This window comes from Nitratireductor sp. B36 (assembly GCF_020833685.1).
In the GTDB taxonomy this organism is placed as follows: Bacteria; Pseudomonadota; Alphaproteobacteria; order Rhizobiales; family Rhizobiaceae; genus Nitratireductor.
The window spans coordinates 395682-452514 of the sequence record NZ_JACKZY010000004.1; the positions used below are offsets into that span (position 1 = coordinate 395682).

The 56833-nt window shown below is 58.7% G+C and carries 56 protein-coding genes, 1 tRNA gene and 1 pseudogene (2 of these 58 only partly in view); 31 read left to right on the forward strand and 27 right to left on the reverse strand.

The genetic code is table 11. The annotated features are described in order from the left end of the window. A protein-coding gene (locus H7H48_RS18170) for an ABC transporter ATP-binding protein (protein ID WP_229450490.1) crosses the window boundary here: on the forward strand, positions 1-281 show its 3' end. It extends 742 nt beyond the left edge of the window; the window shows 281 of its 1023 coding nt (coding positions 743-1023); the start codon falls outside the window, past its left edge; its stop codon occupies positions 279-281. 29 nt (positions 282-310) lie between these two features. Continuing rightward, on the forward strand, positions 311-1099 hold the full coding sequence (locus tag H7H48_RS18175; RefSeq protein ID WP_229450491.1) for an SDR family oxidoreductase: 789 nt from the start codon (positions 311-313) through the stop codon (positions 1097-1099). A gap of 69 nt (positions 1100-1168) precedes the next feature. Here H7H48_RS18175 and H7H48_RS18180 read toward each other — a convergent pair whose 3' ends face one another. The 3 genes from H7H48_RS18180 to H7H48_RS18190 form a co-directional block, all read right to left on the reverse strand. Next, positions 1169-3094 carry a TRAP transporter fused permease subunit gene (locus H7H48_RS18180; RefSeq protein ID WP_229450492.1) on the reverse strand — a complete coding sequence of 642 codons (1926 nt, stop codon included), beginning with the start codon at positions 3092-3094 and terminating at the stop codon, positions 1169-1171. A gap of 67 nt (positions 3095-3161) precedes the next feature. Continuing rightward, on the reverse strand, positions 3162-4112 hold the full coding sequence (locus tag H7H48_RS18185; protein ID WP_229450493.1) for a TAXI family TRAP transporter solute-binding subunit: 951 nt from the start codon (positions 4110-4112) through the stop codon (positions 3162-3164). Between the two features lie 61 nt (positions 4113-4173). Next, complete coding sequence (locus tag H7H48_RS18190) at positions 4174-5046, reverse strand: fumarylacetoacetate hydrolase family protein (protein ID WP_229450494.1); 873 nt, start codon at positions 5044-5046, stop codon at positions 4174-4176. A 129-nt stretch (positions 5047-5175) separates the two neighbouring features. Between H7H48_RS18190 and H7H48_RS18195 the strand changes: the two genes are divergently transcribed. Then, positions 5176-5850 carry a FadR/GntR family transcriptional regulator gene (locus tag H7H48_RS18195; RefSeq protein WP_229450495.1) on the forward strand — a complete coding sequence of 225 codons (675 nt, stop codon included), beginning with the start codon at positions 5176-5178 and terminating at the stop codon, positions 5848-5850. 379 nt (positions 5851-6229) lie between these two features. Here the strand turns inward: H7H48_RS18195 and H7H48_RS18200 are convergent, their stop codons facing one another. The 7 genes from H7H48_RS18200 to H7H48_RS18230 all read right to left on the reverse strand — a co-directional run bounded on the left by H7H48_RS18200 (position 6230) and on the right by H7H48_RS18230 (position 13231). Then, entirely contained in the window at positions 6230-7744 is a 1515-nt protein-coding gene (locus H7H48_RS18200) for a tripartite tricarboxylate transporter permease (RefSeq protein ID WP_370633419.1), read from the reverse strand. Continuing rightward, entirely contained in the window at positions 7741-8193 is a 453-nt protein-coding gene (locus H7H48_RS18205) for a tripartite tricarboxylate transporter TctB family protein (protein WP_229450497.1), read from the reverse strand. The genes H7H48_RS18200 and H7H48_RS18205 overlap by 4 nt, the downstream gene beginning before the upstream one ends. Before the next feature lie 25 nt (positions 8194-8218). Continuing rightward, positions 8219-9196 (reverse strand): hydroxyacid dehydrogenase, encoded by a 978-nt coding sequence (locus H7H48_RS18210; RefSeq protein WP_229450499.1) that lies wholly within the window; start codon positions 9194-9196, stop codon positions 8219-8221. Then, positions 9189-10490 carry a Zn-dependent hydrolase gene (locus tag H7H48_RS18215; RefSeq protein ID WP_229450501.1) on the reverse strand — a complete coding sequence of 434 codons (1302 nt, stop codon included), beginning with the start codon at positions 10488-10490 and terminating at the stop codon, positions 9189-9191. Before H7H48_RS18215 ends, H7H48_RS18210 begins: the two co-directional genes overlap by 8 nt. Next, entirely contained in the window at positions 10487-11284 is a 798-nt protein-coding gene (locus H7H48_RS18220) for an aspartate/glutamate racemase family protein (RefSeq protein WP_229450502.1), read from the reverse strand. Before H7H48_RS18220 ends, H7H48_RS18215 begins: the two co-directional genes overlap by 4 nt. A gap of 23 nt (positions 11285-11307) precedes the next feature. Next, positions 11308-12102, reverse strand: a complete 795-nt coding sequence (locus H7H48_RS18225; protein WP_229450504.1) for an aldolase/citrate lyase family protein — start codon at positions 12100-12102, stop codon at positions 11308-11310. Positions 12103-12274: 172 nt separating this feature from the next. Next, positions 12275-13231 carry a tripartite tricarboxylate transporter substrate binding protein gene (locus tag H7H48_RS18230; protein ID WP_229450506.1) on the reverse strand — a complete coding sequence of 319 codons (957 nt, stop codon included), beginning with the start codon at positions 13229-13231 and terminating at the stop codon, positions 12275-12277. A gap of 246 nt (positions 13232-13477) precedes the next feature. Between H7H48_RS18230 and H7H48_RS18235 the strand changes: the two genes are divergently transcribed. Further along, positions 13478-14137, forward strand: coding sequence for a GntR family transcriptional regulator (locus tag H7H48_RS18235; protein WP_229450507.1), 660 nt, complete (start codon positions 13478-13480; stop codon positions 14135-14137). 38 nt (positions 14138-14175) lie between these two features. Here the strand turns inward: H7H48_RS18235 and H7H48_RS18240 are convergent, their stop codons facing one another. Continuing rightward, positions 14176-15396 (reverse strand): pyridoxal phosphate-dependent aminotransferase, encoded by a 1221-nt coding sequence (locus H7H48_RS18240; protein WP_229450508.1) that lies wholly within the window; start codon positions 15394-15396, stop codon positions 14176-14178. Positions 15397-15501: 105 nt separating this feature from the next. On the opposite strand from H7H48_RS18240, the gene H7H48_RS18245 reads away from it, so the two are divergent. Next, on the forward strand, positions 15502-16416 hold the full coding sequence (locus H7H48_RS18245) for a LysR family transcriptional regulator (RefSeq protein ID WP_229450509.1): 915 nt from the start codon (positions 15502-15504) through the stop codon (positions 16414-16416). Here H7H48_RS18245 and H7H48_RS18250 read toward each other — a convergent pair. After that, complete coding sequence (locus H7H48_RS18250; protein ID WP_229450511.1) at positions 16372-17142, reverse strand: aspartate dehydrogenase domain-containing protein; 771 nt, start codon at positions 17140-17142, stop codon at positions 16372-16374. The two genes, H7H48_RS18245 and H7H48_RS18250, sit on opposite strands and share 45 nt — an antisense overlap. Before the next feature lie 733 nt (positions 17143-17875). On the opposite strand from H7H48_RS18250, the gene H7H48_RS18255 reads away from it, so the two are divergent. After that, the gene (locus H7H48_RS18255) at positions 17876-18127 is read left to right on the forward strand and encodes a hypothetical protein (protein WP_229450513.1); all 252 of its coding nucleotides are present in this window, start codon (positions 17876-17878) and stop codon (positions 18125-18127) included. A gap of 490 nt (positions 18128-18617) precedes the next feature. Then, positions 18618-18782 (forward strand): annotated as a pseudogene (locus H7H48_RS18260) (transposase); the annotation flags it as partial. 135 nt (positions 18783-18917) lie between these two features. Here the strand turns inward: H7H48_RS18260 and H7H48_RS18265 are convergent. Continuing rightward, positions 18918-19796 carry an NAD(P)-dependent oxidoreductase gene (locus H7H48_RS18265; protein WP_229450514.1) on the reverse strand — a complete coding sequence of 293 codons (879 nt, stop codon included), beginning with the start codon at positions 19794-19796 and terminating at the stop codon, positions 18918-18920. An 89-nt stretch (positions 19797-19885) separates the two neighbouring features. On the opposite strand from H7H48_RS18265, the gene H7H48_RS18270 reads away from it, so the two are divergent. The 6 genes from H7H48_RS18270 (at position 19886) to H7H48_RS18295 (ending at position 26041) form a co-directional block, all read left to right on the forward strand. Continuing rightward, positions 19886-20881: a PdxA family protein gene (locus H7H48_RS18270; protein ID WP_229450515.1), complete on the forward strand. Its 996-nt coding sequence runs from the start codon at positions 19886-19888 to the stop codon at positions 20879-20881. A 43-nt stretch (positions 20882-20924) separates the two neighbouring features. After that, positions 20925-22244 carry an ABC transporter substrate-binding protein gene (locus H7H48_RS18275; protein ID WP_229450516.1) on the forward strand — a complete coding sequence of 440 codons (1320 nt, stop codon included), beginning with the start codon at positions 20925-20927 and terminating at the stop codon, positions 22242-22244. Positions 22245-22302: 58 nt separating this feature from the next. Further along, on the forward strand, positions 22303-23238 hold the full coding sequence (locus tag H7H48_RS18280; RefSeq protein WP_229450518.1) for a carbohydrate ABC transporter permease: 936 nt from the start codon (positions 22303-22305) through the stop codon (positions 23236-23238). Further along, positions 23235-24068, forward strand: coding sequence for a carbohydrate ABC transporter permease (locus H7H48_RS18285; RefSeq protein ID WP_229450519.1), 834 nt, complete (start codon positions 23235-23237; stop codon positions 24066-24068). The genes H7H48_RS18280 and H7H48_RS18285 overlap by 4 nt, the downstream gene beginning before the upstream one ends. Before the next feature lie 19 nt (positions 24069-24087). Continuing rightward, entirely contained in the window at positions 24088-25263 is a 1176-nt protein-coding gene (locus H7H48_RS18290) for an ABC transporter ATP-binding protein (protein ID WP_229450521.1), read from the forward strand. A gap of 73 nt (positions 25264-25336) precedes the next feature. Next, entirely contained in the window at positions 25337-26041 is a 705-nt protein-coding gene (locus H7H48_RS18295) for a GntR family transcriptional regulator (RefSeq protein ID WP_229450522.1), read from the forward strand. On the opposite strand, the gene H7H48_RS18300 is transcribed toward H7H48_RS18295, so the two are convergent. Together H7H48_RS18300 and H7H48_RS18305 are read right to left on the reverse strand one after the other, a co-directional pair. Continuing rightward, positions 26027-26983 (reverse strand): amidohydrolase, encoded by a 957-nt coding sequence (locus H7H48_RS18300; RefSeq protein WP_229450524.1) that lies wholly within the window; start codon positions 26981-26983, stop codon positions 26027-26029. The two genes, H7H48_RS18295 and H7H48_RS18300, sit on opposite strands and share 15 nt — an antisense overlap. Next, on the reverse strand, positions 26980-28773 hold the full coding sequence (locus tag H7H48_RS18305; protein ID WP_229450525.1) for a DUF5060 domain-containing protein: 1794 nt from the start codon (positions 28771-28773) through the stop codon (positions 26980-26982). Before H7H48_RS18305 ends, H7H48_RS18300 begins: the two co-directional genes overlap by 4 nt. A gap of 159 nt (positions 28774-28932) precedes the next feature. Here H7H48_RS18305 and otnK point away from each other — a divergent pair, with 159 nt between their 5' ends. The 3 genes from otnK to H7H48_RS18320 are packed head-to-tail and all read left to right on the forward strand — an operon-like array spanning position 28933 to position 31618. After that, the gene (otnK, locus tag H7H48_RS18310) at positions 28933-30204 is read left to right on the forward strand and encodes a 3-oxo-tetronate kinase (protein ID WP_229450527.1); all 1272 of its coding nucleotides are present in this window, start codon (positions 28933-28935) and stop codon (positions 30202-30204) included. Then, on the forward strand, positions 30201-30851 hold the full coding sequence (locus tag H7H48_RS18315; RefSeq protein ID WP_229450528.1) for an aldolase: 651 nt from the start codon (positions 30201-30203) through the stop codon (positions 30849-30851). Before otnK ends, H7H48_RS18315 begins: the two co-directional genes overlap by 4 nt. After that, on the forward strand, positions 30848-31618 hold the full coding sequence (locus H7H48_RS18320) for a hydroxypyruvate isomerase family protein (RefSeq protein WP_229450530.1): 771 nt from the start codon (positions 30848-30850) through the stop codon (positions 31616-31618). The genes H7H48_RS18315 and H7H48_RS18320 overlap by 4 nt, the downstream gene beginning before the upstream one ends. Before the next feature lie 220 nt (positions 31619-31838). On the opposite strand, the gene H7H48_RS20120 is transcribed toward H7H48_RS18320, so the two are convergent. From H7H48_RS20120 to H7H48_RS18340, 4 genes are all read right to left on the reverse strand, one after another. After that, positions 31839-32600, reverse strand: a complete 762-nt coding sequence (locus H7H48_RS20120; protein ID WP_370633420.1) for an ABC transporter ATP-binding protein — start codon at positions 32598-32600, stop codon at positions 31839-31841. After that, complete coding sequence (locus tag H7H48_RS20185) at positions 32581-32958, reverse strand: ATP-binding cassette domain-containing protein (RefSeq protein ID WP_370633421.1); 378 nt, start codon at positions 32956-32958, stop codon at positions 32581-32583. Before H7H48_RS20185 ends, H7H48_RS20120 begins: the two co-directional genes overlap by 20 nt. Next, entirely contained in the window at positions 32952-33335 is a 384-nt protein-coding gene (locus H7H48_RS18335; RefSeq protein WP_229450531.1) for a hypothetical protein, read from the reverse strand. The genes H7H48_RS20185 and H7H48_RS18335 overlap by 7 nt, the downstream gene beginning before the upstream one ends. 290 nt (positions 33336-33625) lie before the next feature. Continuing rightward, on the reverse strand, positions 33626-34756 hold the full coding sequence (locus tag H7H48_RS18340; RefSeq protein ID WP_229450533.1) for a helix-turn-helix transcriptional regulator: 1131 nt from the start codon (positions 34754-34756) through the stop codon (positions 33626-33628). A 394-nt stretch (positions 34757-35150) separates the two neighbouring features. On the opposite strand from H7H48_RS18340, the gene H7H48_RS18345 reads away from it, so the two are divergent. Further along, positions 35151-37667: an autotransporter domain-containing protein gene (locus H7H48_RS18345; protein WP_229450534.1), complete on the forward strand. Its 2517-nt coding sequence runs from the start codon at positions 35151-35153 to the stop codon at positions 37665-37667. 349 nt (positions 37668-38016) lie between these two features. Here H7H48_RS18345 and H7H48_RS18350 read toward each other — a convergent pair whose 3' ends face one another. After that, positions 38017-39597: a PucR family transcriptional regulator gene (locus H7H48_RS18350; protein WP_229450535.1), complete on the reverse strand. Its 1581-nt coding sequence runs from the start codon at positions 39595-39597 to the stop codon at positions 38017-38019. 179 nt (positions 39598-39776) lie between these two features. Here H7H48_RS18350 and H7H48_RS18355 point away from each other — a divergent pair, with 179 nt between their 5' ends. The 8 genes from H7H48_RS18355 to H7H48_RS18390 are packed head-to-tail and all read left to right on the forward strand — an operon-like array spanning position 39777 to position 46951. After that, the gene (locus tag H7H48_RS18355; protein ID WP_229450537.1) at positions 39777-40967 is read left to right on the forward strand and encodes a M20 family metallopeptidase; all 1191 of its coding nucleotides are present in this window, start codon (positions 39777-39779) and stop codon (positions 40965-40967) included. 25 nt (positions 40968-40992) lie between these two features. Continuing rightward, positions 40993-41976, forward strand: coding sequence for a DctP family TRAP transporter solute-binding subunit (locus tag H7H48_RS18360; RefSeq protein WP_229450538.1), 984 nt, complete (start codon positions 40993-40995; stop codon positions 41974-41976). 55 nt (positions 41977-42031) lie between these two features. Next, on the forward strand, positions 42032-42532 hold the full coding sequence (locus tag H7H48_RS18365) for a TRAP transporter small permease (RefSeq protein ID WP_229450539.1): 501 nt from the start codon (positions 42032-42034) through the stop codon (positions 42530-42532). After that, positions 42529-43800, forward strand: coding sequence for a TRAP transporter large permease (locus H7H48_RS18370; protein WP_025031275.1), 1272 nt, complete (start codon positions 42529-42531; stop codon positions 43798-43800). The genes H7H48_RS18365 and H7H48_RS18370 overlap by 4 nt, the downstream gene beginning before the upstream one ends. A 34-nt stretch (positions 43801-43834) precedes the next feature. Beyond that, positions 43835-44149: a UxaA family hydrolase gene (locus H7H48_RS18375; RefSeq protein WP_229450541.1), complete on the forward strand. Its 315-nt coding sequence runs from the start codon at positions 43835-43837 to the stop codon at positions 44147-44149. Next, positions 44118-45359, forward strand: coding sequence for a UxaA family hydrolase (locus H7H48_RS18380; RefSeq protein ID WP_229450543.1), 1242 nt, complete (start codon positions 44118-44120; stop codon positions 45357-45359). Before H7H48_RS18375 ends, H7H48_RS18380 begins: the two co-directional genes overlap by 32 nt. After that, entirely contained in the window at positions 45356-46174 is an 819-nt protein-coding gene (locus H7H48_RS18385; RefSeq protein ID WP_229450544.1) for a sugar phosphate isomerase/epimerase, read from the forward strand. Before H7H48_RS18380 ends, H7H48_RS18385 begins: the two co-directional genes overlap by 4 nt. A 24-nt stretch (positions 46175-46198) precedes the next feature. Further along, positions 46199-46951 carry a fumarylacetoacetate hydrolase family protein gene (locus H7H48_RS18390; protein ID WP_229450545.1) on the forward strand — a complete coding sequence of 251 codons (753 nt, stop codon included), beginning with the start codon at positions 46199-46201 and terminating at the stop codon, positions 46949-46951. Between the two features lie 66 nt (positions 46952-47017). On the opposite strand, the gene H7H48_RS18395 is transcribed toward H7H48_RS18390, so the two are convergent. The 3 genes from H7H48_RS18395 to H7H48_RS18405 all read right to left on the reverse strand — a co-directional run bounded on the left by H7H48_RS18395 (position 47018) and on the right by H7H48_RS18405 (position 49883). Continuing rightward, on the reverse strand, positions 47018-48289 hold the full coding sequence (locus H7H48_RS18395; RefSeq protein ID WP_229450546.1) for a TRAP transporter large permease: 1272 nt from the start codon (positions 48287-48289) through the stop codon (positions 47018-47020). Next, the gene (locus tag H7H48_RS18400) at positions 48286-48810 is read right to left on the reverse strand and encodes a TRAP transporter small permease (protein WP_229450548.1); all 525 of its coding nucleotides are present in this window, start codon (positions 48808-48810) and stop codon (positions 48286-48288) included. Before H7H48_RS18400 ends, H7H48_RS18395 begins: the two co-directional genes overlap by 4 nt. A gap of 68 nt (positions 48811-48878) precedes the next feature. Then, positions 48879-49883 (reverse strand): TRAP transporter substrate-binding protein, encoded by a 1005-nt coding sequence (locus H7H48_RS18405; protein WP_229450550.1) that lies wholly within the window; start codon positions 49881-49883, stop codon positions 48879-48881. A gap of 340 nt (positions 49884-50223) precedes the next feature. On the opposite strand from H7H48_RS18405, the gene H7H48_RS18410 reads away from it, so the two are divergent. The 4 genes from H7H48_RS18410 to H7H48_RS18425 all read left to right on the forward strand — a co-directional run bounded on the left by H7H48_RS18410 (position 50224) and on the right by H7H48_RS18425 (position 53170). Beyond that, the gene (locus H7H48_RS18410; protein WP_229450552.1) at positions 50224-51150 is read left to right on the forward strand and encodes a hypothetical protein; all 927 of its coding nucleotides are present in this window, start codon (positions 50224-50226) and stop codon (positions 51148-51150) included. A 207-nt stretch (positions 51151-51357) separates the two neighbouring features. Next, a tRNA-Gly gene (locus H7H48_RS18415) sits at positions 51358-51431 on the forward strand. Positions 51432-51537: 106 nt separating this feature from the next. Beyond that, on the forward strand, positions 51538-51801 hold the full coding sequence (locus tag H7H48_RS18420) for a DUF6460 domain-containing protein (RefSeq protein ID WP_223019589.1): 264 nt from the start codon (positions 51538-51540) through the stop codon (positions 51799-51801). Between the two features lie 22 nt (positions 51802-51823). Continuing rightward, positions 51824-53170, forward strand: coding sequence for an MATE family efflux transporter (locus H7H48_RS18425; RefSeq protein WP_229450553.1), 1347 nt, complete (start codon positions 51824-51826; stop codon positions 53168-53170). Between the two features lie 3 nt (positions 53171-53173). On the opposite strand, the gene H7H48_RS18430 is transcribed toward H7H48_RS18425, so the two are convergent. Both H7H48_RS18430 and H7H48_RS18435 read right to left on the reverse strand, forming a co-directional pair. Continuing rightward, entirely contained in the window at positions 53174-54265 is a 1092-nt protein-coding gene (locus H7H48_RS18430; RefSeq protein WP_229450555.1) for a quinone-dependent dihydroorotate dehydrogenase, read from the reverse strand. Beyond that, the gene (locus H7H48_RS18435) at positions 54262-54609 is read right to left on the reverse strand and encodes a DUF952 domain-containing protein (protein ID WP_229450557.1); all 348 of its coding nucleotides are present in this window, start codon (positions 54607-54609) and stop codon (positions 54262-54264) included. The genes H7H48_RS18430 and H7H48_RS18435 overlap by 4 nt, the downstream gene beginning before the upstream one ends. Before the next feature lie 137 nt (positions 54610-54746). On the opposite strand from H7H48_RS18435, the gene H7H48_RS18440 reads away from it, so the two are divergent. Then, the gene (locus H7H48_RS18440) at positions 54747-55214 is read left to right on the forward strand and encodes a hypothetical protein (RefSeq protein ID WP_229450558.1); all 468 of its coding nucleotides are present in this window, start codon (positions 54747-54749) and stop codon (positions 55212-55214) included. Between the two features lie 44 nt (positions 55215-55258). Here H7H48_RS18440 and H7H48_RS18445 read toward each other — a convergent pair whose 3' ends face one another. Next, positions 55259-55585 (reverse strand): hypothetical protein, encoded by a 327-nt coding sequence (locus H7H48_RS18445; RefSeq protein WP_229450560.1) that lies wholly within the window; start codon positions 55583-55585, stop codon positions 55259-55261. Between the two features lie 226 nt (positions 55586-55811). On the opposite strand from H7H48_RS18445, the gene H7H48_RS18450 reads away from it, so the two are divergent. Beyond that, complete coding sequence (locus tag H7H48_RS18450; protein WP_229450562.1) at positions 55812-56489, forward strand: response regulator transcription factor; 678 nt, start codon at positions 55812-55814, stop codon at positions 56487-56489. An 8-nt stretch (positions 56490-56497) separates the two neighbouring features. Here H7H48_RS18450 and H7H48_RS18455 read toward each other — a convergent pair whose 3' ends face one another. After that, positions 56498-56833 carry the end of a PAS domain-containing hybrid sensor histidine kinase/response regulator gene (locus H7H48_RS18455; RefSeq protein ID WP_229450564.1) on the reverse strand. 3153 nt of this gene lie beyond the right edge of the window, so 336 of the gene's 3489 nt are visible here — the last part of the coding sequence; its start codon lies beyond the right edge, outside the window; its stop codon occupies positions 56498-56500.

The following is a 56833-nucleotide window of genomic DNA, read 5'->3' on the forward strand; positions in this document are numbered from 1 at the left end:
AGTGCAATTTGCTGAAGGACACAAACGGCAGAGAGTTCGGCATTCGTCCTGAGGATATCCGGCTCCGAGCGCAGGGCGAAAAGGCAGCGCATCTGGTCAACGCGAATGTGGAGACCGTTGTTTTCACGGGCGCTGCCAGCAAGATCATCGCGCGGGCCAACGACACGGTGATTTCCGCCAATGTCGCAAACTCAGCCGCAGTCGAAGGGCTGGAGCGCGGCGCGCCGGTGGAGTTTGCGTTCGACGAGGAGCGCGTCCTCCGTTTCGGCACCGCGACTTAGTTTCAACCGTCAGAAATAGGTTTGACAGAATGGATTTGAAGATCAAGGGCAGGAAGGCACTGGTTCTCGGTGCTTCCCGCGGGTTGGGGCTTGGCATTGCCAATGGGTTGGCAGCCGAAGGCGTGGACGTCATGCTGTGTGGGCGCAGCGCAGACCTCCTGCAAAGCAATGCTGCCGAGATAGAAGCCAACCACGGCGTCGCAGCGCATCACCTTTCTGCCGATCTGGCAGATGGCCAGTTTGCCAAGCGGGTGGCGGAGCACGCGGGTGCGCAGATGGGTCGCGTCGACATTCTGGTAAACAATACGGGCGGTCCGGCACCGGGCAAGGTGACGGACATGACCGTAGATGATCTTGCCCGACAGGCGCGGATGATGATCTTCGGCATTATCGAACTGACTAACCTGCTTCTTCCCTCGATGCGGGAGAATGGTTGGGGACGCATCCTCACCGTCGCTTCGTCTGGCGTCGTGCAGCCTATTCCTAATCTCGCCATGTCGAACACGCTTCGCTCGGCGCTCGTCGGCTGGAACAAATCCCTCTCAAACGAGATCGCGCCCGATGGCGTGACGTGCAATCTGATTGTGCCCGGCCGCATTCACACGTCGCGCGTCGACCAGCTCGATGAAGCCGCCGCCAAACGCACCGGAAAGGCACTGGATGAGGTGCGCGCGGGCTCAAGGGCAGCGATCCCTACTGGCCGCTATGGCCACGTCGAGGAATTCGCTGACATGGCCACCTTCCTTTGCAGCGACAGGGCGGGCTATACGACCGGCTCCATCGTCAGATGTGATGGTGGGGCAATCAAGGGCGTGTGAACGGAAGGGTCCGGGGATCGGCCTGAAGGACCAGCCGATCTCCGAAAGAGCATGTGGTGGGTAAGGCGGTCAGGTCGCTCTGCCTTGAGCCAGGCCCGTTTTTTTCCTCGAAGCGAAGAACCACGCGATTGCCAGTGCGGCGAGTGATCCGCCAGCAAGATCGACTGCGAGATTTGCCGGAAACATCAGAAGCAGGCCCGCTATCGCGAACACAATGCGCTGGCTTCCTGATAATGGCCCGCTGATGATCATCGCTCCCTGCAGCGATATTGCAAGCAGAACGGCGCCGATCGTGTAGAGGCCGACCGTGTAGATGATTTCGTACCATTCTCCCTGCAACAGAAGTTCGGGCACATAGGCAAAGCTGAAGGGCATGAGCACCAGCGTTGCCCCGAATTTGAGCGCTGCCATGCCGGTTTTCATGGGCGGCGCGCCGGCAATTGCGGCACCCGCAAAGGCGGCGACACAGACAGGCGGTGTGATGTTGGACAGGCACGCCGCATAAAAGACGGCCAGATGCGCAGCGATCATAGGCACACCCAGCTGGATCAGAGCCGGTGCGGCGACAACGGAAAGGATGATGTAGGACCCGGTGGTGGAAGAGCCCATTCCGATGATGATCGACACGAGGGTGACCAGGCACAGGGCCCAGAACAGGTGGCCTCCGGACAGTTCGATGAGGACCGCGGAAAATTTCAATCCGAGGCCCGCCAGCACGATGCCGCCAATGATGATGCCGAGCGTGCCGATGGCAGCGCCGGCGGCAGCGTTGCTTTGTGCGCCGCCAATCAGGCCCTTCAGCACGGCAGAGGGCCCCATGCGCGTGTCCCGGTGCCGCCAGGAAAGCACGGCTGCGCTGACCGTACCCCAGAAGGCGCAGAACTCCGGCGAATAGCCGTTGAACAACAGGCCAAGCACCACGCCAAGCGGCAGGAAGAAATGCCATCCCTTCTTGACCACATCACGAACGCGCGGTGTCTCGGATGCCGGGAGACCCTTGAGGCCCAGTCGCACGGCTTCCAGATCCACCATCATCAGAAGGAAGGTGAAGAACACGAGCGCTGGGATCACGTTCAACAGAGCAATGGTCAGATAGCTGGTTTCTGTCAGGGTGGCCAGAATGAAGACGCCCGCACCCATGACCGGCGGCATGAACTGGCCGCCTGTCGAGGCGATCGCCTCGATGGCGCCGGCATCATGCGGCCGGTAACCGGTCCGTTTCATCAACGGGATCGTGAACGAGCCGGTCGTCACCACATTGGCAACGGAGGAGCCGGAAATCGAACCGAAGAACGCGGATGTGATGACGGCGACTTTCGCCGGCCCGCCGCGCCACCGACCTGCGACAGCCGTGCCCAGGTCCATGAAGAATGCACCCGCGCCGGAGCGTTCCAGGAATGCGCCGAAAATCATGAAGGGAAAGACAAAGGTGGCGAAGGTCGCGGTCACAACGCCAAACAGCGCTTCCTGCGTGGAGAACGTGAATTCGATGATGCGTTCGACAGACATGCCGGGGTGGGCCATCTGGCCGGGGAGGTAACGACCCAGATAAAGCTGCAACAGAAAGGCGATGGCGATCAGCGAGATGACCGGCCCCAGGGCGCGGCGGCTCGTTTCCAGCATGACCGCAATGGCGATGCCGCCCATTACAAGGTCCATCTGGCTGGGATTGGATACGCGAAACATCGCATAGCTGACGTATTGGTCGATCCAGTAGCCCACCGAGACTACGGCAAGACCGATCAGAACCATGTCTAGCAAGCTCGGACGGGATGCGGGCGAGCGTTTGCTGGCCGGGTAGATCAGAAACACCAGCACCGATGTCAGCATGAGATACACGCCGCGATTGCTTTGGGTGGAGATGAGCCCAAAGCCGGATGTGTAGAGATAGAACAGCGAAAAACCGGCGGCGATGAGATTGAATGCCAGCGCAAATGGACCATTCAGGGTTCGTTTCGAACCTTCGACGCGGAAAAGCCAAGAGAAACCAGACATAGAATGCCGCCTCTAATAAAGATGGCCCCGACCTTTGTGCCGGGGCCCATGGAAGAATTCTGCAGGCTTATTCGGGCCACTGGCCCTGTTCGCGATAATAGGCCTCCGCGCCGGGGTGCATGGGAGCACCGAGCGACTGGAAGTTTTTCACGTCTGGTTTCATCTGCGCCCAGGCCTTGTGTCCCTGCGCGAGAACGTCCTGCTTCTCATAGGCTGCAGAAACCAGGCTCTTGACTACATCGCTTGGTACGCGTTCGTGTGCGACCCAGTAGACGGTGGTATAGGGCATCGCGGTTTCAGGAACACCGCGATAGGTGCCCTCCGGCATGGCGCCGCCATGGTAGAAGGGAAACTTCTCGGTGATGGTGGCCAGTTGCTCGTCGCTATAGGCGAGCACGGTCACGTCGCGTGTCTCGGCCAGTTCGGTCACCGCTGCCGCGGGCGAGGATGACTGGCAGAATGCGTCGATCTGGCCGTTTCCAAGTGCGCGGCCAGCATCGGCAAAGGTCATCATCTGCGGCTTGATGCTGTCAAGCATGCCAAGTGCTGTCAGAATGTTCGAGCAGTTGAAGACGGTGCCGGAGCCGGGCGGTCCGAGCGCCACTGTCTTGCCAGCAAGGTCCTCGAGTTTCTCGATGCCACTGTCTCCCAGGGTCACGAAATAGGTCGGCCCCTGATAGGCCATGGCAACACCGCGCAGCATGTCACCCTTGGCTGCATTGGCGAAGGGCCCTTGCTGATCCTGCGCCATGTAGACATGGCTGCCATAGACGATACCCATGTCCAGTTCGCCCTTGATCAAACGAAGAGCGTTTTCGGTCGAGCCGCCGGTGGTCACCTGCGTGATGTTGATGTCCGGCAATCCCTTGCCAAGCTCCGTTCCCGCAACGCCGACCATGTAATACATCACGCCGCCCGGGTTGGATCCTCCCCATGCTACTTCGGTCTTGTCCTGTGCGTGGGCACCAACGATGCTGGCGAGACCAGCGGCGATGATGCCTGTCAAAAGCCGTTTCATGTTTTCCTCCTCCATATTGTAAGCATGTCCGCTGCGAACTCGCAGGGCGTTGACCCAGAACCTAGGTGCTGGATAGGCGGCATTCGTTTTTCAACGTGCCGATTCCTTCGACAGTGACCTCAACAATGTCGCCGGCTTGCAGGTATTTGGGTGGCTTGAACCCGATACCCACGCCTGCTGGTGTGCCGGTGGCGATGATGTCGCCGGGCTTGAGGGTCACACCCGCCGAAATCGTCTCGATGATGGTCCCGATGTTGAAGATCAGAAGGCCGGTGTTGGAATCCTGGCGAAGCTCGCCATTGACGCTGCACTGGATCTTCGTGTTCGCGACATCCAGGTCCTGCTTTAAAACCGCCCAGGGCCCCATGGGCCCGAACGTGTCCTGAGACTTGCCAACCAGCCATTGGCTGTAGCGGGATTGAAGGTCGCGAGCGGTCACATCATTGATGATCGTGTAGCCCCAGACATGATCGAGCGCGTCCTCGGCGCGAATGCCCTTGCCACCCTTGCCGATGATCACCGCCAGTTCGGCCTCATAGTCCACGGCATCCGACACTTTCGGGTCGAGCACGATCTGTTCTCCATGGGCAATCACAGACTCCGGAACCTTGGAGAACACGATCGGGAACTCCGGGACCGCCCCTTTGGCTGCGCTGGAATCGAACCCGCTCGCGGAGAATTCATGAGCGTGTTCGAAGTAGTTCTTGCCGACACAGAATATGTTGCGCTCCGGACGCGGGATGGGTGCGCACAATTCAAGCTCGCTTAAGGGAACAGGTGTGCCCGCCTGGGGCAGAACGTCCCGGCCGATCAATGAAAGAACACCGCGGGATGCCTGGTCCTGATCCAGCTCAAAGGGTGTGACAGTTCCGGATTCCTCATCCACCTGACCCACCAGCCATTTTTGCCCCGTTCTGAATGTCCCGATCTTCACCACGCTTCCTTTCTGATGCTATATTGGAGATATGGTTTAATCCAAAAGAAGCCAATCATCAAGATCATTGCTTGAAATGTCTGAAAATGATGAATATTGGTATATTTTGGTTCATTTCCAGAGGTGAACATGGCACGTGGAAATTCGGACGACCTCGCGTCCCTGCTGCATTTGAGGATCAAGGAGGGAGAATGGGGGCCGGATGAGCGCATGCCCACCGAACGAAGTCTGGCCGATGAGCTCGGCGTTGCCCGCAACACGATCCGCAAGGCGCTGGATCAACTTGAAGAGGCAGGTGTCGTCGTCCGGCATGTGGGCCGGGGGACCTATGTCAAGACCGATCAATCGAGGACGGATCTTCATCGGATCGTCGAGAAGATGAAGCAATCGTCTCCGGCGGACATGATGGAACTGCGCATGCTGATCGAGCCGGAGGCAGCCAGCCTGGCGGCGATGAATGCCGGTGCAGGCGAACTTGCCAAAATCAGGAAGGTGCACGAACTCGCGATAGCCGCGGCCGACATGCCTTCCTTCGAGCATTGGGATGCGGAGTTGCACCGGTTGATATTTGAGTGCACGCGCAATGACCTGCTTTACCAGGTCCATGAAATTCTAGGTGTCCTGCGCCTGCAGCCACTGTGGTTCGAGATGAAGCAGAGATCATTTTCGGAAGCCCGGAAGGCGACCTATTGTGCCCAGCACGAAGAGCTGGTTGTCAGCATCGAAAAGAGGCTCGGTGAAGAAGCGCGAGAAGCTATGCGGGCACACCTCGTTTCCGTACGGAAAAACATGCTGGGCCGTTAAAGCCGGGACGTAGGGCAAGCCGAGGCCAGGTGGCTTTTAGCCGATCGTGCGCCTTTCGTTGACGGTCTGCTCGAAGATGCGCACCCAGCTGCGTGTCCCCCGACGGGGCCGCTCCATGTCATAATGCTCGTTCGGCGCGTGGATTGCGTCGCTGGGGAGAATGAATCCTATCACAACACAATCCAGTCCAAGCCCCTGGCTTGGCTGACCGGCGAGTAGAATGGCCCACCAACACCTTTCAGCACGGTCGGCACCGGTCACCCAGCCTCAAGGCCCGCGCGACAGCTTTCAGACATAGATTGGTCTGGGAAAGGCGCAGTGCGGTGGATGATGATGTTTCCGTCACGGACCGATCCCATCCAACCGCGATGTCATCACCCTAGTCCTGTGGAAGTTCTTTCGCCAGGCGCCTTCTCCAGCCTTTTGTTGCCAGGGGAAGAAGCAGAAGGATCAGCGCCAGTAGCATGATGGTCAGAGTGAGTGGCTGTTCCCAGAATATTGAGACATCGCCTCCAGAGATCAGAAGGCTGCGACGGAGATTGGCTTCCATCAAGGGTCCCAGAATGTATCCGAGGAGCAGCGGCGCGATTGGGAATTTGAGCAGCGAAAGCGCATAACCGAGCACGCCGAGCACACCCACCATGATCACGTCCACATGTGATGAGTTCACCGAGTAGATGCCAATCGCGATGAAGACAAGAATGCCGGGATAGAGAATGTGGTAGGGAATCTTCAGCATCGATACCCACAGCCCGACCAGCGGAAGGTTCAAGATCAACAGTATGAGATTGCCGATCCAGAAGCTGGCGAGCAGTCCCCAGAAAATTTCGGGGTGCTGCGGGATCAGTGTCGGTCCAGGCGCGATGCCGTGAATGAGCAGTGCGCCAAGCATCAAGGCTGACGTTGCGTCGCCGGGAACGCCGAGGGTGAGGGCAGGGATAAGCGCAGTCTGTGAAGCGGCATTGTTGGCGCTTTCGGGCGCAGCCACGCCCTCGACGATACCGCTGCCGAGCGCGTCCCGGTTTGGCCCGACCCGTTTTTCCACCGCGTAGGCCATGAAGGCGGCAATGGTGGAGCCGGCTCCTGGCAAGACACCGACTAGGGAACCCAGAATGGATCCTCGCCAGATCGGCGCATGCGAGCGGCGCATATCTTCCCGGGTGGGCATGAGAGATCGGAGCGTGATCTTCTGTTTGGCCAGCCACTCGGCCGAATCCGAACCGATCGAGGCGATCACCTCGCTGGCGCCGAACATGCCCATGGCGACGAGGACCAGCGGAAGGCCGTCGTAGAGGTAGGGCATGTCGAATGCAAAGCGGATCTGACCCGAAATCGTGTCGGTCCCCATCAGCCCCACCAGCAAGCCAAAAACCACCATGGCCAGCCCCTTGAGCGGTGCATCGCCAATGAGCGTGACAGCCGCGATCATGCCAAGAAGCATTAGCGCAAAGTAATCGGCAGAGGTCATCATCAGTGCGAACTTGCTGAGTGCCGGAGACAGCACGGCCATCACGACAATCGCAAAACAACCGCCAGCGAAGGAGGCGATGGTGGTAATGCAGAGCGCAACGCCAGCGCGGCCGGCCCGGGCCATGGGATAGCCGTCGAGACAGGTTACCGATGCTCCGGCCGTGCCGGGCAGATTGAGGAGGATCGAGGCGGTGGAGCCACCATATTGCGAACCGTAGTAGATCCCGGCCAGCATGATAATGGCAGTGGTCGGATCGAGATAGAAGGTCAATGGCAGCAGCATGGCGATCGTGGCCAGAGGACCGATACCCGGCAAGACGCCAATAAATGTGCCCGCGGTTACACCCAGGAAACAGAAAAGCAGCGTCTGTGGACTGAGCGCTGTCGCAAACCCCTGGCCGGCGTGTCCGATGAACTCCATCATAGCGGAAGCTCCAGCACCGCAATGGGCAGACCGAGCAGGGCGATGAAGATCACCCAACACAACAGCGCCAGTGAACATGCCAGAACGAAAACACGCCGGAAGTGAAAGCGGTTGTCCGCGAAGCGGGCGATAAAGGCAGACACAAGGATCGCCGGCACAAGGCCGAAAGAACCGATGAGCAAGGCGAAACAGGTAAGCGACAGCATGACAACGCCTGCCGCTCTCCAGTTGGGCTGCGGAATGCTGCCGGTCCTGCCAACCGAGCCGGCGATGATGCCGAGGCCGAGCAACACCATGATGATCCCTAGTGCCAGCGGAAAGGCGCCTGGGCCGATGTTGGAAATCCTGCCTATCGGGTATTGAGAGCTGATGCCGGCGGTCACCAGCCCGATCAACGTGACCAGCACACCGCCGATGGCGTCTGTTGGTTCCAAGCGTATTGATCTCATGGTGTTCCCCTCGCTTTGCGCGATTTTATGTTTTTCTGCGTTTTTCCCAGACAGCGGCGTCGACGAGGCTCTCCGGGCATTTGTCTGCCAGCGCATCGACAATGTGCTGCGCGCAGGCAAGAGCCGTGGCTTTCAACGCATCTTCGGTAGAGCCTGCGACATGCGGCGCGAGCACAATGTTTCGAAGCCCTGTAAGCGGCGAGCTTTCATCCAGTGGTTCCGGGTCGAAGACATCAAGGCCCGCTGCGCGGATCACCCCGCTCTCGAGCGCTTCAGCCAGAGCAGCTTCATCGATGAGCGCACCGCGCGCCGTGTTCACCAAAATGGCGTGAGGCCGCATTTTACGCAGGGTTCCAGCGTTGATCATGTGGTGCGTATCGGGGCGGGCTGGTCGGTGCAGCGAAATGACGTCGGAGCCTTCCAGCAGGGCATCCAGCGTTGCAACCGGCTCGAAGCCATTGTCGCGAATGGCATCATCGTCAACGGAAGGCGACCAGACACGGACCTTCATCGCGAAACCATTCTTCGCGATCTCGCCGAGCAACCGGCCGATGGTGCCGAAGCCCGCAATACCGAGTGTCTTGCCAGTCAACTCGCTCATGCCGCCTTCGAACTTGAAGCGGAAATTGCCGTTTCGCGCTGCATGATCGGCCTCGACCGTGCGCTTCGCGCAGGCGAGGATCAGCATCATCGCGTGTTCGGCGACGGAACGAGCATTCGCCGTTGGCGTGAAAGAGATCGGGATCCCGAGTTCCGCGGCGTGCGCGACGTCTATCTTGTTGGTGCCTATGCCGTGATTGGCTATGATTTTCAGGTTCTTCGCGCTGTTCATCGCTTCGGCGTTCAGCCCGGCATCGCGCGTGATCAGGGCATCGGCCGTTTCGATTTCGGCTGCGACCGTTTTCATGTCCTGTGCGCTTGCGCGCCGAACCCTTATTCCTGCGGCCTCAAGCGCTTCTTCGCCGGCGGGGTGGATCGGCTGGACAATCAGGCATTCAGGCATGTGAGGTGTTCTCCATCGGTTGGCAGTCCCTGAGCATTGGCGGTTCTGCATCCATTGCAGCTCCCAGAAGACGGGTGGCGACCGCGAAATCGGCCATCTCCATCGCTTCTTCAGGGTTGTGGCTACCGTTGTGATTCCGTACGAAAATCATCGCAGAGGGGATGCCTTGAAGAGCAAACGTCGCCGTATCATGCCCGGCGCCGGAAGGCATAACGCGCGCGTCAATTCCGAGCGCTTCAGCCTTGTCCATCATTTCGGAAATCAGTTCGGCATCCATGGGTGCTGGCGTGCTGGCGGTGCGCGGTCCCAGGTCGAAACGTGTGGATGTCTGCTGCTCGACATTTGCGACCTCGCGCAAAACGACGCTCTCAAATGCGTCAAGTGTCTGCGCACTGGCGGAACGCACATCGATGCTGAAATCGACGCGACCGGGAACCTTGCTGAAATCCGCCTGTTCGCCATCTGTCGAAAGCTGCCCGAATGTCAGCGCCAGATCAGCACCGTTCTCTTCAAACGCCGACCAGTGCGCATTCAAGCGTTCGATGAAGGCTGCGGCGGCCGCAACTGCGTCGTGGCGATGAGCCCGCGGCGTTGCGCCTGAATGGCTGTACACACCATTGATCCGGGCATGCCGGTAGCGGAAACTGCCGCGAATGCCATTGACAATACCGACTGGCTGATTGGATCCCACGAGCACCGGCCCCTGCTCGATATGCACCTCGATGAAACGGCTGACGGTTCGTGGATCAAGAAGACATGTACCCGATGCGAGTGCCCGAGGATCGCCCCCTGCCGCCTCGATTGCTTCGCCCAGTGTCACGTCCCGGTCGAAGCGCTTCAGCTCCAGCGCTTCGGCTGGAAGCTTTCCGAAAATGGCCTTGGAGCCCGGATAGGAAACCGGAAACCAGGCTGATTCCTCGGCGCGAATGGCGATGACGACGGTGTCGCGCAGGGGCTTTTTTCCTGCTTGAAGCCAAGCTGAGAGCACGCTTATCCCGGCAATGACCCCGGCTGCGCCGTCGAAATTGCCGCCACGGGGAACGCTGTCGAGATGCGAACCGGTCATCACGGCCGGCAGGGAACGATCCTCACCGGCAAGCGTGACATAAAGGTTCATGGCCGCGTCCGTGCGTGTTTCCAGCCCCAGGTCCCGGGCCGTCGACGCGATCAGATCATGCGCAAACGCCTCGCCCGCACCATAGCTGTCACGGGTAATGCCGACGCCGTCCGACGTGGCTTCGGCAAGTCTGTCGAACAGCTTCCGGGCAAGCGAAATGTCAGGCTCGACGGTCATTTCGAAGCCGCGGTGCCTGGCAGGTAGAAATCGGACTGGGTGATCGGGTCGAGACACTCGCGCAGCAGCCGACCGTGTCCTTCGATCCCGTCCGGCAGTCCCATCAGGCGCAAACTTGCCCAGAAGCAGGCCTGGTTGGAGGTGATCACGGGTTTGCCAAGATCCTGCTCGATCCGCTCGATGACATCGAGTGTGGCGAGGTTGGTGCAGGAGATGAAGATCGCCTCGGCATCGGGCCGGTCAATCATGCGGGCAAGACGATAGACCTGCTGCGGCGGAACCCGGCCGATGCCGCGCCGCTCTTCCTGTGTTTCGCCCAGCCGAAGGCCGTGCAGGCTGGTGCATTCGAAGCCGTAGTCTTCGAGAAACTGCTTTTCGCTCTCATTGACGAAATCCACATAGGGTGTTCCGACCGCGACCTTCTTGACACCGAGGGCATTGAGCGCGGCGATCACCGCGCCCGCCGTGGCGCAGGCCGGGGTGTTGGTTTGCGCCGACATGCTGTCGAGCAATTCCGGCATCGGGCACACGATCGATCCCGACGTGCAGCCATAGACGACGATGTCGACCTCGGCCGTGGCAAGGCGCTCGGCTGCTTGGGCCAGTGCATCGGCCATCTTGTCGTAGCTTTCCTGCGTGGCATTGCCAAGCAGCAAGACCCGGTCGGTGTGGATCGTCACCCCTTCCGGTGCCAGCCGCCAGAATTCCGGTTCGTTGACCGTGTTGGTGGACGGCAGGATGAGGCCAATTTTTCCGCGCCATCCATAGGCGCTGTACATGGAGACAGCTTTCATGCGTCTGGTTCCTTTGTCTGGCGTCAGCGTGAGGCCGCGGCCTTAAGCCCGGCGGCGAGCGGCGAAAACGTGTTGAAAATGGCGTTGGCATCGTTGGAGAGCGGCATCCACTGGATCCCGCGATCGATCCATTTCTTGCCGGCTTCGATGGATTGGCACGAAAAGCCCCAGGGGATGTTTTTCTGCGTACACACCTCGATCACGCGCTCGGTCGCTTCGTTCATCAACGGATGAGACACCTGGCCGGGAACGCCAAGATTCTGCGAGAGGTCGTCGGGACCGATCATGATGGCGTCGAGCCCATCGACGTCACAGATTTCTGGCAGTGCATCGAGGCTGTCGCGTGTCTCGACCATTGCCACCATCAGTGTCTCGGCGTTGATGTGCGCGATCTGCTTGTCGATGTCTTCGTAGCGCAGATAATCGGTGTGCGACCCGCGCAGGTTCAGGATGCGCTCGCCGCGCGGGTAGTATTTGGTCACTTTCATGATGGCCTCGAGCTGCTCGGGGCTGTCGATACAGGGCAGGAGCAGGCCTTGTGCGCCGGCATCCAGAAGCCGCGTCATGTCATGCGGCTTGTGGCCGTCGGGCCGAGCGATCGGCACGATGCCGGATGCCCGTGCAACCAGGGCCATCGCAGATACGTCCGAGATCGAAAAATCGCTGTGTTCCATCTCCAGGAGAACGAAGTCGAGGCCGGTCGCAGCCAGAAGCCTCATCATTTTTGGATTGCTGACCAGGGTGGCCCAGGTGCCAAAAACCGGTTTGCCGTCGCGCAGCAATTTCTTGACGGGGTTGGAGGCAATTTCTTCGATCACTGTGTTCTCTCCGGATAGGCATGGGAGCCGGGAGCCTGGCGCTCCGGGCTTTGTGAGGTTCGGCTGGTCTGGTGGTGAACGACCGGTATCCCGCTATCGCGATGCGCTTGGGGTGGTTCGACGCGACCGGGAGCCGGAAGCGAGACGCCGTATGGCGTCCCGCCTGATGCTTTTACTGGTTCCAGGGCGTGGTTTCCCAGAGTTCGTGGAAGCTTTTGTCCAGGCCCTCAAGGATCGAGACGTAGCGGTCTGATGGAATGAAGCGGGCCGGAAGATTGGCCTGTTTTGCGATCTTCAGATACTCCGGATCGTCGCTGACCTTCTTGAGTGCGTCTTCCAGCTTCTCTCTGACCTCATCGGGAAGGCCGGCCGGTGCGCCAATGCCGCGCAGCGAACCACCGATCACCGGATAGCCCGCGGAAGCGAAGGTCGGAACGTCCGAAGCCATCGGCGAAGCTTCGTCGGCCATCACGCCGAGGATGCGCCAATCCGTCCCTTCGGAGAATGTCAGAGCCTCACCAAGATTGGCCGTCGTTGCCATGATCTCGCCGGAAAGCAAAGCGTTGCGACCGGCCGAGGAGCCATCAAAGGGGATTGGCAGCAGGTCGATGCCGGCAGCCTGCTCCAGCAGCAGAGTGTTGATGTGGCCGGCCGAGCCCGCCCCCTGTGTTGCAACCGTGACGCGGCCGGGCTTCTCCTTCGCGGCCGCCACCAGGTCTTCGATTGACTTGATATCGCTGGATCCAAGGACGTTGATTGTGCCGGGGTCTTCGGCCATCGCAGCGAGGAAATCGAAACTGTCGAGCGAGAACTGAGCCTCACGCTCGATCGGTATCGTGATGATGCCAGGCGTGTTGATGATGCCAATCGTGTAGCCGTCGGGGTCGGAACTTGCGAGTTCGGAAAGTCCGATCTCACCGCCAGCACCGGGGCGGTTCACGACAACGACAGGTTCTCCCAGTTCCTTTTCCAGAAATTGAGCGACCGTGCGTGCATTGAGATCCGTCCCTCCTCCGGCGGAGAAGGGAACGATCAGCTTGATCTGCCGGTCCGGATACTCGGCAACGGCAGGCGTCGCGGCGATACCGATCGCCATGGCGGCGATCAGGGCGAGAGGTTTGAAGGTCATGTGGTTCCCCTGTGTGTTCGGTCTGTTGGCACTCGGCTTCTTCGGCAGATGTGCGGTTTGATTTTCGGGCGCGGCTCAGCCCGATGAAACAAGAATATATATTGCCGATACGCTGTCAATATATTAAGTGAATATTGGAGGATTGAGGATTGAGTGCAATTTGGAGGTTGTGCTCTTGCACTGCTGCACGAGCCGATAGATACCAGGGCAGGCGGGGCGGAGTGTTGTCAGCCGATGGGGGATGAGATGGCCAATCAGGCAGAAACGAGACTGGCCGAGGATGCCTATAACCGCATTCTCGCGCACATCATGTCCGGCAAGCTGGCAGCCGGCACTGTCATCCAGGAAAAGGTTCTGGTTGAGGAGCTCGGCCTTTCGCGCACGCCCATGCGGGACGCACTCTTGATCCTCGAAGGCGAGGGGCTTCTGGTACGCGAGAGCCGGCGTGTGGTGCGGGTCTTGTCGATGGATCTCTCGCACTATGTCGAGAATCTCGCGATCCGCCGCCTGCTTGAATGCGAGGCGGCGGCACTTGCGGTGGGCCGAATACCCGAAGACTCTCTCGACCGTATGAAAGCGGAGATCGAGACGCTTATGAGCAATCATGAAGCCCGCATGCCGGCTGGACGTGAGGCGGTGCGTCGGATCGACGAGGAGCTTCACCGGACCATCGCGGAAGCGGCGGGAAATCGGCAACTTGCCGAGATTGTTGCGGGGCTGCGGCGCAAGACACACATCTTCGATCTCAAGAACATGCCGGAGCGGTTTCTCGAGACTTGCCGGGAACATCTGGCGATCATTGAAGCGTTGCGCCCGGATTCCGAGCCTGACGCCGCGCGCCAGGCAATGTACCGCCACATCAACGCGATCCGTGAAAGCATTGTGCGCCGCCTGCTTCAGAATTGAACGATGCAAACGGTGCACAGCGATCTTCTCCGATGCCGTCAGGCGCGATAGCGCTGCACCAGTGTCGCCAGTCGCTCGATGGCTGCCACTGAAGCGGCATGATCCTGCGAAAAGTTCAGACGGATGCTGTCGGCACAATGGGGGCTGAACTCGGTGCCGGGGGTAACGATCACACCGGCCTGAAGGCGCAATGCCTTGATGAAATCGCCAGGCGCGACCGTCAGTTCGGGCAGGCGGGCAAACAGATAGCTGCCGGCCTGTGGCACGCGGAGCGTGCATCCGGGGATACCGCGAAAAAGCGCCACAAGATCATCGCGAATCGCCTGATGGCGGGCGATGCGCTCTTCCATCCATCCCTCGGGCTCGTTGAACCATGTCTTGAGCACCGCCTGCGAATAACCGGCCGCCCGGAGCGAAACGATGGCCTGCAGTTTCTCCATGCGGTTGATGATGGTTTTTGAGCCGAAAGCGACCCCCAGACGATAGCCGCTCAACGATTCTGTCTTCGAGGGCCCCATGATCGTGATGACATTTTCAGACGCCGTGCTCACAGCGCGCAAGTGCGTGTAGGTCACGCCCTCATATCTGAGACGGGAATAAAGCTGATCGACGATGACTGTGGCGCCGTATTGCTCCGCGAGAGCTGCAATCCGGGACACTTCCTCCGGCGAGTAGACGACACCTGCCGGGTTGTTAGGATTGGAAAACAGGAAGAGTTTCACGCCGGATTGGAACGCCGCTTCAAGCTCCTCCAGGTCGAGACCTGCCTCGTCGGGCCCAGCCTCGCCATAGCGAAGCTGGACCGGAACGATTTCACCGTCAAAGAAGGTGACAAGTTTCCTGTTCGCGAAATAATCCGGCTGGACGATCGCAACCTTGTCTCCCCGCGAGATGGTCGAGGCAATGGCCAGAAAAAGCGCCCCTTGCGTGCCTGGCGTTATGATCAATCCGTCGCGGGCATCCACGTCGGCGCCGGTAAAATCCGCAAGCCGGGGAGCCAGCTCGTCGCGGATATCGAGCGCCCCGCGATATTCCGTATAGGCCTGTGAGCCGCCGCGCATGACACCGGCGGAGAATTCATCGAACGCGCCCGGAGTTGGCTCATGGGCATCGACGTCCCCATGGGAGAAGTCGACGCGCTGTCCCTCAAGCATATCGCCCTTCAGGTAGCCCTCGTCGAGCTTCGCGGACTGCCGCGCCTCCTGACCCGGCGCATTGTCCGTTTCCAGCTTCCTGAACTTCTTCTCAATTTCCGACATGGGGGTTCCCTGCGATGAACTGGCGATATTCGGCAGGGAGTTTAAAGTGGCAAAACGATAGAAAAACCTATTTTTTCTTGCTTCAAAAGATGCAAAAAGCATCGAATGGATATTCGCTTTCTCGAAACCTTTCTGGCGATCGTGGACTGTGGCTCGATTGCCGAGACCGCCCGCAGAACAAACAAGACGCCGGCGGCGCTTTCCCAGCGCATTCAGGTTCTTGAGCAGGAGCTTGGCCACAAGCTGATAATCCGTTCGGGACGGACCGTGCAGCCGACGGCGGCGGGTCTTGCCGTGCTTGAAAGGGCGAGGGAGCTCGTGGAAAAGGCGCGTGACCTCAGCGCACTTGCTGCAAATGGAGCACCAGCCGGCCAATTGCGTATCGGTGCCACCTCAACCGCCCTGATCGGTCTCATGCCGGACATCATCACAATGCTGAGCGATCGGTACCCGGCCATCGATTATTTCGTTCAGCCTGGTTCATCGTCCGAACTCTACCATCGCGTGATTGCCGGGGAGCTTGATGCCGCTCTGATCGTCCGGCCTGACTTTGCACTGCCCAAGGCCATGGGCTGGAGCACGATCCGCGAAGAGCCGCTCGTGTTCATCGCCCCGCATTCCCTTCCCGAATTGCCCCCGCACGCCCTTATCGCCTCTCAGCGGTTCATTCTCTATGACCGCAACCAGTGGGGTGGGCAGATCGTGGCGCGGTATCTGGCCGAAAACGGGTTGGCGGTTCGTGAGTGGCTGGAGCTCGACGCGCTCGATGCAATTGCCGCGCTGGTCAGCCGCGGCCTGGGTGTCGCCATCGTTCCCGATTGGGCACCGCCTTGGCCAGAGGGTCTGACGCTGCGAAAGGTCGTTCTGCCTTCCGGAGGGGTCCGGAAAATAGGCATATTGTGGCGGCGGTCCGGCGCGCGCGCGGCTGCTGTTGATGCCTTTGTCTCTGCGTGCCGCGATGTCTCCCTGCGCCACTCAGACGGCAACGATCCCGCCGCCGCCGAGAATCCGGCGAACTGAGCCGATCGCTGAATGTGGCGTATAGGAGCCCGTCACGCCGCCGAGGGAACGGGAGGAGACACGAATGTCCCACGACAATCCCGGTCCACTTACCTCAATCTGATGTTCCATTGTGGGAAGGTCAGGAACAGCAACAATCCGGCTGACCGTCCGGTCAAATCCCAGACCCGCAAGGGCAATGGCCGCGTGAACATTCACGTTGCGGGGAAAGCGGGCGCAGGCCTCGCGTGTCGCGCCTTCAAACATCAATCCATCGGCCTTGGGGTCGATGCCAAGGCTCTTCCCGCTCTTCGTGGTTGTTACGGTCACTTGCTCGATGGCCGCCCGGCCATCGGCAATGCCATCCAGGGAAAGGATGGCGCCGTGCGGCACGTAAAACGTGCTGCCGTGCCGGGCCGTGATGGAGCGAACTTCCTCTTCGGTCTCGCGTCTGGCCATGGCCGTGTTGGAAAAGGCGCAGAAGTCGGCAGATCGAAGAAATCGCGGAGCAAGCTCCTGAACGACCGAAGGCATGGCCGCCTCGACAACGAGATCGACCGGCCGCGAAAGAGCTTCGCTCGCGTCATCGATGACGATACCGTCGGCCAGGTTGAAACCTGTCATCCGATGGACGTTGGAAACAAGAACGAAAGCGATTTCTGTGTCCGCGGAATTGTCGATCTCGCGGATGACAGCGCCCCCGATCGCGCCAGCGCCAATGATGCCAATTCGTTTCTTGTCACGCATATCTCAATTCCTTGGGGGCTGTCTTGCCGCGAATGAAGGGGCAACGCACCTCTGTGAGGCCCGCGCCGGAAGGCTGGATAGGCATTGGTAGGCGAGGCGGCCTTGAAAGCCAAGCTTGTGGCTTACTGGAATTTCAGCCCCGACAAGAACACGCATCTTCGGTTCGCAGCGCAGCCAAGGAGCGTATCGTGAAAGATGTCATCGTGAACGCCTCCGCGCGGGGTTGAAGGTTTATGACGCATTCGGGTTCAAAAATGCCAATCAATCAGTCCTTGCGATTGGCGTATGATTCCGGTTCAGACGTGTTCGAAGAATGTCCTACCATCCGCCAGGGAACCAGCGCGCACACGACCCACTCACAAACCCGCTTGACGCCGGGCTTAAGGTCGCGGATTAATGCGCGCTGCGCGGGTATGATGTAATGGTAGCCTGTCAGCTTCCCAACTGTCGCCGCGAATTATTATCCCATATTTATCAGTATGTTATAAATTCCTTCATGCCTTGGAATTCGCTTGGAACTCTGGCCAGCAGGGAAGGAAACTGCCCCAGTTTTCCTTTCGGAAAAATCCGGAAAAGCTTGTGGTCCCGGCGCGTTCATTGAGCCGGAGTTCTCTACCCGCCGGGCAAGCCTGCCGATAGTAATCGAACCACCTCGGAATCCTGCCAAGCCTTTTCCGTTGTCTGTTGTGATTAATCAGAAGGATGGTCGCTGCAGTCAAAAGGAGATTGTCAAATGGCAGCGAAGAAGCAGGAAGCAGAGAAGCAGTCGGTTGTTATCAGTGAAGACGATGCGAAGGCCATCGAGCAGGCAATCGCACAGGGTCAGGCATTGATTGCGCAGGGCAAGACCAAGGTCGATGCGTCGATGGCGATTTATCGCGCTCTGAACACTCAGCCGCAGGAAGCGGTTGTTTCAGCGATGATAGAGGGGGCGGGCCTGACACCCAAGAATATACGGCCTGTTACCCTTTTAAAAAATAAATAATAAAAATATAATATGAACAAATCTCCTTCACTGAGTGAAGGTATTCATAATTGAAAACTATTTTATTCTTATCGGGCGCTGCGAATTTAATCGCGTAATTTAATTGGTTTGTTTGCCTCTCCGTTGAGAAATCAATTTCATCTTCTCGTAGCTCCCGTCATCTATTCGATAGGCATAAACGGTTTTCCCATCCGCAGTCGTCTTTCTTGACCGCTGCTTCAAACCAATCTCTTTGAGGAAAAAACCAAGCTGACTGAATAGCTTCGACCGATAATCGCTGCGCAAATCATGTGCGAAATTGATCCTATAGCGATGCTTATTCTCGTCAAGGAACGCGACAAGCCCTCCATGTTGGATGAGCGCAGTTCTTTCGTGGTGTCAAATTCCCCCTCTCGGTATGGGCCGAACAATTCCATCACTTCTTGATTGGCCTGCTGCCGGTTTCGTGGACACCGAGATAACGTGTTTTTGACGAAGCCGGAGTTTGTGAATGCAGAGAAGGAAATTCAGCCGCGAGTTCAAGCTTGAGGCGGTGAGACTGGTCAAGGAACGAGGCGTGTCGGTCTCCCAGGCTGCCCGCAACCTTGATCTCCATGAGAATGTGCTGCGCAAATGGGTCAGGGAATTGGGCGCTGACCCGCGGCATGCGTTCCCACTCTTCAAGGGTCTGAAAAAGCTGGTTCGAGCTTTCTCCTGTGAGGCCCACCAATCACTCGCGGTCCATTCCAAGGACATGGTTTGCATTTGATCCCGGAGAGATGGTTTACACACTTTCCGGAGCGTATGAGATTTACTTGTAGAGTTTGCTGATCGAGGCAGTTTCATCGTCGCCGTGTCCGGCCTCCACATAATCTGCATATCGCTTCCTGGCGAGCTGGACGATTGGCAGCGCGAGGCCGAGACGTTTGATTTCCGCTTCCACATTCTTGAGGTCTTTGGCCATTTGCGAGGCTTTGCTCGCGACAGGCACAAAGTCCTGCGCGTCAATCTTCGGATAGGCATATTGCAGCAGAGCGCTGTCTGCATGTCCGCCTGCTAGGCACTGCGGAAGCCTTTCCGCGGCGAGTCCGCTCTGAGTGGCCAGTCTGTGCACTTCCGCCATGAGAACATATCCGACGCCACAGATCGCCTGATTGATAACCTTGGCGGTCTGGCCCGCGCCCACCGGTCCCATCAATGTGGTGCGACCTGCATAGGCATCCATGAAGGGCGCCGCGCGCGCCAGCGCGTCCGGGTCGCCCCCCGCCATGATGGTCAGCTTGCCTTCGCGGGCATAACCGGGTCCTCCGGACACCGGAGCGTCGACCCAATCTGCGCCACAGCTGCTTTTCAGTTTCTCGGCTCGCGCCTGTGTCGGCACAGGCAGACCGGTGGAATGATCCACGATGAGATGTGATGGGTTCGCCGCTTCGGCAATGCCACGCTGTCCAAAGACCACATCATCCACCGCACGGTCATCGAGCACGCACAGAAATATGATGCCGGCCTGTTCCGCAACGGCGCGAGGATTTTCGGCGATCAAGACATCGCTCAACTGATCATACGCTTCGGGTTCACGGTTCCACACCACCAGGCGATGTCCGGCCTGCTGGAGCTTGTGCACCATGGGCAGGCCCATCATCCCCAGACCCACAAATCCGATCAGCGCTTTTTCCTGCCGCCCAGCCATCTCGCATCCTCCCTCAGAATTTTCTGGATAATTTATAATTACAGATTATAGTGATCACATCAATCACCTCGAAGTGTAAGTTTTGCCCCATGAATCAATCCATTCGCCCCATGATTGTGACCCTCGGTGACCGATACGGCATCGGACCTGAGATCGTGGCACGTACATTTATAGACAAGGGCGCTCCGGTGGAGGGAGGAATTGTCATCCTGGGGGATTGGGACGTGTTTCGTGATGCCGCGGCCCGGTTTGGCGGAAGCCGCGAAATCCCGCGCATCTCTCGCTTGTCGGAGTTTTGCGCAGATGGCGTGCGGTTTCTGGATCTACCGTTCGATGCACCGGTCGGACCGTTGGGGAAAGTGTCACGGGAAGCCGGAGCGGAATCACTGGCTGTTCTGGACTGGCTGACCGAAGCTGCGCGCAAGCGAGAGATTGCTGGCGCGGTTTACGGCCCGCTGAACAAGCAGGCGATGCGCGATGCGGGCCATCCAAGTGGTGATGAGCTCGAATACATCATGAAGAACATGCCCCAATGCGCGGATGCCGGGGAGATCAACGCACTGGAAGGTATGTGGACGGCACGCGTGACCAGTCACATTCCGCTGCGCGACGTGGCCGACGCAATCTCAGCCGATGGTATCCGCCGTGCTGCGAAGTTACTGGCCAACACGATGAGCGCGGCTGGCATTCAGGCACCGAAAATCTGTGCCGCCGGACTCAATCCACATGCCGGGGAGCAGGGCGTGTTCGGACGCGAGGAGATTGACGTGATCGCACCAGCGATCGCTGCCATGCGGGAGGATGGCTTCGATATCATCGGGCCAATTCCGGCGGACACCGTATTCGCCCAGGCCAGGGCGCAGGGCGCCAATGGCATTTTGACCATGTATCACGACCAGGGGCAGATCGCCCTGAAATTGATTGGGCTTGGCCGATCCGTGACCCTCATAGGCGGGCTGACCGTACCGTTCGCCACACCGGGCCACGGAACGGCTTTCGATATTGTGGGACAGGGGGTGGCGCGGCTGGACGGCCTGCGCGAGGCGCTTGCCCTGTGTCGCAAGATCTCCCGCAATGTGACCTGATAGTCAGGCGCGTTCCGGGGAACACATAAGGGAGGAAGCAAGAATGAACGCAAAACTGAATGGTTTGAAGACGCTGACATCTGTTTTGGCTTTGAGCTTGACGGGAATGGTCGCCACGCCTGTGGCGACCGCCGAGGCACAGAGCGGCCTTTCCGGGGAAGCGCGGTACAGTTGGTGGGGCGGTCCGTCTCGAAATGAGAAAACCTACGATGTGATTGAGCTGTTCGAGAGCGAGAATCCGGGCGTCAGCATCGTGCGGGAGCCTTCGGACTGGAGCGGATATTGGCAGAAAGTGAATGTTCAGGCCGCAGGCAGCAACCTACCCTGTATCGTTCAGATGCAGAACCGCTGGCTCGCAAATTACGACGATCCCTCGATCCTGCTTCCGCTGGACGACCTCGTCGCTTCCGGCAACCTGGATCTCACCGGTATTCCCAAACCACTGATCGATTCCGGCCGTGGTGAGGACGGGAAGCTTTATATGGTGCCGACGGGCGTGTTCTTCTACGTGATGTTGATGAACCAATCTCTTGCAGAATCAACCGGCATTGCGCCCTTTGACCCTGACAGCGTGACGTGGGAGGAGTTCAAGACATGGCTCTTGGCGGTGAACGAGAAGCTGCCTGACGGGGTGGATGCTGCCGGTGGAATGCCCGTCTCGCCGGAAGCATTTATTGCCTATGTCCAGTCCCATGGGCAGAAGGTCTTTAGCGAGGGCGGTGTCGGATTTGACGAAGCCATCGTGACCGATTGGTTCAACTATTGGGAAGAACTGCGCAAGGCAGGCGCTGCTCAGGACGCGGATAGCCTTGTTGAAGAGCGCAGCGATCTGATCGAAGAGTCCGGCATCGCCAATGGCCGCCTCGTGGTGCAGCCGCGTCCGGCGAATCGCCTCGACGCACACCAGGCTGTGCTCGACACCGCCGCGCCTGGCAGCAATCTTGATATCGCCCTTTATCCTCTTGGCCCGGATGGCGCCGGCGAGGATGTCGGTATCAACGGCATCTCGATTGCGGCTGGCTGCGAAGCGGGCGCACGCGACATCGCGGTCGCCTATACGAACTTCTTCCTGCAGGACGAACGCGCCGCCAATATCTATTCTTCGGACAATGGCGTCGTGGCCGTCGATCGTTTCCAGGAAGCCCAATACAAGATGCCCGATGCGACCGATGGTCAGAAAGAGCAGATCGAGGCACTTCGTGTTGTGTCGAAGCGGGCCAAGGGTGTTTTCTACCCCACCGGCGCCTATCAGGCTTTGAAGGATTCTCTGCAGTCCGCCTATGAGCGTGTCGCTTTCGGGCGTTCGACCCCCGAGGAAGCAGCTGCGAACATGATCAACGAAATCAATCGCAACATGAAGTGAGACCGGTTCGGGCGCGCCACGGCGCGCCCGATACCCCTTCCCGACGCTCGAGGTAAGCATGAAGGATCAGCACGCCAGATCCCGGCGCAAGCGCCACAGGCTGACGCCACAACAAAGCGAAAGCCGCGCGGCTTACATGTTTCTGATGCCCTGGTTCATCGGTCTGGTCCTTATAACGATCGGACCGGTCATCGCATCGCTTTATCTGTCGTTTACCCGGTACAATCTGTTTTCGGCCCCGCAATGGGTGGGGTTTGAGAATTACATCGATCTCCTGTTCTGGGATCAGGTGTTCCACGATTCCGTGATCGCCACCGCGATATATGTTCTTTGCTCAGTGCCCCTGATCCTGATCGCGTCGCTCCTGGTGGCGGCCGTACTCAATCAGGGGTTGTCGGGCTTGGCGATCTATCGCTCGCTCTTCTACATCCCTTCCCTGATCGGCAGCAGCGTGGCCATTGGTTTTCTGTGGCTTCAGGTTTTCGGTGACGAAGGTATCTTCAACGATTTTTTGGGGTGGTTCGGCATTGCCGGCAAGAGTTGGGTCTCCGATCCATCCACGGCGCCAGCGACACTGGTTGCGCTGAATGTCTGGACCTTCGGAGCCTCGATGGTGATCTTCCTCGCGGGGCTGCGGCAAATTCCTGCATCTTACTACGAAGCAGCGAAGATGGACGGGGCCAGCAGCATCGCGATCTTCCGCCGCATCACCTTGCCCTTGTTATCGCCGATCATCTTTTTCAATCTGATCCTGCTCACCATCCAGTCCTTCCAGGGTTTCACGCAGGCATGGATCCTTTCGCGTGGCACAGGAGGCCCTGCGAACTCCCTGATGCTTTACACCGTCTACCTCTACAAGCAGGCGTTCGAACAGCTCAACATGGGTGCTGCAACCGCCATGGCCTGGTTGCTCTTGCTGGTCATCGCACTGATCACCGGGGTTTTGTTCTGGTCGGCCAGGTATTGGGTCTTCTATGGAGATGACAAACAATGAGCCAAGTCAGACGCCTTGCCATGCATATGGGCCTTGTCGTGGCTCTGTGCGCGATGCTTTACCCCGTGGCCTGGATGATTTCCTCCTCGTTCAAACCGGAGGCAATGATATTCTCCTCGCCGGGTTTGATCCCCGAAGTCGTCACCCTCGAGAACTACAGGAATGGCTGGTTCTCGCAGCGTGATGCGACCTTCGGTCTGTTTCTGGCAAACTCGTTCATCGTGTGCGGATTTGCCATCATCGGGAACCTGTTTGGCGCATCTTTGGCCGGCTATGCATTTGCCCGGCTGAAGTTTCCGCTGAAACGGCTCTGGTTCGCGATCATGCTCGGATCGATCATGCTGCCGATCCACGCGCAACTCGTGCCGCAATATCTGCTGTTTCTGAAACTGGGCTGGGTGAACACCTACCTGCCGCTGATCGTTCCCAAATTTTTGGCGACCGACGCGTTTTTCGTGTTCCTCATGGTGCAGTTCATGCGCACACTTCCGGCCGAACTGGAGCAGGCAGCAGAGATTGACGGGGCGACATTCTGGCAACGCTACTGGCGCATTGTTCTGCCCCTGTCGCTGCCCGCGCTCGTGACGACGGCCGTGTTCACGTTCATCTTCACCTACAACGATTTTCTCTCGCAGCTGATCTATCTGCAAGAGTTGAAGCACAAGACCGTGCCTCTTGGTCTCGCATTGTTTCTGGATGCGGGCGGCGGGTCGTCTTCATTCGGCGGGCTGATGTCGATGTCGGTGCTCTCGATAGGGCCGGTTCTGGGATTCTTCCTTGCATCACAACGGTTTCTCACGCGGGGCATCGCCACGCAGGGTTTGAAATAACATTCGGAAAGCAGGGCCAATGGGCGATCTGAAACTTGAAAGACTGGGTAAGGCCTACGGCACGTTTCATGCGGTGAAGGACCTGAGCATTGACGTAGCCGACGGTGAGTTTCTCGTACTTGTCGGACCTTCAGGCTGTGGCAAGTCAACAGCGCTACGCATGATCGCGGGGCTGGAAGACATCACCAGTGGCACGCTTCGCATCGGCGGTGAGGTGATGAACGAGGTGCGTTCGAAGGACCGCGACATAGCGATGGTATTCCAGAACTACGCGCTCTATCCCCATATGACCGTGTACGACAACATCGCATTTTCGTTGCAGATTCAGAAATACGACAAGGCCGAGACCGATCGGCGCGTGAAGGATGCCGCGCGCGTTCTGCAGCTGGAGGATCACCTGAAAAGGCGGCCCGGTCAGCTCTCGGGCGGCCAGCGCCAGCGCGTGGCGATGGGGCGGGCGATTGTACGCCGTCCCGCCGTCTTCCTCATGGATGAGCCGCTTTCCAATCTCGATGCTAAACTGCGGGTGCAGATGCGCGCCGAGATTGCCGCTCTCCAGGACCGGCTGGGCGTTACCACGATATATGTCACGCATGATCAGATCGAAGCCATGACCATGGGGGATCGAGTCGCGGTCATGAAGGATGGTGAGCTGCAGCAGATCGGATCACCGGATGAAATCTACAACCGTCCGGCCAACACTTTTGTCGCGACTTTCATGGGGTCGCCCGCGATGGCGCTGCTCTTCGCAGACTTTGCTCTGGAAGGTGCGGGCGCAATGCTCAGGATCGGCAATCAGGAGCTGCGCATCGATGGGCAGATGTTGGAAAAGCGTCCGGATCTGCAAGGTTATAACGGCCGTCGATTGATCATTGGCATTCGTCCCGAACACATGGGAGATCCGGCAATGTCGACTGTTGCGCAAACCATCGAGGGAGATGTGTTTTTGCGTGAATCCCTTGGGTCGGACATCATGGTGCATTTTCAGATCGATGGAGAGGCGGCTCCGGTCGTATCGCCCGATACTTTGGAATCGCTGCCTGATGACAATTCGCAAATGCGCGCCACCTGCATTGCACGCTTCGACCCGCGCAGTGATGTGACTGTACCCGGCAGACGGACGATTGCGGTGGACGTTTCCGCACTGCATTTCTTCGACGCGGCGACCGGCGAAGCAATCTGGGGCGATGCGTGATTTGCGGCGTAAAAGCTTGTAAATCAGTGCTACTCTGGATATCTGGGCCAAAATCAGCATCGGGGTTTCCAATTTGAAAGCGCGCAAAATCGTTCGCCGTTCCCTGCATGAAGAAATTCTCGAGCAGATACGAGAGATGATTGTCGAGGGGCGATGGAGGCCTCGCGAGATCCTGCCTGAGATGCAGCTGACCGAAGAGCTGGGTGTGTCCAGAACGCCGTTGCGTGAGGCGCTCAAGGTCTTGTCTGCCGAAGGTCTATTGGAGGTGCGGCCAAGGTCCGGGGCGCAAATCCGTGTGCTTTCGCCCGAGGAGACGCGCGCCCTGTTTGAGGCCGCTGGCATGATTGAATCCTCATCGGCCCGGCTCGCCGTCGATCGGGCCACTCAGGCGCAGATTGCCAGGATTGAGGAATTGCATCGAAAGATGCTCGTGGCGTACGAGAAAGGTAGGCGCGCTGATTACTTCGATCTCAACCAGCGCATTCATATGGCCATTGTCGGGGCCGCCGGAAACGACGTTCTGTCGGAGCTTCATGCGGGTCTGTTGATGCGCATGCGGCGAGTGCGATTTGCCTGTACGAATCGTGCAGAAGACTGGGACCTCGCCATCGAGGAGCATGCCGACATGCTGAAGGCGTTGAAGGAGAAAGACGCTGACCAGCTGGCGTCCCAGTTGGATCACCATATGGAAAAAGGCTGGCAGCGGGTTCGCGAGTTCGTCCAGGACGAATACGAGCAATCCCAGAATGCGGCGGTCGCATCGTCAGCGCTCGACTGAAATCTCGGCGATATCCAGACCATAGGTGGCTGCAGCGCAGCCAGAGAATAGGCTGACAATGTCCGGGCGCGGCAGGTCATGCACGGCGCGCTTGTAGGCCGAAAACATCGCCGCAAATGATATGCACAGCCGATCAACCGGGAAGTTGCTCGCAAACATGGCGCGACCGGGGCCGAAGATCGTGATCAGTTCGCGCAGGATGTGGATGTTCTGCTCTTCTGGCCAGATGCCGGGAGCCAGCCCTATGCCTGAGAGCTTCACGACCGTGTTCTCAAGGTCCGCAAAACGGACGATTGCCGCGCGCCAGGCCGCCAGATCTTCGTCGCTGCGCTGAGCGGGCAATCCGCAATGGTTCAGGATGATTCTGGTTTCAGGAAAGTCGCGCGCCAGATCGGCAGCGGCGTCGAGATGCCACCATGGGGTCTGCAACTCGAAATGCAGCGATGTGGCTGCCAGTCTGGCATACCCGTCGCGCCACTTCGGGTCGTCCATGGAGCCGGCCGCTCCTCGCCGAGCTTCTTCTCTTGGAAGGGCCATTGGCTTGTGGCGAACAGAGCGCACCAGGGCTCGCCGGGCGAGCGCTTCGAGTTGCCCGTCCAGATCGTCGCTATCCAGCCAGATTTGCGCTGCCGCTGCCCAGGGCGCTGCTTCCCCAAGAGAGGCAAGCCAGTCAATTTCCGCGCAGGCCATGCCATATTGTGGTTCGGCTTCCATGTGGACATCCGCCACAATGCGATGGGCGCCATGATCGTGCCGGTAATCCTCCGGCAGGTAGTTCTTTCGGATCGCACCATAATTGCCATACCGGAATGCCAGAAAGGGCGGCGTTTGCAGCCACGGATAGGCCACGGGGCCGCTCAGGTCCCAGTAATGGTGATGGGCATCGACAATCGCCAGATCACGCAGAAAGCGTTCCGTTTCGGGATCGATCGTCCGGGTCAAGACGGGATCAGTTCCAGCATCATGCCCCAGTCGAGCGCAGGATCGGGGCTTTCGGGCAGTCGGATGAGTGCGCTTTTCTCCACCATCAGCTCTACGGGATCGGGCAACCACGCGCCGGACCTCGGGTCAAACCACGTGGCACGGTAGCGGTCGAACTGTTTGGTCAGCCCGCGCATATAGGTCTCGGTTGCGCAGTTTGCTTCAAAATACAGAAGGAACCATGATCTATCTTTTGCCCCGGCGCAATAACTCCACCCCTCATAGCCCATGGGGTTGGCTGTCCTGTTGGGAATGATGTGTTCTGCCTCCGGCACGAGCTCGCGATAGGCCGTTCCCTTGACCATGGCGAAGGTCTTGAGGTGCTTGACCGTCTCGGCGGATGAGAATTTAAACCCTTCCCACATCATGACCTTGGTTCCCGGTTCGACGGAGGCCTGCCAGATCCCCTCGCACCCATAGAAATATCCGGCATAGCCACCCGATAGAAGGCTGCCATACATGCCCGAGCGGACATACATGTCGTCCTCGGGGGTGTTGCCCGGCTTGCCATAGGGATAGGGCAGGCTCAAACCCTCAAGGCCCGAATAATATGGCTCGCCGTTCAGGGCGGGAAGCGTGGGCTCGTGGTGAAAGATCTCGGTCAGATACCAATAGGTATAGTGCTCTCGCGAGTTTCCACTTTGATGCATGTCGATCCAGCGGCACTCGTCCGCTCCGCCAAAATTCACCAATGAGGACGGGCGCGAATTTGCTGAAAGGATCGTGCCGAAGGGAGGCTTGCCCCACCGGTCAATCACCAGATTGCAAGGCGCGTTGTATTCGCGGCTGGGAATGGTGTTCTCGTAGAGGTCATAGTGGATCGGGCTGAAGATCGCATTGTGCGCCTGATAGCGGCAGAACACATAGTGGATGAAGCGGGCATAGCTTTCTGGAAAGTCGTAATGCTTCTTCCACATCGGGCCCGTGTCGCGGCGCGCCACCTCGATAAAGGGCACGATGCCCATCTCGAACAGGATATCCATCTTCTTGTCGAGCGTCTTGAAATAGTCCGGGTTCACCCGATCATAGTCGGGCACCACATCCTCGAACCCAGGCACTTTGCCGGGAAACAGAAAGGGGCGCTCGCCATTGTCGTCGTGCATGGACTTGGCGAACCCTTCCGGGGTGGGCCAGGTGTGCCGCACGCAATCGCCATCCGCATCAAAGAGGTTGTGGGACTTTCCGTCCTCGTTCCAGCATGGCTGGGCGGCGATCAGTCCGACGGAGTTGAACCCCTGCTTCTTGCGAAAACGGATGTAATCCGCGATCGAAGCGTCGGGTCCGAGGTCTCGCTGCGTATCGTCCTTTGGCAGCGGGAAGCGAAAGCTTGGGACAGCCCACCAGGTGTCGGCGATCATGAAAAAGGGCGTGCCATCGGCATATTCCAGGCCCCTACTGTCTGCCGTCACCCGGATCATGCCACGCCGGTTCGGGTTTTCAGTCAGGGCCGCAGCGCTTTGGCCATTGGCGGTGAAAGTGCCCTTTAGCCCCTCGATAGCCCTGTCTCCGGTCGAGGAACCCGCTCGCCATGACCAGGTGCCTGGCCGCGGCGCGCACAGGCGCACGACGAATTCGGCGCCACCGTTCCAGAACCCATAGACCCTTCGCGAGAACCCCGGCCCCGACAGGTCAACCCATACCTCGGCATCGCAATAAGGATCAGCGGGTGGAGACGCCATGTGGAACACCAACTGATGAGGTTCCCAGACGGGGATTGTCGGGCTCGAAGAAAGGTCGATGGATGCAGTCACAAAAAGGCCTCCCGCAACATGATTTCTGTAATTACTAATTATACACTTGACCTCTGTCAACGCACGGGCTTTCTTGAAGCGATCAATGGCGGCTTGCTTGCGGGTGCATACTCTCGCTCCAGAGTGGCAGGCGCATGAAAGCGCGAGGGGGGGGTAGGTATGGCAGCCATTTTGGGATGCATTGCCGATGATTTTACCGGTGCAACAGACCTGGCGGGCTTGCTGGGCCGCAGCGGCATGCGTGTATCGCTCAGGATTGGCGTGCCTGCCGAACCGCCCTGCGATACGGCACCGTTTGAAGTGATTGCGCTGAAATCGCGAACCGCGCCGCGCGCGCAGGCCATCGCAGAGACGCGGGCAGCGTTCAGATGGTTGAAAGAGGCAGGTGCGCGACGCTTCTTCCTGAAATACTGCTCCACTTTCGACAGCACTGCTGAGGGCAATATCGGACCGACAGCAGAAGCATTGATGACGGATCTCGGCATCAGGCAGACGGTGTACTGCCCGGCCTTTCCGGAAAACGGGCGGACCGTTTTTATGGGAAACCTCTTCGTGGGTCAGCAGCCGTTGGCGGAGAGTCCCATGCGGGACCATCCCTTGACGCCGATGCGAGACAGCAATCTCATGCGTCTCCTGAATCCCCAGGTTCAGGGCTCGGTGGGACTTGTCGACCGCACTACGGTTGCCCAGGGGGAGCAAGCAATCCAAAAGGCGCTGGAAGCACTGGCGACACAAAACATCGCACATGCGGTGATCGATGCGGTCGACGACACGGATCTTGAACGGATTGCGAGCGCCTGCCGCACCATGCCGTTGCTGACTGGCGGATCGGCCCTGGCGATGTCCTTGCCCGCGCTTTATCGATCGGAGGGTCTGATCTCCGGGGATACCGCACTGCCCAGCGCGCCACGCCTGGCCCGCACGACAGTGGTGCTCTCGGGAAGCTGTTCGGCCATGTCGAATCGGCAGGTGGAGCATTATATCCGCCAGGGTGCGCCTTCCTTATGCATCGACCCTCTTGAAGTTGCGCAGAATGGGCAGGCAGCAGCGTTGGATTGGCTTGAAAAACAGGACCTGACCGAGGCACCCATCATCTACGCCACGGCCGAACCGGCCAAAGTCAAACATGCTCAATCAAAACTGGGCGCGGCCCGGGCGGGCGCGTTGATCGAGGAAACATTGGCGTTTTGCGCCGTTGCAGCGCGTGACGCCGGTGCAAGGCGCTTTATCGTCGCGGGCGGAGAAACATCGGGGGCTGTGACCCAGGCACTGGGCGTGTCGCAACTGGATGTCGGAGCGGAAATCGCACCGGGCGTCCCTTGGACCTATTGCCATTCGGCAGGCCATCCCATCGCAATGGCCCTGAAGTCGGGCAATTTCGGCGCCGAAGGTTTCTTTGACGATGCCCAATCAGTTTTGGAGAGAACATGAACACGGAAATCCAGCTGCGGGAACAGATCTGCTTGCTCGCAAAGTCGATGTTCGATCGCGGGCTGACCGGTGGCAGCACCGGCAACATCTCCGCCCGCACGGAGGACGGTGGTCTTTTGGTCAGCCCCACGGGCACCAGTTTCGGCCGACTGGACCCTGACACCCTCAGCCGATTTGACGCTGATGGCGTGCAGATTTCGGGCAAGGCGCCAACCAAGGAGATGCCCCTTCACGAGGCATTCTATCAAACACGCTCCACCGCGGGCGCCGTCGTGCATCTGCATTCGTGTCATTCCGTGGCGCTTTCAATGATGCCTGATATCGATGCGGACAATTTTCTCCCACCGCTGACACCCTACGGGATCATGAAGCTCGGCAAGGTGAAACTGCTACCCTTCTTCCTGCCCGGCGACCCGGCTATGGGTGAAGCAGTGCGTGGATTGGCGGGAAAGCGCTCGGCGGTGATGCTGGCCAATCATGGGCCGGTCGTGGCTGGCAAGGACGTGGAGGCAGCCTGCAACGCCATTGAAGAGCTTGAGGATACTGCCCGTCTCGCCATGGTGACACGCGGCCTGGGTCCCCGTTTCTTGACCGACGATCAGGTGAGCGCTCTGGTGACCAAATTCAACATCGAGTGGGATCAATGAAGTTTTCCGCAAACCTTGGCTTTCTCTGGACGGATCGATCTTTGCCATCCGCCATCCATGCGGCAAAGAAAGCTGGCTTCGATGCCGTGGAATGTCACTGGCCCTACGATGTACCTGCCGTTGAAGTGCAAGCTGCGCTTCAGGAAACCGGCCTTGCGATGCTCGGCCTCAACACTCGACGCGGGAACGTGAAAGACGGAGACAACGGTTTGGCCGCGCTCCCCGGGCGTTCCCCTGAGGCGCGCGCCGCCATCGATGAGGCAATCGCCTATGCCGTGGCCGTCAAGGCAGCCAGTGTGCATGTGATGGCGGGTTTCGCATCCGGCGCTGCGGCAGAAGAGGTGTTTGTTGAGACCCTGCGATATGCCTGCGCGAAGGCGCAGTCTCACGGGATCACCATCCTGATCGAGCCGCTCAACAGCTATGATGCGCCCGGATATTTTCTGAGCACGACCGATCAGGCACTGAGGATCATGGACGCGGTTGGCATCGCGAACCTGAAGCTGATGTTCGACTGTTATCACATCCAGTTGATGGAGGGGGATCTGTCCAACCGCATCAGGCACCTGCTCCCGCGCATCGGTCACATCCAGTTTGCCTCCGTTCCCGATCGCGGGCCACCGGATCACGGGGAGGTGAGTTATCCTCACATCTTCGATCTGATAGCTGATCTTGGCTATACGGCCCCTCTTGGCGCGGAATACAAGTCCGTCGGAGATACCCGAAGCTCGCTTGGATGGCTTTTTGATATGAAACGACGCGGATAGAGTTTTCCCTTCTAAGCTTTCACCCTTCCCGCGATCTGCCTGCCGATGAGCGCCACAGTGTTCCGATCGATACGAACAAGATCGGTCGATGAGTTTTGCTCAGCGGGGCTCTGGGATCCAGGAAGAGCAATGGAATTCATGGTTGGGCTGCGTGCAGCAGCACCTGACTGAACCGATGACTGTTCGCGGTGGCGTCTCTGGGTGATGGCGCAGGAGGTGATCAACCCATCCGCCTGCCTTCATGATCGAAAAGGCACAACCATTCGCTGGGGAAGGTAACACTCACGGGGTCGCCCGGCGCATGTTTCTTGCCTTCCCAGCTGAGCGTGTTCACGGTCAGCTTGCCGTTAGATCCCAGAGCGAGCGTCAATTGTGTCTCAGGGCCGCTCTGCTCGATGAACTTGACGCGGCCTTCCAATAGGTTCGGACTATTTCGTCTTTGCAGAACGCAGTCCTCCAGTCGAATGCCGAGAAAGGCTGCATTCGGTTTCGACCGCGCGTCTGCGGGCAGCTCGATTGCGAGTTTCGGCTCGGTATGCGGCATGAAGACCGGACCTTGCTGCAGCAAAGCGACTGAACCTTCGAGCAGGTTCATGGGTGGTGCGCCGATGAAACCGGCCACGAATGTGTTTTCCGGTTCTCGGTAGATCTCATCCGGTGCTCCGATCTGCTCGACGCGCCCGCCGCGCAAGACCACGATTTTGTCGGCCATGGTCATGGCGTCCACCCGATCATGGGTAACAAAGATCATCGTGGAACGGAGCCGCTGATGCAGAAGCTTTATCTCGCGGCGCATCTGAACGCGCAGCGCTGCGTTCAGATCGGAAAGCGGCTCGTCAAACAGGAATACCGAAGGCCGGCGTATGATGGCGCGGCCCATGGCGACACGCTGGCACTGCCTGCCCGAGAGCTGGCGCGGGAAGCGGTCCAGCAGGCCGTCAAGGCCGAGAAGTTTAGCCGCCTCACTTGCGCTTTTTTGCACGTTCGTTCTTCTGGACGCCGGTCATTTTGAGGGGAAAGGCGATATTGTCGGCCACGGTCATATGTGGATAGAGCGCATAGTTCTGAAACACCATGGCCACGTCCCTGTCCTTTGGCGCAAGCTCGGTGAACAGAGTCCGACCGATGCGGATCTCGCCACCGCTGACACTTTCCAGCCCCGCCAACATGCGCAACAGTGTCGAATTCCCGCAGCCTGAAGGCCCGACGAAGACCACGAACTCTCTGTCTTCTATGCGATGTCGGCGCCATGGATGACCTCGGTCTGCCCAAAGGATTTGACGATCTTCGAGAACGACACGGTAGCCATGGCTGTTCCAGCTCTTGTTTGCGATCAGCACACGCTGCCGGCGAGCGTGCCCAAGACGATACGCCGTTGCATGATGAGGAAGACGATGATGACGGGCAGCGCAAACACCAGGGCCGCAGCCATCTGCAGTTCAAGAAGGGTGAAATATTCACCGCGAAAGGATGAAATGCCGGTAGCCTCTGCCCAGAGCGATTGAGAGTTGATGAGTGTCTTGGCGAACAGGAAATCGTGCCAGTTGGTGACGAACCCGTAGATGAAAATCGCCGCAAGTCCCGGCAGCGCAAGGGGCAGGGCAACGCACCTCTGTGAGGCCCGCGCCGGAAGGCTGGATAGGTCGTGGTAGGCGAGGCGGTCTTGAAAGCCAAGCGTGAGGCATGTCGGAATTTCAGACCGGTCAAGAGTGCGCATCTTCGGTTTGCTGCGAAGCCGCGCAGTCGATCGTGGACGATATTGTGGTGAGCGCGGCCGCGCAGCGTTGAAAGGCATGACGACCGGAACCATCGGGTTCGCCAGTCATGCCCATTCGCCATTGGCGAGGTGGTTTGGAAAACGGCAACACGACGAACCCGCAGGATCTGACTATCTGACGGGCGGTGGGTCACCATTGTGCCGTTGGCGTCGAGCAGGTTGTTCAATGGGCCTCTACGTACGGCAGCAAGACAAACCGCTGAAGCTCATTCCAAACGCAGGCCGAAGCCTTAGTGCCTCATCGCTGTTACCATGCCCACAATATCGGACTGCCGGCGTGCCTCCATTTTTCCCATGGCAGCGTGAAGCTGGTTCCTCACCGTGCTTATGCTGGTGCCGCGCAGCTCTGCAATTTCCTTTGGGCTCAATCCTCCTGCCAGATGCACCACGACGCGTGCTTCATTGGGTGTCAGTCCGAATGTTTCACACAGCAGCACGGCGACGTCGGGGCTGTCGGAACGACCCGCGAGCGTGAAGAGGAAACAAGGCTCTTCATTGCCAAACAAAATGCCGGATGGTCGATATTCGAGCTCCTCCGTTGCAAGAGGAGCAATGCGACAGGTTAGGGAAGGTTTGCCGTCGGAATTCGAGATGCTGAAGGTTTGTGGTTGGCGAAAAGAGCCATCGCTCTTGGCAATGATTGCAGAGAAGTGACGCTGCCAAGTTTCGGAAGCAAAGGCAAAACGATGCCTCAGATCGCATCGGATCACATCGCCGGTTTCGAGCAATGTTTCGGCTTGCTGATTGGCGAAAACGATTCTGCGGCTGCGTGTCACGACAAGACAGCCGGCAGATGCCGGGTCGACCACATTGACGAGTGCCTTCTTCTCGATCTCGGCTCCAGCCACTGTTCGGGCGATCTCGAACGCCTGCTGCAGATGGGGCAACATATGCCTGACGATTTCCTGCCAAGGCGCTTCCAGCCGCTCGGTGTCTTTGGCGCGAATGCTTCCGCTAAATGCGAACAGGCGGCGCTCCTGTTTGAACAGCAATGCCGAACACCCACCAGTAATGTCTTCCTGCGGGCGCACCCAGTCGTCATAAAATTCCGTGCGGCGCAAGGCGGGATCCCTCCATACATCGCCATAGCTGACGAGCTGCCCGGCCCCTGCTGACAACATCCTCCCGGCCAGAAAATCCCGTTCGAAAAAATAGTCGGCATAGGTCTGTTCAAAGGCCGGATCATAGCCGAACTGCCGTGCCCCCAGATCGATATGGGCGTCCAGATCGTAGCCTGTCAGGCAAGTGCGCACACCGCCCCCCGCCAGATCCGAGCAGGCCTGCAGAAAGCTGCTCCATTTCCCAGCGTCAAGAGCAGCCGCGTAGGCCAGCTTGGTCAGCGTGTCCAGCTTGTGTTGCACGTCTTGTCCCCAGCGCAAATTAGCAGTTCAGAATAGGCAATTTGTATCATGAGCTCAGATTGCCCCTCCCGTAAACAGAGTTTCGGCAAAGTCGGGCAGGCTGTTGCCATCAGCAGGATTATGCCGACGCTCCGAGACGATTTCTACTGTGAGTTTCGGTCCGAGGATGGGGAAATACAGATTCATGATGAAGATTATCATGCCGAAGGTTGCTGTGCGCCACGCATCCGCGCATCGCTACTTTCACCGTGCTTGTAGCGCAGCCATGTTGTCGACAAGCGCATTCGTTGTGTGTGCGTCGCCGTTGGTGGCTACACATGTACATGCGCAAACGGTCTGGTATGGAACCAATTCCAGCAGATGGTCCAGCCCATCAAACTGGGTCCCTGCCACTGTGCCGGACTCCAATGAGAATACATACATCGCGGCGGCCGATCCCAACAACCAGCCGATACTGGACGGCTTCGTCGGCACGGGCGTCGGTCTGACACGTGATGTTTTCATCGGATTCGATGGCACAGATCCCAATCTCGGCGTGCTGACCATTCAGAATGGAGGTGTCCTGAACAGCAGCGGAGATGGACTTATCGGCTTCAGCGTAGGCGCGGTCACGGGTGAGGGCCGGGTCATCGTGCAAGACACTGGATCGCAATGGAGACTGCCCAGCAATATCCTGACGGTCGGGTACACTCATGAGGGCACTTTGACGATCCGCGATGGCGGCAAGGTTGAGAGTTATCAGGGCAGGATCGGTTCCGCTACCAATGGCGTGGGCATCGTGAACATATGGCGCACGGGGTCTGCGTGGAATCTCACCAGCGACATTGTCATCGGCGAAAGTGGTCGGGGAGAACTCACGATCTCGGACAATGGCCAGGTGACAAGCTCCAATGGCGTTCTCGGGCTCAACAGCACTGGCAGGGGCGCAGTGACCGTGGCAGGGACGGGAACCCAATTCACCGCTGCCAACAACATGTTCGTTGGCCTTAAGGGCGAAGGCGAACTGACAATTTCCTATGACGGAGAGGTTGAGATCGCTTCCGCGGTGGGAGAGGTCAAACTTGCCGACGATGCAAATTCCAAAGGCACGCTCAATATCGGTGCAGCCTCTGGCGATCCGGCGGCGGAAGCGGGGACGCTGAATGCGCCGAGCGTGGCTTTCGGCAACGGAGAGGGTACGCTTGTCTTCAATCACATCAACACCGGCTACATTTTTAGTGCTGATCTCTCTGGCTATGGCACGATCCTCCATGAAGCTGGAGAAACGACTTATACGGGGACCGGCAGTCTACTCTCCGGTGAAACGAAAGTGTCGGGTGGCCGCCTGCTGGTGAACGGCTTTCTGGGTGCGATGACAACCGTCAATGGTGGCGTTCTCGGAGGCAGCGGCAATGTCCTGGACGTTGCCGTCAACTCCGGCGGCACGCTGGCGCCGGGCAATTCCATCGGTACCTTGACGGCCGACAATGCGACCTTCAACGCCGGATCGGTTTTCGAGGTGGAGTTGAACGACGGGGGCAACACCAAGGGGGTGAACAACGATCTTCTGGATGTGACCTTTGGCGCCGGCAACCTTGTGATCAATGGCGGCACCATACACGTGAAGCCGGAAAACGGCACCGACGACGGGTCGAGCTACACGCCGGGATTGACCTATACGATCATCGAGGCAAACGATCGGACCGGCGAGTTCGATCAGGTGATCGATGATTTTCCATTGCTCACATTTACCGACATCTATTCCGGCGCGAATGTCTACCTCCAGTCGTCGGCGGCCTCGACCTGCCCGGGTGGCATGACCTTTAATCAGACCAACACCTGTGGCGGTGTTTTGTCCGTAGGGTCGGGCGGCATGTACAATGCTGTTGTCAATCTCACCGGATCCGAATTGTCGGATGCCCTCGACCAGCTTTCGGGCGAAATCCATGCTTCGGTCAAAGGGGCTCTGATGGAGGAAAGCCGGTTTGCGCGCGAAGCGGCGAACGCCCGTGTCCGCTCGGCCTTCGGTGCGGTAGCCTCAAATTCGGCACCGATCCTGGCCTATGGAGATGACAAGAAGCCGGCGCGCATGGCCGGTAGTGATCAGGGCATGGGTATGTGGGCTCGCGGGCTCGGTTCAGTTGCCAATTGGGATGGCGACGGAAATGCCGCCGACGCGCGCCGTTCTACCGGTGGTGTGCTACTCGGGGCCGATGGGTTTGTCACCGACAGGTTCAATCTCGGTTTGCTGGGCGGTTACTCCCGGTCGTCCATCAGTGTCGACACCCGCAATTCGTCTGCCACAGCCGACAGCTGGCATCTCGGTGTCTATGGCGGTGTCGAATGGGGTGGGTTCGGTCTGCGTGGCGGCGGCATCTACAGCTGGCACGATATTGACACCAGTCGCTCCGCCGCCTTTCGTGGCTTTTCCGACACTCTGTCTTCGTCATACGACGCAAGGACAGCCCAGATCTTTGCCGAGACGAGCTATCGCTTCGATACCGCCACCGCTAGCTTCGAGCCTTATGCCGGAATTGCCCATGTGCGGCTTGCGACCAACGGCTATAGCGAAGCCGGAGGCGAAGCGTCTCTTTCGAGCGCCGACGCGGTTCTCAAAAACACGTTCACCACACTTGGTCTACGTGCCGAAACAGAGGTCCAGATTGGTGACGACGCGATGGCCCGGCTGAGCGGCGGCATCGGTTGGCGGCACGCCATCGGTGGTGTGACACCAACAACCATCCACGCATTTGCCGGTGGAGACAATTTCACAGCAGCCGGTGTACCGATTGCCCGGGATGCACTGGTTCTGGACATCGGTGCCGACTTCGCGTTGAGTGAGATGGCAAATCTGAGCGTTTCCTATTCCGGGCAGCTCGCCGGTAACGCTGCCGACCACGGTGTGGAGCTGGATCTTTCAATTGCATTCTGATCGGTAGGCCATTTGCGACAGGGGCGCTGCTGACGATCCCTGTGGTGGCTCTGTGATATGTGGGTGTGAGAATGAGTGCTCCGCCATCCGCCAGGAAACCAGCACCAACCGCACCACCCACTCACAAACCCGATTGACGCCGGGCTTGAGGTCGCGGATTAATCCGCGCTGCGCGGTATGAAGCAGTGGTATCCCGTCAATTTTCAGACTAACGTCGCGTTTAGTTAGCCCATGTTTGTCAATTGGTTATGAAGTCTCGGACTCCGCCTGAAATTCTGGCTTGCTTGGACGGAAGCGGCCCTTGTTTTCCGTTCGGCTAGAGCCCGAAAAACCTCGGATCTAGTCAATGTTAGGACACAAGTGGAAGCAACTTTAAAGCGAGGTGGTAATGCAGGCGCAGTTTCGGTTGTAGCGCCTTTTTGCCTGTCAGTTCCGTGATTTGGGAGATGCGATAGCGCACCGTGTTGTGGTGTAGATTCAACACCCTTGCAGTCTCCCGGTAGTTGCCATTGGCATCCAGGAACACCCGAAACGTTTCAATCAGGTCGACACGGTGTTCCTTGTCATGGTCAATGAGTGTTCCAAGCCATTCATTGACGAAGCGGTTCACGTCCGGCTGCATGGAACTTTTCGAGAAAAGCCGATAAAATCCGGTATCATCATAAAGGAAGACTCCGCTGGTCTTGCTCGTGCTTCGGCCGTGTTCGAGCGCTTGCACCGCCTGCTCATAGGCTCGGTAGAAATGCTCCACCGCTGTTACCTGGCTGATGCCTGCCGACCACGGGACGTCATCCGCCCCGACCCTGTTCAACCCTTCGTCGACCTGTTCTTTAAGCATGTCGGGCTGACAAAGAGCTTCGTCGTCCTCTGGAACCATGAGTACAACGCGGTTGTTGGCGATGACACCGGTGATGGTTTCGCCATGTTGGGCAAAATGCACCCTCAAGGCATTCGATAATCCAAGTAGGCGGTCGGCGGCCGTGTCATGAAATGCAACGACAATTCCCACATAGCGTGCGTGAAGATGTTTCCCGATCGCACTGTAGCGTGTGGTGAGAGCAGCATAGGTCTGAGCCCCCAGCGTACGGTCAATGAGCGAAAGAACCAACTCGTTCTGTCGTTCGAAAATCGTGCTCTGATCCGCCCTGATCTGACGGACCTTCAGGGAGACGAAGACTTTCGCATAGCCCAGATGATCGAGGTCCTCACCGGTCAGTTTGCGGTTTCGCTCGACCACGGCAAGCGTTCCGGCCATCCCACTTGATTGCTCATAGGATGTGAAGACAACGCTCGTGTGATGCCCGGTCCTGCGGGTGAAGGTGTCGTGGGATTGTATGGTCTCGCTCGGCCATCCCTCTTCCTCCAATAGGGCCCGCGCGTCGCCAATATTCTTGTTCGGCTCGCTAGGAGCATGCAACACGAGGCCGTCCATCGGGCTGGTGACAATCACTGGATTGGCAAGCAGGGCGTAGAGGTCGTCTAGCAAATCCTGAAGGGTCGAATCGACCAGCGACAGCTTGCCCAAACTCTCGCCGAAGCGTTCGGAGTGGGAAACGTTTTCCGCTTTCGCCTCGAAATAGTTCGACATGACCGGCGTGATGATTTCGACCCAGGCCACGTCTTCGGGAACGACGATTATTGGGAAGTTGAGTGCGTTCGCACAATCGATCATCTTTTGCGGCACACGCTTCATGTAGCGGTTGAGTTTCAAGCCGAGGCCAGATGCTCCATGCTCCACGAGTTCTTCGACGAAGTGATCGAGGTTGTGGCGCAGCTGCAGCAGCGGGTAGGTAGAGGTTAACGCGAGTTCCTCACCCCGCAGCCAGCGAACGGCGTCCGGTGCATCAAGCACCGTGGCGGTTTTGACAACCCGGTCCAGCCCGTCATGACCGGCGAGGAGAGAGCCCTCCTGCATCGCAGGCAGAGCCATAACCTTCCCAATTGTCAGCACCATGCTCTTGAAACCCCGCCCCATGTGCGACCCGCACAGGCAACCTTACAGACTTGTATCCAAAGTACAAAGAACTTTGCCGGCGTTTCATGATGCTGGTCAATAGTTTTTCGGCTTCCGAATCGTTAGGCTCCGTGTCGGCTTAAGGGGGAAAGCAGTTGAATTCTAACAATCCGGTGGCGCCGCCGGCGCGGCTTGATGCGCTCGAGTTTCTTCAAGAGGCCGTGCGCTGCAACACCATTTCATCGACCGGCAATGAGATCGTTCTGGCCCGCATGATCAAGGCGCGACTGGGCGCTCTTGGGATCGACTGCGAGATCTTTCAGGAAAATGAGCAGCAGGCAAATCTGGTCGCCACTTTGCGCGGGCAAGGCCCGGCGAAAAAGCCTGGACCCCGCCTCGTCCTGAGCGGCCATCTGGATACGGTGCCGATTGGTGATGCCACCTGGACGCATGATCCCTTTTCGGCCGCAATCGACGATGGACGCATCTATGGGCGCGGTACCGCGGATATGAAAGGCGGCCTCTTAGCGCTGCTGTTCGCCTTTATGAAGCACAAAAACCTCTCGTCTGATTTGTGGAACGGCGAACTGATATTCGCAGCCACGTTCGGCGAAGAGATCGGTGCGCTTGGCGCATCAACGATGGTCGCCAAGAAGCAGATTCCGCAATTCGACGCGATGATCGTGGCGGAGCCGACCGACAACCATCTCGTCATTGCGCACAAGGGCGTGACCTGGCTTCGCGTGACCAGCTTCGGCAAGACCGCACATGGTTCGATGCCCAGGGCCGGTACAAACGCCGTCGACAAGCTCCACCTGTTCTATGAGCGTCTCAAGTCGATCGATCTGGGTCCCACGACAACGCCTTTGCTTTCGGCGCCCACTTTTGCCGTTACCACATTCAATGGCGGTGGTGCACCCAATGTCATCCCCGACCACTGTCAGATGACGATCGATATTCGCACGGTGCCGGGACAGGACCAGCAGAATGTCGTGGCTCAGGTCGAGGCAATCGCCGCGGCGCTCGCAAACGAGGATCCCGAAGCGCGTTTTCAGGTGGAGTGCGCACTCAATCTGCCGGGCTTGCTGACGAATGAGGGGGCTCCGATTGTGCGCATCAGCCAGCAGGTTCTGGCAAAACGCTCCCCCGGCGCGGAAACCGTACGCGGGGCCCAGTATTTCACCGATGCCTCGGCCTTTTCTGCGCATGGTGATGACATCGTCATCCTCGGCCCCGGCGCCCCCGAACAGGCGCACCAGACCGACGAGCACCTCGCCGTCGATGACTATTTCAACGCGATCGATATCTACGGAGACATCATCGCGCAGTACTTCAGCCAAAACTAAAAAAGAAAGGGAACTCATGACTTATATGGCTAGAACGAAAGCAACTCTTGCCGCCGCGTGGCTCGGTGCGGGGTTCATCTTCGCTGCAGGTGCAGCGAATGCGGAAACGACCTTGAAGGTTGGCCATGTCTTTGCCGCCGACCACCCCTGGCAGATTGCTCTGGAGGGACTGTCGAAAGATGTTTCTGAAGCGACGGGCGGCGAGGTCGTTATCCAGGTTTACCCAAGCTCCCAGCTTGGCGGCGACCGCGAAGTGGCCGAAGGCTTGCAGCTGGGAACCGTTGAGATGGGCCTCTTCGGCACCGGCGCACTCCAGGTTCTGGACAAGCGCCTGATCATTGAGGAGCTGCCCTATGCCTGGCCAACCCGCGAGAAGGCCTATGCTGCGGTGGACGGTGAACTGGGCGATGCACTCGCAGAGATCCTGGCGGCCAAAAACATCAACACGCTGAGCTGGTGGGAAAGCGGCTATCGCCACATTACCAATTCGGCCCGCCCGATCGAAACGCCCGAAGACCTCAAGGGCATCAAGCTGCGCGTGCCGGAAGCCGAGCTGCGCCTTGATACATTCCGCGAGCTCGGCGCTCTGCCCACGCCGATGGCATTCTCCGAGGTCTTCACCTCGCTTCAGCAGAAGGTTGTCGACGGACAGGAAAACCCGCTGGCAACAATCTATGCATCCAAATTCTACGAGGTGCAGGACAATCTGGCGCTGTCGGGGCATATCTGGGGCTCGGCCATTCTCACAATCTCCAGCAAGGCCTGGGATAAGCTGACGGATGAGCAAAAGACCATCCTGCGCGAGAAGGCCGAAATCTGGAAAGAGAAAGAGCGCGAGATGATCCGCGCGAGCGATGAGGAAGTGCTCGCCAAACTCGAGGCCGAGGGTATGAAAATCACGCGGCCGGATCCGGCAGCATTCCAGGAGATGGTTCAGCCGGTCTGGGACAAGTATGAAGGCGTCTTCGGGGAAGACCTCCTCGCCATTGTGCGCAAATACTCAAACTAGTTGAATGCGCGGCAGGCCGGTGTCGCGCTGGCCTGCCGCAATTGGGGTTTCCGCGATGACGCAATACCTGATTTGCGCCAGACAGCTTCTCGTCAAGCTCGTCCAATGGCTTCTCATGTTGATGCTGCTGACCATGACCTGCGTGATGTTCGCGCAGATCATCTGGCGCTATCTCCTGCAATCGCCGCTGGTCTGGTCTGAAGAACTGGCCCTTCTGCTCATGGTCTGGATGACCTTTCTGGGCTCAGCACTGATGCTTGAGCGCAAGGAACACGTCGCCATCGATCTCCTGGTGGAGTGGCTGCCGCCATCGCTTAACCGGCTGATGCAAATCATCGGTGCGCTTGTGGTGCTCACCTTCAATCTTGCACTGACCTATGGCGCACTTCTCATCGTTGAAACCGCCAGAGAGGCGATCATGCCCGGCCTCAAGATTTCGAGTGCCTGGCAATATCTGGGCGTGCTGATCGGCGGCGGGCTTCTCGTGCTCGTTTCTATTGAAGCCTTGATCCAGGCCTTGTTCGGCACCGTGGAAGCGCAGGAGCAGCGTTCATGAGCATCGTCCTTTTCGTTCTGCTTCTGGGCCTGATCATCATCAATGTCCCGATAGCCTTTGCAATCGGCTTCGCCTGCCTGACCTATCTCTTCGTCAAGGACATCAATCTCGCACTCGTGGCGCAGCGTTCGGCGACGGGCATCTATTCCTATCCCTTTCTCGCGCTTCCCATGTTCGTGTTTGCCGGCGTGCTCATGGAGCATGGTGGCATCACGCAGCGCATGATGCGGCTCGCAAACGCTGTTATCGGACACATCTCGGGCGGGCTTGCTGCGGTCACAGTGGCCGGCAGCGCCCTGTTCGGTGCGCTGTCGGGTTCCGCCATCGGCGACACCGCCGCCATCGGCTCCATCATGATCCCGGCCATGAAGGCCAAAAACTATGCGGCTGGCTTTGCGGCGGCCCTTCAGGGGTGCAGCGGCGTGCTTGCTTCGCTCATTCCGCCGAGCCTGACCATGGTCATCCTTGGGGCGACCGGAAACATCTCAATTGCCGGCCTGTTGATTGGCGGCCTAGTGCCTGGCCTCCTGATGGCCTTGCTCCTGATCATCGTTTCTTTGCTGATCAGCCGCCGGCGTGGCTATGGCAAGGGCGAGCGCGCGACATGGCGCGAGTTCATCTCTGCCGTTTCGGATTCGGTGCTTCCGCTTCTGCTGCCGGTCATTATCCTTGGCGGCATTCTGGGCGGTATCGTCACCGTCACGGAGGCAGCGGTCTTGGCCGTGGTCTACGCATTCCTGCTGTCCGCGATCATCTACCGCGAGGTCAAGATCTCGGACCTGCCGGCCATCTGCATGCAGGTGATGCGCATCGCGGTGCCGGTGCAACTCATCGTGGCGATCTCCCACCTGTTTGTGTGGATCGTAGCGACCGAGCAGATCCCCCAGCAGCTCACCGCATTCTTCGCAGCCGTTGCACCCGATCCGATGACCTTCCTGATCCTGCTCAACTTCCTGCTCCTGCTGCTTGGCACGTTCATGGAGAGCAATGCGCTGATCATCATTTTGATCCCGATCCTGATGCCGGTGGTCAATCAGTATGGCATTGACCCGCTGCATTTCGGCGTCATGTTCGTGGTCAATCTGTGCATCGGAGCCAACACACCGCCACTCGGTGTTACGCTGATGACGGGTGCGAAGATTGCCGGGGTGCGGTTTGCCGAAGCGTCGCGGGCGGTGCTTCCGTTCCTGGCGGCCATGGTCATCGTCCTCATACTGACCATCCTGTTCCCGAAACTGTCGACATTCTTGCCGAGCCTGTTCCTCTAATCGAGGTTCGTGAGAGTCATTCAGGAGTTTGACGTTGGAAAAGACAGCCATCCAGATCAAGGAAAGCGATCACGTGGCAACCGCCACGGTCGAATTGTTGCCCGCAGAGACGGTCATCGTCTCGGGCATCGGCAATGGGCGTCCCCTGAGGGTCGAGGAGAAGATCCCGCGCGGGCACAAGATCGCGCTTCGCGACATCGCGGCCCACGAGGAGATCCACAAATATGGCGAGGTGATCGGGATCGCGACCGAGGCGATCCTGGCAGGCCATTGGGTGCACGTTCACAATTGTCGCGGCGCCAAGGGGCGCCGGTTCGATGAAATCCACGCGCGAAAGCAGGGTGAGTGACATGAAGTTCAAGGGCTATCGCCGCGCCGACGGCTCGATCGGCATCCGCAACCACATTCTGGTCATTCCGACGGTCTCCTGCGTCAACCGTGTGGCGCTCGACATCGCATCGAAGACCGGGGCGGTCACCTTCATGCATCCCTATGGCTGCACCTTCGATGCCGAGGAAAACACCACCACGGAAGACACGTTCATCGGCCATGGACGCCACCAGAATGTGGGTGCCGTTCTGGTGGTGAGCCTCGGGTGCGAAACGGCATCGGCCCGGCGCATCGCCGACGCGATTTCAACGACTGGAAAGCCCGTCGAAATGCTTATCGTCCAGAAGGAGGGTGGTGCCCGCTCGACCCGTGACACGGGCATCGGAATCGTCGAGCGATTGAAGGGGGAAATTCCTGCCGAACCCAATGATGAAGGCGACGTCAGCGAGTTGATCGTCGCACTGGAATGCGGTTCTTCCGACGCGTTTTCCGGTCTCACGGCCAATCCGGCAGTGGGAGAGGCGGCCGATATCCTCGTCGGAGCCGGCGGGACGGTCGTCTTGTCTGAGATCACGGAGATGGTCGGCGCCGAACGTGTTCTCTGGCGGCGCGGGAAAACCGACAAGATCAAGCAGGATCTGATGACCCTGATCAAGGAGTACGAGATCGAGCTGTCCATGACCACGCAGGATGACAGCGGCGTCTTCATCTCGCCCGGCAATATTGAAGGCGGCTTGACGACCATCGAGGAAAAGTCGCTTGGCTGCATCTACAAGGCCGGCACCCAGCCCATCGTGCAGATCGTCAAATATGGCGAGCGGCCGACAGAGAAGGGCGTTGTCATCATGGACACGCCCGGCTTCGACATCGCTTCGGTCACCGGCAAGGTCGCCGGTGGGGCGCATATGGTGCTCTTCACGACCGGCAAGGGAACCCCGACCGGGTCGTGCATTGCGCCTGTGCTCAAGATCAGCTCCAACAACGATACGTTCAAAGCCCTGCGCGAGGATATCGATTTGAGTGCAGGCGATGTCCTTGAGGGAACCAAGTCACTGAAGCAAGTCGGCGAAGAGATCGTCGAACTGGTGATGGACACGGCGAATGGTCAACAGGCCAAGGCGGAGTATTTCAACATTCAGGAGTTCGCCATCCCCAATGTCAGCGTGGTGCGCAAGGAAGTGATCCATCAGAAGCTGGCTGAACAGAACGATTTCCGGTTTCAGCAATGATGAAGCTTGCCTACATGTATGCCACGCCAGACGTGGAACCCGCCAAGGTCACTGCCGTACAGGGCCCGATAGAAACGGCCATGCGCAGCATTGCACAGACCGGCTATTCGGGCGTCGAGCTTCTGGTGTGCGATCCGGCGCGGATCGACCGGCGAGCGCTCGCCGCCGCCATTCGCGATCAGGGTCTCGACATGCCGGCGGTCTGCACCGGCGAGGTTTACGGTCAGGACGGGCTTTCGTTCGCTGATCCTGATGCCAGCCGGCGGCAGAAAGCCATTGATCGCATGATGGCGTCGATGGATCTTGCATCCGAATATGGCGCGATGGTCAATGTCGGTCGGTTGCGCGGCCGGTATATGGATGGCGTCGCGCCACAACAGACGCTCGACTGGATCGGCGCGGCAATCGCGCAATGTGCCGCCGCGTTCCCCGATGTTCCCATCGTTCTTGAACCGGTCAACCGCAATTATGCAAACTGCCTGCTCACCACAGGCGAGACCTGCAGCTTCGTGCGAAGTCTTGGCGTCTCAAGCCTGGGCGTGATGCTCGACACAGCGCACATTCTCACCGAGCAGGAGACCGTTGCCGATGCCATTCGCGTGGCCGGTGATCTCTTCTGGCATTTTCATATCACCGATTCCGACCGCCTGCCGGTCGGGGACGGAAGCTATGACATCGACGCCGCCATGGGTGCCGTGATCGATTCCGGGTTCGACCGCTATGTGACGGTCGAGACATTCCAGATTCCTGATGCCGGGCACGCAATCGCTGCCAGTTTCGAGGCCATGCGGCCCTATATCCCCACCCGCGTTTGACGCGATCTATTCAGAGGTTTCATCATGAAAATCGTTCGCTTTTCCCATCAGGGAACCACATCCTATGGACTGCTTGAAGGCTCATCCATCGCGGTCCTGTCGGGCTCTCCCTTCGAGAAGATCGAGAAGACCGGCACAGTCGTAGCCCTCGACACCGTGCGTGTGCTTGCCCCGGTGGCGCCAAGCAAGCTGGTCTGCGTGGGGCTCAACTATACGCTCCATGCAGAAGAGTCCGGCGTTCCGGTTCCAGAAGAGCCGATGCTCTTCATGTGTGCGCCTTCCGCGATCATCGCCGATGGCGAGCAAATCCAGCTCGACAATGCCGATGACCGCATCGATTTCGAGGCCGAGATCGGCATTGTCGTCGGCCGCAGGGCCCGCAACGTCGCCGCCAACGATGCAGGCGATTACATCTTCGGCTACACCTGCGCCAATGACGTCTCGAACCGGGATCTGCAAAAAAAGGACGGCCAGTTCACCCGTGCCAAATCCTTCGATACCTACAAGCCGGTCGGGCCGGTCATCGAAACCGACCTCGATCCCGACAATGTCGACATCAAGCTTTGGCAGAATGGCGAATTGCGTCAGTCGTCCAACACGAATGACATGATTTTCCCCATCGCCCGCATTTTCGAATTCGTGTCGGGCATCATGACGCTGGAGCCGGGCGACCTGATCATTACCGGCACACCATCCGGTGTCGGCCCGATGGCGTCTGGTGACGAGATCGTCATCGAGATCGAGAAGATCGGACGCCTGCACAGCCGGGTCGCCTGAACGCCCGCAAGTCGTCGTTGAACCAGCAATGCCCCGTGGGACCCACGGGGCATTGCTTTATCCAGACTATCGCAGAAGCGCTGTCGGATAGAGCGCCAGTGCCGGAATGTATGTGATCGCAAGCAAGGCAAGGATCAGGGCGATGAGAAACGGTCGGATCGCCCGCATGAACTGAGCGATGCTGGTCCCCGAAATCCCGCAGGTCACATACATCAGAACGCCCAAGGGCGGTGTCAGCTGGCCGATGACCAGATTGATGATCATCACGATCCCGAAGTGAACCGGATCGATGCCCAGCGTTTCGATCAGCGGCAGCAGGATCGGGACGAGGATGATGATGAGTACCAGCGTTTCCATGAATGTGCCGAGCACAAGCAGGATGACGTTGATGAGAAGCAGGATCAGCATCGGGCTGTCCGAGAAGCCGGTCAAGAATGATAGGAGTTGCTGCGGAGCCTGACCGATGGACAGGATCCAGCCGAAAGGAGCTGCGGTCGCCGCGATGACCAGGATCGACGATGTGTCGCGCGCAGCACTTGCAAAAACGCCCGGAAGCTCGCCAACTTTCAATGTCCTGTAGATAAGAAGGCCGACGAGGAAAGCATAGGCTGCCGCAATGGCCGCAACCTCGGTCGCCGTGAAAATGCCCATGCGGAAACCGACAATGATGATCACCGGCATCAACAGCGCCCAGGAAGCCTGGAAGAAGCTTTGCCGGAGTGCCTTGGCCGAAAACGCCGCACCGCGCCCGAAACCGCGGAGCCGTGTCATGATCGCCACCGTGACAACCAGCGCCGTGGCGATGACCAGCCCCGGCACGATCCCGGCCACGAACAGATCTCCGATCGAGACATTCGCCTGCCAGCCATAGATGACAAGCAGGATGGATGGCGGGATGATGGGAGCGAGTACGGCGGCGGAGGCCGTCAGTCCGACGCTGAATCCCTTGTCGTAGCCGTGCCTGACCATCTGCGGCACGAACACGCGTGTCGTGGCCGCACAATCGGCGAGCGAAGATCCCGAAATGCCAGACATGAAGACATTTGTCAGCACGTTGACATAGGCCATGCCGCCCCGAATGTGACCGACCAGCGAACCGGTCAGTGCGAAGAGACGCTCCGAAATGCCCGACGCGTTCATCAGCGTGCCCGCCAGGATGAACAGGGGAATGGCGAGCAGCGGAAAGGACTGGACACCCGCAGTCATGCGCTGAACGGCAATGGTCAGCGGTATCCCTTCAAGCCAGATCACGGCAATGGCAGAGGCAGCCAGCGCGTAGGCGGTCGGCACCCCGACCAGAAGAAACAGAAGTAGCAGCAAGAGCAGGGTGGTGATCATGCTGCATCCCCTTCACCTGCCTGAACCTCGATCGTGCTCTTGAGCGCGTCCCGCACACCGCCATCCAGGCAGTTGCGGATCACATGAAGTGTGGCACACATGCTCGTGACGGGCAGGGCAAGCGTGTAGAATCCGTAGGTGAGATCCATCATCGGCGTCCGGTCGCCCCAGGTCGTCTGTACATATTTGAGGCCGAAATGGATCACCACCAGGAACACAACCAGGCAGACCAGAACGGCCGCCACGGAAGCCAGCAGCTCATAGCGCGGAGGCAGGATGCGCAACACCATGTCGATGCGGATATGCTGGTGGGTTGAAAGGGCCGAGCTGGCGCCGATGAACACCATCCAGGTGAACAGCATCGTCAACAGTTCTTCCGTCCAGGTGATCGGGGAACCGAGCACATAGCGGAAGAAGACAGTCGCGGTAAGAATGACGAAAATAGTGGCCAGAAGCAGCCACAGGGCATGGTGCTCAATCTCTCGCACGCAATTGTCAAGCCATAGAATGCATTGTCTCAAACTGGTCTCCCCCCAATAACAGGACAATGAACACCGGACCGCCGATGCGGTCCGGTGCTGATGGCAGACTATTGCCCGCGGGTGGCGGAGATGTTTTCACGCACGGTCTCGATCCTGTCGGCACCCCAGCGTTCGGCGAGGGCGGCAAAGACGGCCTCGGTTGTCGCCTCGGCAAACGCCTCGCGGTCCGGATCATCAACGATGGTGATATCGGCTGTCTCTGCGATTTCCTTCAGCATGTTCTCTTCCGCGCGCTGCTGAAGCAGTGTCATCTTGGCAGAAGCTGCGCCAACCTCTTCCAGAATGATCCGCTGATGGCGTGGATCGAGCTTTGCCATGGAGTCCTTGTTCATCAGGATCAGATTGTTCTGAAGCATGTGACGCGACATCACGATGTAGCTCTGAACCTCGTAGAATTTCCGGGCGTAGATGGTCGGAATGGGGTTTTCCTGACCGTCGACCGTCCCCTGCTGCAGTGCCGTGTAGACATCGCTGAAGGGAATGGGCGTCGGTGCAGCACCGATCCCACGGATCATCTCGACCCAGACCGAGGATTCAGGAACCCGGATCTTCAGGCCGGCCATGTCTGCAGGCGTGCGCACGGGCTTTTCCGAAAGCGTGAAATTGCGCCAGCCCCAGTACCAGATCTTGGTGAGCGGAATGATGTTGTGTTTTTCTTCCAACTCGTCGAAGGCCGGCTGCATGGCAGCCCCGGAAATCACCGCTTCCGCCTCGAGCCAGTTCTGCCAGAGAAACGGCGCGCTCGGGATCTCCATCGCCGGCACCAGCGTGCTGGTGGCCGCCATCGAGGCCGCCGTCATGTCCAGAACGCCATCCCGCAATTGCTGCACCATCTCGGTTTCCTTACCGAGCTGTTCGCCTGGGAACACCTGAATGGTGACTTCTCCATCTGTGCGCTCGGCGATCCGTGCGACGAATTCGTCATAGAGCTTGCTCGAAATTTCGCCCGCAACGTTTGGATGCCCGAAGCGCAATACCGTTTCGGCATGAGCCCCTGTCGCCAACAGCATCGCGGCTGCCACGCAAGCTTGCAGTGTACTTCTCCAGATCATCTGCCCCTCCCGATTGTAATGGATTTTTCGATTGATCAGACTGGCAGGTTTTCTCCTCACCCATACCAACCACGATATTGACCCTAAGCGAAAACGCCTCTGAATCCATTGACCAGAGTAATGAAACGGAAGTCCGGATTTTTGTGCTGGGCATACAAAATGAGATTGATCAGGCCCGGGTCGAAGCGCTGGGTGCGTTGGGTGCGGGCGCGCTGACCCACAAATGCTTCTCATCATGCATCTATGTGGCGGGTCTCGCCCCCCATCTCGCAACCCCGTTTGACGCCGGCCCCAGGTCGCGGATCAACGCGGACTGTGAGTCTGACCATTTCAATGAGTTATGGGATTTCTGCTGCTTCGGGCGGCGCCACTCGTCCCTGATAACCGGGAACGCGGCTGCGGCTATTTCAACTATATCGAAGCGGAGCGGCACCTGGGGTTGAGTCTGGATGATCAGGGTGTCGTAACCTCGGTCGTTCCCGGAACACCCGCCGCGGCCGCTGGAATACAGGTCGGCGATCATATGATCTTCAAGGACACCTCGCCGGTCGAAAACCGTGAAGAAGCGCGCACGATGATGATCGAGCATCTGAACAGCGTGCTGCACAACAAAAGCAACAGCCAATATTTCCTTCGCGACGGCGAGACCATCAAACTGGAGATGCCTCATCTTGCACTCGGGGAGACGCTTTCGCCCGGCCTGGCTCCGCCCGAGCTTTCCGAAAGCGAGATGGCGGCATTCAACGAGCTGCCGGATATCATTCAGCCGGTTCTGAAAGCGCTTTACGCGGACAAGTTCGAGCTGGCCGATTTTGAAAGACAGAGATTCTACCGCATTTCCTATCGCGCTTCGATCGTCTCCTTCATGGGAGAAAACGAAATCGCCTTCAAGCTAAAGGAAGCCCTGGACAAAAAGGCGGAAGAGGGCCGTTTTGCCCCTCTGCTCGCGCACTATGCACTTGTCAAAGCAAGATATTTCGATAACTGCGGCGCACCGGTCACAGCCATCGACTACACCGTGACGAGGAGCAGGACCTATACCAGCACGTTCGGCGTGGACTGGAGTCAGGTGCTCTCACAAGAGGCGGCGAGTATCGATGTGGATGCCCGGTTTGCACCTTACGTTCGTGAGGCAGAGTGGGCCTATCCGCGCGCTGGCTGGACCGGAAGCTTCCGCAATTTCATGGAAAAGGCCGGTGGCTGCGGTAGCCCCATCCTTCAGACGCTCGAAGATAACATGCTTCGATATCAGTCCCACGGTTCTTGATGTCAGCGATTTGGGGCGCAGTTGATTTCGGTCGAAACGGCTGCGCTCTGTCATACACGGGTCAAGATGCATGGTTCCATCCATGCATCCAGAGACCGCAGTGCTCCGGTCGCCGCTGTTTTTTTCACTTCCGTTTACCCGCCGCGCGCGACCCACTCACAAACCCGCTTGACGCCGGGCTTAAGGTCGCGGATTAATGCGCGCTGCGCGGGTATGATGTAATGGTAGCCTGTCAGCTTCCCAAGCTGATCGCGCGGGTTCGATTCCCGCTACCCGCTCCAATCTCCCGATCCGTAGCTGATCCATGGAAGTTTTTTCGGACTGCCCAAGCTTGCGCGGCCGGCCGTGTATGCGTATCTGTTTGCGGTCAAGATCAAGGAGCTTCCGGTGTCGGCACTGACCAGATTCCTGGGCGACAGCCCGCTGCGCGTCATCATCAAATTGCTGATCGTTTCACTTATCGTCGGCTTCGTGATGAGTGCTTTCAACTGGTCGCCGTTCGACATCTTCTACGCTCTGCGCGATACGGTCGTTCATCTGTGGAACATGGGCTTTGATGCCCTGGGGCGCTTTGCGAGCTATATCCTGCTCGGGGCCGCCATTGTGGTACCGGCTTTTCTGATCCTGCGCCTTCTGAATTATCGCCGCTAGGAAGCCCTTTGGGGCGCATTCGATGGATCATGTTCAGCCGCAGACCCGCGTCACGCATCCTTTCCAGGTGACGAACCGCCTCGTCCTGTCGATCGCCCTGCCGATGACGCTGGCATATCTGACAACGCCGCTCCTGGGCATCGCGGATACGGCCATCGTCGGCCAGTATGGCGATGCAGCACTTCTGGGCGGGCTGGCCGCAGGCGCCATCGTTTTCGACGTGGTCTTCACGACATTCAATTTCCTGCGCTCCGGCACGACCGGCCTGGTCGCGCAGGCCTATGGTCAAGCCAACGCGCTGGAAGAACAGGCGATCCTGTGGCGGGCACTGCTTGTCGCTCTGGTTGCCGGCCTTCTCGTCGTTCTCGCCGGCCCTCTCGTCATCGCCGGCGGCGCATACTTCATGGACGCCGGCCCGGAGGTCACGGCGGCCATGGAAGCCTATGTCGCGATCCGCATCATTGCCGCTCCGATCTCCCTCATCAATTACGCGATCCTCGGATATGTGCTGGGCCGTGGCGAAGGGGCGCTCGGGCTGGTGTTGCAGGTCATCCTGAATGGCGCCAACATCGCATTGTCCATGTATCTGGCGCTGTCGCTCGGCTGGGGCATAGAGGGCGTGGCATGGGGCACGGTGGGTGGAGAGGCGATCGGGATGCTGGCCGGGCTTGCAGTGCTGGCGCGGCGCTTCCGACAGGGTCCGCGTGTTTCCTTGAGGCGGGTGTTTGACACCCACCAGCTGGTGCGCATGGTCGCGATGAACCGCGACATCATGATCCGGTCTTTCTCCCTTCTCGCGGCCTTTGCGCTGTTCACCCGGCAGGGCGCGCAGTTTGGCACCGTCACGCTCGCTGCCAATGCGGTTTTGATGAATTTCTTTCTGGTGGCGGGCTACTTCCTCGATGGCACCGCGACTGCGGCCGAGCAGCTGGCAGGTCGTGCGGTGGGGGCGCGTTATCGACCCGCTTTCCTGAGTTCCGTCAGGTTGACCATGGCATGGGGGTTCGGCTTCGCCATTCTCATGTCGCTCTTCTTTCTGCTGGCTGGTGAAGCCCTGATCGCCTTCATCACGACAGCGCAGGAGGTGCGGACAGCCGCAAACACGTTCCTCCCCTGGGCCGCGTTGATTTCCATTACCGGCGTTCTCGCGTTCCAGATGGATGGCGTCTTCATTGGCGCCACGTGGTCCCGCGATATGCGCAACATGATGTTGCTTTCCTTCGCCCTTTATCTCGTCTGTCTTTTTGTGCTCACGAAGACCTTCGGCAATCATGGCCTGTGGGCCGCATTCCACGTTCTGCTTCTGGTGCGCGGTGTCAGCCTCTTTGCAATCGTGCCCTCGCGCATGCGCAGAACATTCGCCGAATAGGCATCAGTCCAGCTGGCGTGCGGCCCATTCGTCGACGCGTGTATCGCGAAGCTGGCGGAGGGAAGAGAGGTTTTCGCGTTGGGCAAATGCGCTCATGTCCGCGAGAATTCTGCCGGGCAGGCACGTGCCGCCGAAAATCAGGCCGCTATACATCTGCACCAGGTCAGCACCCGCCCGAATTTTCTCAAGCGCCGTCTCCGAAGAGTCCACGCCCCCCACGCCGATCAGAGGCATGGCGGGGCCGATCAGCAACCGCAACTTTGCCAGCACGATCGTGGACCGCTCGAAAAGGGGCAGGCCGGAGAGACCACCCGTCTCATGAGCCAGCCGGCTCGTCACCCCCGCCCTCGAAAGAGTGGTGTTGCTCACGATCAACCCGTCGATGCGCTTGTCCAATGCCACATCGGCGATGTCCGAAAGCGCGGCATCTGTCAGATCAGGCGCGATCTTGAGGAAGAGCGGCACGGGAGCGCGCCGCAGCTTGGCCACCTCGTTGCGTGTGGTCAGCACACGGGAAAGGAGCTCGGACAGGTTCGCGCGATCCTGCAGCGACCGGAGGCCGGCCGTGTTGGGCGAGGAGATGTTGACGGCAAGATAGGATGCGATGTCGCCAAAGGCCCGCACGCCCGCCTCATAATCGGCGATGCGATCCGCACTGTCCTTGTTCGCACCGATGTTCACACCAACGATCCCGCCCTTGCCGGCGCGGTCGAGGATCCGTTTGCGAACTGCCACGATGCCGTGATTGTTGAAACCCATCCGGTTGATGAGCGCGCTGTCGTCTTCCAGCCTGAACAGGCGGGGTTTCGGGTTTCCTTCCTGCGGCAGCGGGGTGACAGTGCCGCATTCCACAAACCCGAACCCCAGTTGCAAAAGCCCGTCGGCCGCCTCGGCATTCTTGTCGAAACCTGCAGCCATCCCGAGCGGGTTGGGGAACACCATGCCGCCGACAATGGTTTTGAGGCGCTTGCTGACCTGTGGAGGGCGGGCCAGGGGCATGCCGCTTTTCAATGCCATGATTGCAAGGTTGTGCGCGCGCTCGGAGTCCATCCGAAAAAGGGCTTGTCGAGCGATCTTGTCGAGCAGGCTCTTCATTCTGGCAACTCTGGAAAAACGTGAAGCCCGTCTGAGCCGAGCGGCAGAGGACGAACCCACTCGACCTTGTTGAGCTCAAGCGGGGCGTAAAGATGGGGGAAAAGAGCGCCGCCGCGCGAGACTTCGTATTTCAGGGCACTGCCAAGCGACGCGGCATCGATGGCGATGAGCAGCAAATCATCTTGCTGCGCAAAGTGTTTGGCCGCCGTTTCCGCAACCTGCCCGGCTGTGGAGAAGTGAATATATCCGTCGGCAACATCAATCGGTGCGCCATTGAATACGCCCGCCGCCTCGGCTTCCTGCCAAAGCGCACGTGGACAGATTTTATAGATCAGGTGAGCCATGCCAGCGGCTATACTTGCAATACCGCGGCAGCGAAAGGCCCGAAAAAGCGTTTTCAGGGGATTGCACATTATCCCATTTATGGCGCATTCCTGGGGCATGAAGCCATCGTAAGAAGCATGAATGCGGAGCAGACCCCATGCGCAATACCCCCATGCGCAATACAAAAAGGCGCAATACAATCGCAGCGACAGGCGCACTGATCATCCTGTCCACGATGACGGGCGCCACGGCGCAGGAGGCCGAGCGCTTTCAGCTTGAGCGCACGGACGAAGGATATGTGCGCATGGACACGAGGACCGGAGCCATGTCGCTTTGCCGTGAGCGGTCAGGGCAACTTGTCTGTGCGCCGGCGGCCGACGAGCGTACGGCCTATGAGGAAGATATCGCCGCACTGCAGGACCAGCTCGAGACCCTTGAAGAGCGTGTCGAGGCGCTGGAGAGTGTTTCCTCGGAAGCCAAATCGGAATTGCCTTCTGAGGACGAGTTCGAACAGACACTGGGATTGATGGAGCGTTTCTTTCGCAAGTTCATGGGGATCGTGAAGGATTTCGAGAAGGAAGACAGCACAACCTCGCCCGATACGCCGGCCCCCGATCGAACCTGAGCGGAGGGCGGTTTTTTAGCCGCTTCAGGAAAGCTCGAAACACTCTAGGTGACCGCTCGCACCAGGCGCAACACCATCGAAAATGCGAAGAAGCCACAGCCAATCTGCAGGCTCAGGACGGCAAAACGCAGATAGATATCTTTCAGTATTGCTATGAACACCTTCGCCCCTGATCGCCCGACCGGGCGGGCGTCTGGATTAAGATGCATCCAGACCTCGGTCTTCCTGGGATTTTGCCTCGCAACCGCATAAGCCTTGAGTATCAGAAGCTCAGACATGATCAGCGTCATCAGCGCGCCGGCACTGAACGCGAGAATCAGGTCGAACGAAAAGCTCAGCATCACCAGCCCGATGGCAAAGGCGCCGAACATCACGGCGCGTCCAATGCACAACATGGCTACCTTGTGGATTTTCTCCATAGCAGGCTCGCGGGTTTGCACCCTCGGGGCGAGTCTGTGGCATAGATGTGGGACAGGCAAGTAAATCTTCCGCGAGCTTTTCGGCAAGCGTTGAGGCTTCCAGCCATGGCAGAGCTTGAAATGACAGCTATTCCCCGCATAATCGCACCGAGACCCGCGGCGGAAGAAGACGACAATAATGCGGCGGGCGCGGGAGGGACTTTTGGCATCGGGCTATAGATTTTTGGTCGCCGACGACCATCCTCTGTTTCGAGGGGCGTTGAAAGGCGCGCTTTCCGGACTCGACGATGCATGCAAGATACTGGAAGCAGGGGATTTTGAAGGCGCGAAAGCGCTTTTGGATGATAATATCGATCTCGTCCTGCTTGATCTTACCATGCCTGGCGTGAGCGGCCTTTCCGGATTGGTCGCCTTGCGTGGAATGAATGCGGCGGTGCCCATCGTGGTCGTCTCCGCACACGACGATCCCGAAACCATCAGACGGGCTCTGGAGCTGGGCGCTTCCGGCTTCATTTCGAAATCGTCAGGCATGGATGAGATCAGAACGGCGGTTCGGACAATTCTGGACGGCGGAATCTATACGCCTGCCGATATCGATCTGGGAGCCGAAGCCGATCCGGAGATCGCTGATCTCATCAGCCGCCTTCAAACCCTGACTCCGCAACAGACCAGGGTGCTGAGCATGTTGGCCGAAGGGCTTTTGAACAAGCAGATCGCCTATGAGCTCAACGTCTCTGAAGCCACGATCAAGGCGCACGTCTCGGCGGTTCTGCAAAAGCTGAACGTGGATAGCCGCACCCAGGCGGTCATTCGTCTGTCGAGGATAGGGGCCGACACGATCGCCACCGAAAGCTGACCCGACAGCTACTCCGCTGCGGCAAGCATCTGGCGGCAACGCATCAGCAGTGTGCGCAATGAGGCTGGGCGCAGGGGCTTGTTCAGCACCATGGCGGTAAGAGCCTCTGCCTCGGCGCGCACTTCGTTGGAGCGATCGGCTGTGATCAGGATTGCCGGTATCGTTTCCCCGTACCTTCCCCGCAGGGCCAAAATCACGTCGAGCCCCACTTCATTGTCCAGGTGATAGTCGGCAAGGATGATGTTTGGAGCGCCGTCCGAGAAATCGGGAAGCGAGCTTGACCCGGTTGCTGTTGAAACCACACAGCCCCAGCCTTCAAGAAGACGGCGCATCCCATCGAGAAT

Coding starts and splice junctions, on each gene's coding strand:
- H7H48_RS18175 (WP_229450491.1), top strand. CDS start 311: ATGGATTTGAAGATCAAGGGCAGGAAGGCACTGGTTCTCGGTGCTTCC.
- H7H48_RS18180 (WP_229450492.1), bottom strand. CDS start 3,094: ATGTCTGGTTTCTCTTGGCTTTTCCGCGTCGAAGGTTCGAAACGAACC.
- H7H48_RS18185 (WP_229450493.1), bottom strand. CDS start 4,112: ATGAAACGGCTTTTGACAGGCATCATCGCCGCTGGTCTCGCCAGCATC.
- H7H48_RS18195 (WP_229450495.1), top strand. CDS start 5,176: ATGGCACGTGGAAATTCGGACGACCTCGCGTCCCTGCTGCATTTGAGG.
- H7H48_RS18200 (WP_370633419.1), bottom strand. CDS start 7,744: ATGATGGAGTTCATCGGACACGCCGGCCAGGGGTTTGCGACAGCGCTC.
- H7H48_RS18205 (WP_229450497.1), bottom strand. CDS start 8,193: ATGAGATCAATACGCTTGGAACCAACAGACGCCATCGGCGGTGTGCTG.
- H7H48_RS18210 (WP_229450499.1), bottom strand. CDS start 9,196: ATGCCTGAATGCCTGATTGTCCAGCCGATCCACCCCGCCGGCGAAGAA.
- H7H48_RS18215 (WP_229450501.1), bottom strand. CDS start 10,490: ATGACCGTCGAGCCTGACATTTCGCTTGCCCGGAAGCTGTTCGACAGA.
- H7H48_RS18220 (WP_229450502.1), bottom strand. CDS start 11,284: ATGAAAGCTGTCTCCATGTACAGCGCCTATGGATGGCGCGGAAAAATT.
- H7H48_RS18230 (WP_229450506.1), bottom strand. CDS start 13,231: ATGACCTTCAAACCTCTCGCCCTGATCGCCGCCATGGCGATCGGTATC.
- H7H48_RS18235 (WP_229450507.1), top strand. CDS start 13,478: ATGGCCAATCAGGCAGAAACGAGACTGGCCGAGGATGCCTATAACCGC.
- H7H48_RS18240 (WP_229450508.1), bottom strand. CDS start 15,396: ATGTCGGAAATTGAGAAGAAGTTCAGGAAGCTGGAAACGGACAATGCG.
- H7H48_RS18245 (WP_229450509.1), top strand. CDS start 15,502: ATGGATATTCGCTTTCTCGAAACCTTTCTGGCGATCGTGGACTGTGGC.
- H7H48_RS18250 (WP_229450511.1), bottom strand. CDS start 17,142: ATGCGTGACAAGAAACGAATTGGCATCATTGGCGCTGGCGCGATCGGG.
- H7H48_RS18255 (WP_229450513.1), top strand. CDS start 17,876: ATGGCAGCGAAGAAGCAGGAAGCAGAGAAGCAGTCGGTTGTTATCAGT.
- H7H48_RS18265 (WP_229450514.1), bottom strand. CDS start 19,796: ATGGCTGGGCGGCAGGAAAAAGCGCTGATCGGATTTGTGGGTCTGGGG.
- H7H48_RS18270 (WP_229450515.1), top strand. CDS start 19,886: ATGAATCAATCCATTCGCCCCATGATTGTGACCCTCGGTGACCGATAC.
- H7H48_RS18275 (WP_229450516.1), top strand. CDS start 20,925: ATGAACGCAAAACTGAATGGTTTGAAGACGCTGACATCTGTTTTGGCT.
- H7H48_RS18280 (WP_229450518.1), top strand. CDS start 22,303: ATGAAGGATCAGCACGCCAGATCCCGGCGCAAGCGCCACAGGCTGACG.
- H7H48_RS18285 (WP_229450519.1), top strand. CDS start 23,235: ATGAGCCAAGTCAGACGCCTTGCCATGCATATGGGCCTTGTCGTGGCT.
- H7H48_RS18290 (WP_229450521.1), top strand. CDS start 24,088: ATGGGCGATCTGAAACTTGAAAGACTGGGTAAGGCCTACGGCACGTTT.
- otnK (WP_229450527.1), top strand. CDS start 28,933: ATGGCAGCCATTTTGGGATGCATTGCCGATGATTTTACCGGTGCAACA.
- H7H48_RS18315 (WP_229450528.1), top strand. CDS start 30,201: ATGAACACGGAAATCCAGCTGCGGGAACAGATCTGCTTGCTCGCAAAG.
- H7H48_RS18320 (WP_229450530.1), top strand. CDS start 30,848: ATGAAGTTTTCCGCAAACCTTGGCTTTCTCTGGACGGATCGATCTTTG.
- H7H48_RS18335 (WP_229450531.1), bottom strand. CDS start 33,335: ATGCGCACTCTTGACCGGTCTGAAATTCCGACATGCCTCACGCTTGGC.
- H7H48_RS18350 (WP_229450535.1), bottom strand. CDS start 39,597: ATGGCTCTGCCTGCGATGCAGGAGGGCTCTCTCCTCGCCGGTCATGAC.
- H7H48_RS18360 (WP_229450538.1), top strand. CDS start 40,993: ATGGCTAGAACGAAAGCAACTCTTGCCGCCGCGTGGCTCGGTGCGGGG.
- H7H48_RS18365 (WP_229450539.1), top strand. CDS start 42,032: ATGACGCAATACCTGATTTGCGCCAGACAGCTTCTCGTCAAGCTCGTC.
- H7H48_RS18370 (WP_025031275.1), top strand. CDS start 42,529: ATGAGCATCGTCCTTTTCGTTCTGCTTCTGGGCCTGATCATCATCAAT.
- H7H48_RS18380 (WP_229450543.1), top strand. CDS start 44,118: ATGAAATCCACGCGCGAAAGCAGGGTGAGTGACATGAAGTTCAAGGGC.
- H7H48_RS18385 (WP_229450544.1), top strand. CDS start 45,356: ATGATGAAGCTTGCCTACATGTATGCCACGCCAGACGTGGAACCCGCC.
- H7H48_RS18390 (WP_229450545.1), top strand. CDS start 46,199: ATGAAAATCGTTCGCTTTTCCCATCAGGGAACCACATCCTATGGACTG.
- H7H48_RS18395 (WP_229450546.1), bottom strand. CDS start 48,289: ATGATCACCACCCTGCTCTTGCTGCTACTTCTGTTTCTTCTGGTCGGG.
- H7H48_RS18405 (WP_229450550.1), bottom strand. CDS start 49,883: ATGATCTGGAGAAGTACACTGCAAGCTTGCGTGGCAGCCGCGATGCTG.
- H7H48_RS18410 (WP_229450552.1), top strand. CDS start 50,224: ATGGGATTTCTGCTGCTTCGGGCGGCGCCACTCGTCCCTGATAACCGG.
- H7H48_RS18425 (WP_229450553.1), top strand. CDS start 51,824: ATGGATCATGTTCAGCCGCAGACCCGCGTCACGCATCCTTTCCAGGTG.
- H7H48_RS18430 (WP_229450555.1), bottom strand. CDS start 54,265: ATGAAGAGCCTGCTCGACAAGATCGCTCGACAAGCCCTTTTTCGGATG.
- H7H48_RS18435 (WP_229450557.1), bottom strand. CDS start 54,609: ATGGCTCACCTGATCTATAAAATCTGTCCACGTGCGCTTTGGCAGGAA.
- H7H48_RS18440 (WP_229450558.1), top strand. CDS start 54,747: ATGCGCAATACCCCCATGCGCAATACAAAAAGGCGCAATACAATCGCA.
- H7H48_RS18445 (WP_229450560.1), bottom strand. CDS start 55,585: ATGTTCGGCGCCTTTGCCATCGGGCTGGTGATGCTGAGCTTTTCGTTC.
- H7H48_RS18450 (WP_229450562.1), top strand. CDS start 55,812: ATGCGGCGGGCGCGGGAGGGACTTTTGGCATCGGGCTATAGATTTTTG.